Source organism: Ramlibacter sp. G4-7 (genome assembly GCF_057784995.1).
In genome coordinates this window covers 109,441-163,517 of the sequence record NZ_JBYNTT010000012.1, presented here as the reverse complement: position 1 = coordinate 163,517, position 54,077 = coordinate 109,441, and the positions used below count along the sequence as shown (strand labels likewise).

Genomic DNA, 54,077 nt, shown 5'->3' with positions numbered 1-54,077 from the left:
GCTGGTGCACGGCCGGCACGCTGTCGGCGATCACCACCACGATGCTCACCAGGATGGCGAGCACCAGCACCTTGTCGAAGACGCGCCCTTCCGTCGTCTCCGACTCGAAGACGATCTCGTAGAGACGGCGGCGCCAGCCGCTCTCGGGGCGCCCCAGTTCCGCTTGCGTGCCCGGCAACATGCCCGCGATGCTACAGCCGGTTGTGGATGGCGGTGGCCGCGATCGCCGCGTGCCCCGCCGCCACCGCGATCTGGTTCAGGTCCAGCGCCACGTCGCCCGCGACGTAGAGGCCGTCGACGCTCGTCTGCTGGTGCGCGTCGACTTCCAGCTGCCCGTTCTCGCGGGCACGCGCGCCCAGCACCGTCGCCAGCTCGCACGCGTGGTGCAGGCCCAGGGCGGGATAGAGCGTGTCGAACTCCAGCACCTGGCCGTTCTGCAGTTTCACCCGCACGCCGACGTCGTCGACGCCGCAGGCGATCTCGTGCGGCGGGCTGTCGGCGATGCGCACGCCCGCGGCGCGCAGTTGCGCGAGGTCGGCGGCGGCCACCTCCTCCTGCGAAGCCATCGCCAGCCAGGTCACCTGGTTGCCAAAGTTGGCCACGAAAAGCGACTCGCGCAGGCCGTGCCCCGCGCGCCCGAGCACCGCCACGCGCTGGCCCTGGGTCTCGTAGCCGTCGCACACGGGGCAATAGCGCACCTGCCCGGCCTTCAGCGCCAGGGGCAGGCCGTCGATCTCGGGTTCCACGTCGCGCGCGCCGGTGGCCAGCAGCAGGAAGCGCGCGGTCCAGGCGCGGTCGCCCGCTTCGGCGCGAAAGGCGCCGCCCTCCTGCTGCTGCAGCCGCTCCACCCGCACGTGCTCGGTCAGCACGCCATAGCGCTGCGCGTGCTCGCGCATGCGCGCCAGCAGTTCGGGGCCTTCGATGCCGTCGGGAAAACCGGGCACGTTGCGCGTGCGCGGGATCCGCTGCAGCCGGCTTTCTCCGGCATCGAGGATGAGGGCGCGCCGCTTGTAGCGCCCCAGATAGACGGCCGCGGTGAGGCCGGCGGCGCCGCCGCCGACGATCAGGCAATCGAGGATGTCGTCCGGCATCGTTTCAAGGGGCCCAGGGCAGCTGCTTGCCGACCATCAGCCAGAAGATCAGGAGGAAGGCGAAGAATGCGGCGATGCCCAGCACCGTCCACCAGCGGAAGAGCCGGTCGTAGCCGGCGGGCACGGGCGCGCCCTGCCCCTCCGCCGCCTCCGCAATGCGGCGCATGCGGATCTGGATCACCACCACGGGCAGCCAGCATGCGATGGCCACGGCGTACAGCCCCAGCGACCAGGCAACCCAGGGCGTGGACAGCGGCAGTCCCAGCTGGTGCGCGAGCGCGATGCCCGTCACCGGCTGGACGATGGCCGCCGGCGTGGTGAGCAGCCAGTCGGCGAGCACCACGTTGCGCGCGCTGCTCGCGACACCGCCGATGCGCCGGCGCAGGCTGGCGGCGAACAGGTGGAAGGCGGAACCCACGCCCGCCCCGAACAGGATGGTCGACGACAGGATGTGCACCCACTTGAGCAGCAGGTAGTCCATCAGCACCGGCCTTCCTGCCGCACGGGCGGCTCCAGCGCCCAGAGCAGGGCGACCAGCGCGAGCAGCGGCAGGTTCTTGGCGATGGGCCCGTACGGGTGCAGCCAGTACTCGGGCAGGAAGGCAGTGATCAACAGCGTGTACCCGGCGATCAGCGCCATCTGCGCCAGCCACATGGGACGGCGCCAGCGCGCGGGCGCCGCCAGCGTGAGCACGCCCAGTGCCAGGTCGAGGGCCGCCGCGCCGTACAGGGCGAGGCTGGCCCAGGCGCCGTGCAGCCCCACGCGCGCCAGCAGTGCGTAGCTGTCCTGCACCGGGTACAGGCCGAAGGAGACGATCGCCGTCCAGATCCACAGCAGGGCCAGCGCCGCGCGCAGGACGGGGTGCCAGAGGTCGAGGACCGCTGCGCGGCGCTGCTGCTCGCGCTGCGCCGCCGGAACGAATTCGCGCGGTGGACGCGGCTGCCGGCCCAGCAGTTCCGGCAGCGCGTTGTGCTGCGTCGCGTTGCCGGCCAGCAGCATGGCGGCCGTCTCCTCGTCGAGCATGCTGCCCGGCAGGTGGCCGGCGATGGCGGCGCCGCGGCGGAACAGGGCTTCCGGCACGGGCAGCACCCACTGGCGATGCGACTCGCCCAGCGCCTCGCGCAATGCGGCGAGGTACTCGCGCAGCGGCATGGACTGCGGGCCGGCGAAGGCCAGCGTCGCGATCGACAGCGGCGGCTCTTCCACCACCCGCACGATGCCTTGCACCACGTCTTCCACGTGCACCGGCTGCACCGCCATGCGCCCGCCCTGCGGGAAGGGCAGCACGGGCGCCACGGCCAGCTGGTTGAACAGGGCCGCGCTGGTCCCGCCGGGACCGTACACGAGCGAAGGCTGCACCACGGCGCCGGCCAGGGGCAAGGCACGCAGCACGTCGTCCGCGGCCTTCTTGCTGCGGTGGTAGGCCGAGCTTGCCTGCGCGTCGGCGCCCAGGGCGGACACCTGCACCACCGTGCGCACGCCGGCGGCCGCGCAGGCCTGGAAAAGCTCGACCGGCGCGTCGGTGTGCAAGGCGCGGAAAGCCTGCCCGGGCTGTTCGCGCAGGATGCCGACCGCGTTGACGACGGCATCGATGCCGGCCAGTTGCGTGACCCACCAGCCGCGCCGCGGCACGCCCGCGAAGTCCGCGGCGATGGCGTCGCCCGCGTCGGCAGGCGGGTGGCGCAGCGCGCGCACCACCGTGTGGCCGCGCTCGCGCAGGGCCTGCGCAACAGCGCGGCCGATGAAGCCGTTGGCACCCGTGAGCAGGATTCGCATCGAATGGGCCAGTCTAGCCAGCGGCGGCATGCGCAGGGGCCGGCCCGTTACCCTTTGAGAACGTCACCCCACGAAGCGCGCGGTCTTGCCTACACTGCCGGGCATGAGCACCTGGAAAGAAGCGGCCCGCGAGGGCCTGGTCTCCGGCAGCCTGGCGAGCCTGTTCTCCGCTGCCTACCTCGCCTATTCCGGCTGGCGCCACGGCACCCCGGCCGCGCCGGTGAATGCGGTGAGCCATTGGTTCTTCGGCGACCGTTCGCTGCGCGAGGACAAGCCCAGCGCGATGTACACCGCCACCGGCTACCTCACCCACCATGCCGCGGCCATCTTCTGGGCGGTGCTGCATGCCAAGGCCTGGGGAACGCGCCCCGAGGCGAAGAGCCCCCTGCCCGCTGCCGCCGGTGCCGTGGCAGCGGCGAGCGTCGCCAGCTTCGTGGACTACCAGCTCACGCCCAGGCGCCTGACGCCCGGCTTCGAGCACCGCCTCGCGCGTCCGGAGATGACCGCGGTCTACGCGTGCTTTGCCATCGGCCTGATGGCGGGCAGCCTGCTGATGAAGAAGCGGCGTTAAGGCGCCGCCTCTGCCTTCTCGCGCGCCGCATCGAGCACGCTGTTGACCGCGTCCCCGAGCTGCGCGATGTCGAAAGGCTTGCGCAGGATGCGCGGGCGGCCGGCCAGGCGTTCGACGGCGGCCATGTCCGCGTAACCGGTCGCCAGGATGACCGGCACGTCGCCGATCACCTTGCGCGCTTCGGAGATCACTTCGGCGCCAGTCATGTCCGGCATCGCGTAGTCGACCACCAGCAGGTCCGGCTTGACCGCCGCGAGATGCGCGAGCGCCTCGCTGCCGTTGGCCGCCTCGGTCACCTTGTAGCCGATCAGGCTCAGGCACTCGACGATCACGCGGCGCACGTCGGGGTCGTCCTCCACCACCAGGATGTGGCAGGCGCCGGCGAGCGCCGGAATGGCGGGCGCCTGCCGATCCACCACCTCCTCCTCGGCCTCGGCGTCCGCTTCGGGAAACCACATCTCCACCGTCGTGCCCACGCCTTCGGTGCTGCGGATGCGCGCGGTGCCGCCGGACTGGCGCGCGAAGCCGTAGACCTGGCTCAGGCCCAGGCCGGTGCCGCGGCCCACCGGCTTGGTGGTGAAGAAGGGATCGAAGACCTTGGCCAGGATGCCGGCGGGGATGCCGCTGCCCGCGTCGCTCACGGACAGGAGCACGTAGTCGCCCGGCGGCAGGTCGCGGTCGTCGTCGAGGTAGCGCGTGCCGGTCGTGATCTTCAGCTTGCCGCCCTCCGGCATGGCGTCGCGCGAGTTCACGGCGAGATTCAGGATGGCCATTTCCAGCTGGCTCGGGTCCAGCACCACGCTCGCGTCTTCCTCGCAGAGGTCGAATTCGACCTCGACGCCGGAGCCCACGGAAATCTCCAGCAGGTCCTTCATGCCGTTGATCAACTGGTTGACGCGCGTGAGCTTGGGCAGCAGCGACTGGCTGCGCGCGAAGGACAGCAGCTGGTTGGTCAGGCGCGCGCCCCGGCGCGCGGCGCTCTTGGCGCGGTCCACCACGGGCTTGACCTTCTCCTCCTTGGCATAGAGGGAGACCAGCTCCAGGTTCATGTTGACCACGTGCAGCAGGTTGTTGAAGTCGTGCGCGATGCCGCCGGTGAGCCGGCCGATCGCCTCCATCTTCTGCACCTGCGTCAGCGCGTTCTGCGCCCGCTCGCGCTCGTTGATCTCCTTCATCAGCCGGTCGTTGGCGCTGGACAGCTCGCGCGTGCGCATCAGGATGCGTTCCTCGAGTTCGCGGTTGAGGCGCTCGAGCTCGCTGCGCGTGCGCTTGAGCTCCTCCAGGTGTTCGCGCGCGGCGTACTGGCGGCGGCGCGCGCGGACGGCGGAGTCCGCGGCACTGGCCAGCGTCTCGGCGTTGAGCGGCCGCTCCAGCACCACCAGGTTGCCCAGGCTGTGCAGCGAGCGGAAGTCCTTTTCGGGCCGCCGCCCCTCGCGCTTGGTCGCGAGCACGACGAAGGGGAAGTCCGACCACGAGGGCTGGTTGTCCAGCCACCGGATCAGGCGGTCGTCGGCGAGCAGGTGCGGCAGGGCCTCCTCGGTGAGGATGGCCGCCGCGGCGCCTTCGTCCAGTGCCGCGAGCAACTCGTCGTCCGTCATGCAGACGTGCGCGGCGATCTTCTGCATCGCCAGCACGGACTGCACCACGGCGGCGTCACGGCCACGCGGTGCATGAATGAGGACGCGAAGGTCCATCAGGGCTTCTCCGGGCCGTCGCCGAGCAGCCCGACGCGCCCGCGATAGGCGGTGATGCCCGCCAGCACGCCTTCGAAATCGGTCATTTCCTCGCCGACCTCGATGCCCTCGCGGCCCAGCCGGAACTGGCGGATGGTCTGCTCGTGATGCTTCGTGCGGCTCTTCACCATCGACACCGCTTTGAGCAGCTTGCCCCGTGCCTCGAAGTAACGGAACAGCAGGATGGCGTCCGCCAGGTAGCTGATGTCCACGTCGGACTCGATGTCGCCCAGCAGCCCGTGCTGCCCGAGGATCAGGATGCTGACCACGTTCAGGTGGTTCAGGAAGGTGAGCAGCTCGTGCATCTGCAGCAGCAGGTACTTGCTCCCCGGCATGGCCTGCAGGTAGGCGTTGAGGCTGTCGATCACCACCAGCTGCGCACCGTCCGTTTCGACGGCATGCCGCACCATGTGCGCGAATTCCCCGGCCGACATCTCCGCGGGGTCGAGCGGGACCACGTGCAGCTGGCCGCTCTTGAGGTAAGGCGCCAGCTCCATGCCCAGCGACCTGCCCCGGTCGAGCATGGTCGACAATCCCTCGTCGAACAGGTAGAACGCGGCCTTCTCGCCGCGCTTGAGCGCCGCCAGCGTCACCGCCATGGCCGTGGTCGTCTTGCCCACGCCCGACGGCCCGGTGAACAGCACGTTGCTTCCGCGCGGCAGCCCACCGCCCATGAGCCCGTCGAGGCGGGACACCCCGGTGCTGACAACCGTGTGGTCCGCCTCGATCCGGTGCTCCGCCGCGACGAGGCGCGGAAACACGGCCAGGCCTCCGGTATCCAGCACGAAATCGTGTTCCCCGCCGCGGAACTTGATGCCGCGCATCTTCATCACGCGCAGGCGGCGGCGTTCCGGGCCGTACTGGTCGATCGCCTGCTCCAGGCTGATCACGCCGTGGGCGATGCTGTGCAGCTGCTGGTCGGTGTCCGCGCTGGAGCGGTCGTCCAGCAGCAGCACGGTGCAGCCCTGGTCGGAAAAGAATTTCTTCAGCGCCAGGACCTGGCGCCGGTACCGCAGCGGGTCCTGCGCCAGCAGGCGCATCTCCGACAGACTGTCGAACACGACGCGTTGCGGGCGCAGCCGTTCGACGGCGGCGATCACGCCGCGCACCGTCTCGCCCAGTTCCACCTGCGAAGGATGGAGGATGGATTGTTCGAGCTCCGGGCTCAGGCCCTCCTCGCTCACCAGTTCGAAGAGCTCGATTCCCTCGAGGTCCCAGCCATGCGAGGCCGCCACCGTGCGCAGTTCGGTGCCGGTCTCGGAGAGGGTCACGTACAGGCCCTTCTCCCCCTGCGCCACGCCCTGGCGCAGGAAGTGCAGGCCCAGGGTGGTCTTGCCCGAACCAGGATCGCCTTCCACCAGGTAGACATGGCGCGCGGGCAGGCCGCCACCGAGGACGTCGTCGAGCCCGGGGATGCCGCTCGAGGCACGCTCTTGCAGGGGAAGTTGTTTTGTGGGTTGCGTGCGTCTCATCCGGTACCGGTAGCCACGACATCGCGGCGCCGCCATCCTAGCCGCTGCGCGACAACGCGGCTGTAGGTTCAGTCCGACATCGGGGTCAGCCGCAGTCCGGCTTCAGGGCTGTGGGGTCTCCGCTTCCTGCAAGGTCCGCCACATCACCTTGCCGCTGCCGCTCTTGGGCAGGGCATCGACGAACTGGACGATGCGCGGCACCTTGTACACGGCCATGTTCTCGCGGCACCAGTCCACGACGTCCTGCTCGCGCACCTGGCCCTGGAAGGCCGGGCGCAGCACGACGACGGCCTTGACGGTCTCGCCCCGGTAGGGATCACGCGCCGAGATGACGCAGGCTTCCTGGATCGCGGGATGGCGGAACATCAGCGCCTCGACCTCCGCGGGCCACACCTTGAAGCCCGACGCGTTGATCATCCGCTTGAGGCGGTCGGTCAGAAAAAAGTAGCCGTCCTCGTCGGTGCGGCCCAGGTCGCCGGTGCGGAAGAAGCGCTTGCCTTCGAACTGGATGAAGGCCGCCGCGCTCGCCTCGGGCCGTTTCCAGTAGCCATCGAACACCATGGGCCCGTGCACGATGATCTCGCCCTGCTCGCCGGGCGGCAGCTCGCGCAGGGTGTCGGGATCGATCACGCGCGCATCGCACCCCATGAAGGGGATGCCCAGGCACTGCTGCTTGGGGGCATCCGGCGGGTTGCTGTGCGAGGGCGCCGCCGTTTCGGTGAGCCCGTAGCCTTCGACGTAGCGCAGGCCGAACTGCTCGAACAGGCGCTGGGCCACGGCCTGCGGCATCGCGGCGCCGCCGCCGCCGATGTGCACCAGGCTGGAGAGGTCGTAGTTCGCGAAGTTCGGGCTGGCCAGCAGGTCGATCACCATGGTGGGGATGTTGGTCCACGACGTGACCTTCCAGTTGGAGATCAGCCAGCCCGCGAGGTCGCGGTCCCAGCGCGGCATCATCACCAGCGTCGCGCCACAGTAGATGTTGGCGTGCATCATGCTCACCATGCCCGTGATGTGGAACATGGGCACGACCGCGAGCGTCACCGTCTCCTGCGTGGCATTGCCCCACACGCTGCTGGACATCGCGTTGTGCAGCACGCTGCGGTGCGGATGCATGCAGCCCTTGGGCTGGCCGGTGGTGCCGCTGGTGTAAGGCAGCAGCGCGAGGTCCTCCGGCCCGACCTCGAGCGCCGGCAAGGGCAGCTCGTTGGCGAGCGCCTCGGTCCAGGCGAGCACCTGTCCGCTGGCGAGCTGCGGCAGCGCATGGCGCGCCAGCAGCCAGTCCTTCCAGGCGGCAGGCAGCGGCCCGGCGGCGGGCGCCTGCGGATCGAAGGCATCGGTGAACTGCGTGACCACCAGGTGCGCGAGGCGCTGTGCGTCGGGCAGCTGCGCGTCGGCGCGCGCGATCTCCCCGGCGAGGTCGCCCGTGGTGATGGCCACCCTGGCATCCGGGTCCACGATGTAGTGCTTCAGCTCCTCCGCCCGGTTCATCGGATTGACCGGCACCACCACCGCGTTCGCCCGCAGGATCGCGAAGTGCGCGACCACGAGCTGCGGGCAGTTCTGCATGTCGAGGATGACGCGGTCGCCCTTGCGCACGCCCAGCGCATGCAGGCGCGCGGCGAGCCGCTCGGCCTGGCGCTGCAGCTCCGCATAGGACATCGTGCGGCCGAAGAACACGATGGCCAGCTTGTCGGGATAGCGGCGCGCGCTGATGGCGAGGTTGTCCCAGAGCGAGGTGGCCGGCACGGTGAGGGCGTGCGGCAGGCGCTTGGGCCAGAACTTGTGGTGCGGGCGGTCCATGGCGAGACGGTTCTCCTGGCCCGCACCATAAGGCAGGCACGCGCGGGCCGGCATGGGGGAAGCCCCACGCGCGTCGCACAGGCGACGCGTCCGGCTCGCCTATCATCGCGCGAAGAAAAGGAGACCGCATGAAGTTTCGCCAACTGGCCGCCGCCTGCCTGCTCGCCGGCCTCGCCGCTGCCGCCCACGCCGCCTTCCCCGAAAAGCCCATCCGGCTGGTTATCGGTTTCCCGGCCGGCGGTCCGCTCGACCAGCATGCGCGGCTGCTGTCCGAGCGGCTGCAGGCCGTGCTCGGCCAGCCCCTGGTGATCGACTACAAGTCGGGCGCGGGCGGCACCGTCGGTGCGCAGGAAGTGATGAAGGCGCCGGCCGACGGCTACACGCTGATGCTCGCCAACACCGGCGTGATGGTGATCAACCCGGCGCTCTACGCGAAGTTGCCGTACCAGACCCTGCGCGACTTCACGCCCATCGCGCGGACCGCCATGCAGCCGCTGGCGCTGCTGGTGAACCCCCAGGTCCCGGCGAACACGCTGCAGGATTTCATCGCCTATGCCAAGGCGCGCCCCGGACAGGTGAACTACGGCTCGGCGGGCAACGGCGGCATCAGCCACCTGGTGCCGGAGATGTTCAAGAACAGCACCGGCCTGTTCATGGTCCACATCCCGTACCGCGGCAGCGCGCCGGCCTTCACCGACCTCATGGGCGGGCAGGTGCAGTTCATGGCCGAGTCCATCCCGCAGGCCGCGGCGTATCACAAGCAGGGCAAGGTAAAAGCGCTGGCCGTCACCAGCCGCGAGCGCAATCCGGCGCTGCCGGACATCCCGACCGCGATCGAGAGCGGCCTGAAGGACTTCGAGGTGGTCGGTTTCTACGGCTTCCTCGCCCCGGCCAACCTGCCGCGCGACGTGACCGCGAAATTGAGCGACGCCTTCCGGCAGGTGCTGGCGAGTCCCGACATCCGCAACCGCATGATCACGCAAGGCGCCGACCCCGCCTTCCTGGGCGCCGACGATTTCGCCAAGTACCTGGCGGCGGAGATGCCGCGCTGGGCCGATGCGGTGAAGAAGTCCGGCGCGAGGATGGACTGATGGCGATGCGGCAAGCGCTCCTCGCGGCGCTCGGGGCCTTGCTGTCCTTCACCTGCGCCGGCTTCGACCTGCAAGGCCACCGCGGCGCGCGCGGCCTCGCGCCGGAGAACACGCTGCCGGCCTTCGAGCGCGCCCTCGCCACCGGCGTCAGCACGCTGGAACTCGATGTCGCCGTCACCGCCGATGGCGTCGTCGTGATCTCGCACGACCCCGCGCTCACGCCGGCGCTCACGCGCGACGCCGGCGGCCGCTGGCTCGCCGCGCGCGGCCCGCGCATCAAGGACCTCACCTTCGCGCAGCTGCAGGCTTACGACGTCGGCCGCCTGGACCCGGCCTCGACCTATGCGCGCGGCTTCCCCGGCCAGCAGCCGGTGGACGGCACGCGCATCCCCACGCTGGCCGCGCTGTTCGAGCGGGTGCGCGCGCTGCATGCGGACCAGGTGCGCTTCAACGTGGAGCTGAAACTCGCGCCCGACACGCCGCAGGACACCGTGCCGCTGGAGGCCATGGTCGACGCGGTGCTCAAGGTGATCACGGACGCCGGCATGCGCGAGCGCGTCACCCTCCAGAGTTTCGACTGGCGCAGCCTGCGCCGCGCGCAGCAGCTGGCACCCGACATCCCCACGGCCTGTCTCACCGTGCAGACGGCGAACAACGACAGCACGCGCGACGGCAGCTGGACGGCCGGCCTGCGGCTCGCGGACCACGGCAGCGTGCCGCGCATGGCGAAGGCCGCCGGATGCGCGACCTGGTCGCCCAACGCAGGGGCGGTGACGCAGGCGCTGGTCGAAGAGGCGCATGGGCTCGGCTTGCGCGTGCTGCCCTGGACCGTCAACGATCCCGACACCATGGAGCGCTTCGTGGGCTGGGGCGTGGACGGCCTCATCACGGACTATCCCGACCGCCTGCGCACCGTGTTGCAGCGGCGCGGCATCGCCCTTCCGTCACCGGTTCCCGAGCGCTAGGTGTGAAGGTTCAATAGGTTATTGCGGGTGTTCACCCGGAGAGGTTTTGAGAGACTGGGAATCGCCAAACCCCCCGTCAACCAAGATTTCCAAACCGGATGAACACCCATAAGAATGCCCGATTGACGTACCTTCGTCGCCTGGAGATGGTTCAAGACATCGTCGAGAGCGGCTTTTCTGCCTCGGAGGCCGCTGCCAAGCAGGGCGTCAGTGCCGTGACGGCACGTAAGTGGCTGGGCCGCTACCTGGCCGATGGCGCAGTCGGCTTGCTGGACAAGTCTTCCAAGCCCGAGAGGTCTCCTCGCTCGATCGCCCCTCATGTGGCTCTGGCTATCGTGGAGTTGCGCCGCAAGCTGTTCCTGCAAGCACGCATCGCCTCTTACATGGGCGTGTCCAAGGCCACCGTCAGCCGGGTGCTGCGACGTGCCGGCCTGTCCCGCCTGAGTGATCTGGGTCCTGCCGAACCCGTGCAGCGCTACGAGCGTGAACATCCCGGGGAGCTGCTGCACATCGACATCAAGAAGCTTGGACGCTTTGACAAGGTGGGCCACAGAATTACCGGCGACCGTACGCAGCGCGCCCGCCGCATCGGCTGGGAGTATGTGTTCGTGGCCGTGGACGACCATAGCCGCACGGCCTTCACCCAGGTCTATCCGGACGAGAGTCGGCACAGTGCCGCGGCCTTCTTGCGCGCAGCCGTGTGCCAATTCAATAACTGGGGGGTGCCGATCCAGCGCGTGCTCACCGACAACGGGATGTCGTTTCACTCGGCGCTGTTCTCTGAGGCTTGCCTGGAGCTGGGCATCACCCAGAAATTCACCCGGGCCTACCGCCCTCAGACCAATGGCAAGGCCGAGCGATTCATCCAGTCGGCACTGCGCGAATGGGCCTACGGTCGGGCCTACGAGAACTCAGAGCAGCGCCGCCAGGCCTTGCCGGCCTGGACTCACTTCTACAACTGGCACCGCCCCCACCACGGCATCAACCTGGTGTCACCCGGGTCTCGGCTCCCGATTCCTCGAAAGAACCTGTTGACACTTCACAGCTAGGCTACGGGTGCCCGTGCCGGTGGTGGGCGTCCGGGTAGTGCGGATGCGTGTGCACCAGCGGCGCGTGTCCATGCGGATGGCTGTGGCGGGTGCCCGGCGGCACGGGCGGCTCGTGCTCGTGCGCGTGGTGCTCGTCGCCCATGCCGTGCACGTGTTCGTGCGCGTGTTCCAGCGCTTCGTGCGCGTGCAGGTGCTCGTGGCGCTCCGTCAGGTGCAGCCACACGCCCATCGCCATGAGCGCCGCGGCCGCCAGCAGCGGCCAGCCCGCGGGCTCTCCCAGCACCAGCACGGCCAGGCCCGCGCCGAAGAAGGGCGCCACGGAGAAGTACGCGCCGGTGCGCGCCGTGCCCAGCGCGCGCAGGCCGCGCACGAACAGCACGAGGCTCACGCCATAGCTGAAGAAGCCCAGCGTCATCGCAGCGATCGTCGCGGTGGCCGGCGGCCAGGAAGCGCCGAGCACCAGCGCGAGCACGAGGTTGGTGCAGCCCGCCGCCAGCCCCTTGACCATCGCCAGCCAGGACGCGTCGGCCAGCGAGACCTTGCGGGTGAGGTTGTTGTCGACCGCCCAGGCCAGGCAGGCGGCAAGGACGAGCGCCACCGGCGCCAATGCAATGCCGCCGCTGCCTTGGGCAGGCCAGGCCAGCACCACGCCGCCCGCCACGATGGCCAGCATGCCCAGCGCCACGCGCCGGTCGACGTTCTCGCGGAAGACCAGCCAGGCCAGCAAGGCCGTGAGCACGGCCTCGCCATTGAGCAGCAGCGAGGCCTGCGTTGCGGGCAGGCGCGCCAGGCCGTCCATCAGCAGCACCGGGCCCGCCACGCCGCCGGCCAGCACGGCGCCGGCGAGCCAGCGCCCTTCACCGGCGGGCAGGCGCACCGGCGGCTGCCGGCGCGCACGGCGCAGCAGGAACAGGCCCAGGCCCGAACCGAGATAGAGGAAGGCTGCGAGCAGCCAGGGGTCGATGCGCGCGAGCAGCAGCTTCGCGAGCGGCGCGGCGGCTCCGAAGAGCAGCGCCGCGCACAGGCTGGCCGGCACGCCTGCTGCGAGGAAGGCGGGGCTACGGTGCCCCGCGGGCATCAGCGCAGGATCTTGGCGATGATGAAGCCGGCAGCGAAGGCGACGCCCAGGGCAGCCAGCGGATTGCTGCGCACCTGCTCGCGCGCCATCGTGCCGTACTCTTCCTGCAGGCCCATCACGCGCTCGCTGCCCTCGCCGATCTTCTGCTCCAGCGAATCCACGGCCTCGTGCAGGGTCTGGGCGATGCGGCGCACGCGGTTGGCGTCGCCATTGAGGCCGCCGCTGCCGCTGGTGCCCGATTGTTCGGCGCTGGTTGGGAAGGGGTTGGTGGAAGCGGTTTCGGCGTTCATGTGTTCCTCTCTCGGCGGGTCGTTGCTGAAGAAAATGCCGGCAGATGCCGGCCGAAGCAGACACTGTAGGAAGCCCAGCGATTCGCCCCTGTCGGAGAACGCCCAGAGCCGCCTGTAGGACTTGTCCTGCCCCCACTGGGAACTGCGGCGGGACCGGACGTATGATCGCACCATGCGCCGCTGGTTGCTCCTCGTCATGGTCGTGCTGCTGCCCCTGCGCGGGTGGGTCGGAGAGGCCATGGCCGGCGAGATGCTCCGGCAGCAATTCGCCGTCCAGCAGGAGCACCACGCGGGCGTGGCCGCCGGCGCTGCGCATGACTGCGAGCACCAGGACCATGGAATGGAGGCCGGGCAGGACGCGCAGGCGCACCCGCCCGCGGCCGAGCACTGCCCGACCTGCGCGGCTTGCCAGGTCTGCACTTCCGTGGCCCTCTCGACGCCGGTGCGGCCGCTGGCGATGGCCGGCTTCCACCACCCGCCACCCATGCACGTGCAGCGCGCTTTCAGCAGCGCCGAGCCCGTGCTCGCCTTCAAGCCACCCCGGGACTGATCTCCAAGCCCGAAGTGCGTCCGCGCCCAGCGCGGCGCTCCGTCTTTTGCTGGAGATCGCCTTGAAAACGACTTGTCTCGCGGCCGCGCTGGCCGCCCTATCCTTGTCCGCAGCCGCCGGTGCCGACGATCCCGCGGCCCCCGTGCCGCCGCCGAGTTACCACTCCGTGCTGCCTGCCGCTCCCGCGGGCGTGGCCGAGCAGGACCTTCCCTGGCGCGCCGCCAACGAGGCCGTGGCGCGATTCCCCCGCGGCCACGCGGACATCGTGAAGTGGGAGAACGGCCAGGCAGCGCCGGCGCAGCCCGCCGCCTCCGCCCCCGCGACGCCGGAGCAGCGCTGATGCGGCCCCTGCTCCTGTGCGCCGCGCTGGTGCTCGCGGGCTGCGCGAGCGTGACTCCGCCCGAGGCGCTGCGGTCCGAGGTGGGCGCACTCGCCGCGCCGGCGACGGGTGGGACGCCCTCCGATCCGCACGCCACCGTGCAGCAGCTGCTAGCCCGCCAGACGCTGGACGCGGACACGGCCGTTCGCATCGCGCTGCTGAACAATCCCGGGCTGGATGCAAGCCTCGCCGCGTTGTCCATCGACGACGCGGACCGCGTCGCGGCCTCGCAGCTGCCCAACCCGCAGTTCGCCTTCTCGCGCCTGCGCGAAGGCCAGGTGCTGGAGATCGAGCGGATGTTGAGCTTCAATGTGCTGCATCTCCTCACGCTGCCCTGGCGCGCGCAGCATGCGAACCAGTCGCTGCAGCTCGCGCGGCTGCGTGCGGCGCAGGAGGTGATCCGCACCGCCGCCGACACGCGCAAGGCCTGGGTGCAGGCAGTCGCCGCGCGCCAGACGGCGGACTACCTGCGCGATGCGCGTGAAGCGGCCGAAGCCGGCGCGGAACTCGCGCGGCGCATGGCACGCGTGGGCAACTTCAGCAAACTGCAGCAGGCGCGCGAGCAGGCCTTGCTCGCCGACGTGGCGGCGCAGCAGGCACGCGCGGAACAGGGAGCGGTCGCCGCCCGCGAGAAGCTCACCCGGCTGCTCGGGCTGTGGGGCGCGGACGCGGGCTACGGCCTGCCCGATCGCCTGCCCGACTTGCCCCAGGCGCTGCCCGAGCGCGCGGACATCGAGGCAACCGCGCTGCGCGAGCGCCTCGACGTGCGCGCGGCGCGCGACGAGTCGACCTACGTGGCCGACCGGCTGGGCTTCACGCGCGCCACGGGGTTCGTCGATGCGCTCACCGTGGGGGCCGTGCACGACACGATCTTCGACGACGCATCCGGCACGCGCGAGAACAAGAACGGCTTCGCGCTGGAAGTGCCCATCCCCCTCTTCGACTGGGGCCAGGCCCGCAACGCCCGCGCGCAGGCGAGCTACCTGCAGTCGGTCGCCCGCGTGCGCGAGACCGCCGTCCGTGCCCGCAGCGAAGCCCGCGAAGCGGGGCACGGCTGGCGCACCGCCTACGAGCTCGCGCGCCACTACCGCGACGAGATCGTGCCGCTGCGCCGCCACATCGCCGACGAGATGCAACTGCGCTACAACGGCATGCTCGCCAGCGTGTGGGACCTGCTGGCCGAGACCCGCAACCACATCGCGGCGGTGAACGGCGCGATCGAGGCGCAGCGCGACTTCTGGATCGCCGACACCGACCTGCGCACCGCGCTCACCGGCACCTCGCCCGGTGCCCTCGCCACCCCCGCCGCGGCGAGCCGCAGCGCCGAGGGCGCCTCCCCAGGACATTGACGATGCAAAGACGCACCTTCTTTGGCGGCGCGGCCCTCGCGGGCGTGGCCGCCGCTTCCGTGGGCAAGGCGGCGCTCGCCGCGCTGCCCGAGGCGGTGAGCCAGGACAAGCCGGATACCGCCCCGCCCCTGCAGCCGCCCAGCGGGCGGCCCTACAACCCCGTGGTCACGCTCAACGGCTGGACCCTGCCCTGGCGCATGAACGCCGGCGTCAAGGAGTTCCACCTCGTGGCCGAGCCGGTGGAGCGCGAACTCGCGCCGGGCATGACGGCCCGCCTCTGGGGCTACAACGGCCAGTCCCCGGGGCCGACGATCGAAGTGGTCGAGGGCGATCGCGTGCGCATCTTCGTGACGAACCGGCTGCCCGAGCACACGGCCGTGCACTGGCACGGGCAGCGCCTGCCCAACGGCATGGACGGAGTCGGCGGCATCACGCAGCCGCAGATTCCGCCCGGCAAGACCTTCGTCTACGAGTTCGAGGCGAAGCGGCCCGGCACCTTCATGTACCACCCGCACGCCGACGAGATGGTGCAGATGGCCATGGGCATGATGGGCCTGTGGATCACGCATCCGCGCGCCGCCCATCCGCTGATCGACAAAGTGGACCGCGACTTCTGCTTCCTGCTCGCGGCCTACGACATCGACCCCGGCAGCGCCACGCCGCGCGTGAACACGATGCTGGATTTCAACCTCTGGACCTTCAACACGCGCGTGTTCCCCGGCATCCATCCCCTGGCCGTGCGCCAGGGCGACAAGGTGCGCATCCGGGTGGGCAACCTCACGATGACCAACCATCCGATCCACGTGCACGGCCACGAGTTCACTGTCACGGGAACCGACGGCGGACCCATTCCGCGCAGCGCCCGCTGGCCCGAGGTGAGCGTGGACGTGGCCGTCGGCCAGATGCGCCAGATGGAGTTCGTCGCGGACGCGGAAGGAGACTGGGCGCTGCATTGCCACAAGAGCCACCACACCATGAACGCCATGGGCCACGCGGTGCCGACGATGATCGGCGTGGACCATGCGGGCCTGGTCAGGAAGATGCAGAAGATCGTGCCCGACTACATGGTCATGGGCGAGCGCGGCATGGCAGACATGGGCGCGATGGAGATGCCGCTGCCGGACAACACGCTGCCCATGATGACCGGGCGCGGCCCCTTCGGCGCCGCGGAAATGGGCGGCATGTTCACGCTGCTGAAGGTGCGGCGCGACCAGAAGCGCTTCGACTATTCGGATCCGGGCTGGTACCGGCATCCGGCGGGCACGGTGGCGCGCGAGTGGACCGGCGAAGTGCCGGCGCCCGCACGCACATCGTCCCCCGCGCCGAAGACCACATCCCCGCCGCTGGAAGTGCGCAAGCCCGGCGGCCACGAAGGACACCATTGAGCAAGGATTGCCCATGAAGCCATTGAAAGCCATCGCCCTCGCCGCGCTGCTCGCGGCACCGCCGGCCTGGCCGCACGGCGCCGCGGAGCACGCCGGCCGGGCCGGCCAGGTCGTGAAGGAACAGAAGCCCTGGGGCATCGCCGGCGACGCCAAGCGCGCGCGCACCATCGAGATCGCGATGGGCGACGACATGCGCTTCAAGCCGGAGCGCATCGAGGTGCGCGAGGGCGAGATCATCCGCTTCGTGATCCGCAACGGCGGGCAGGTGCTGCACGAGATGGTGATCGGCAGCGAGGCGGAACTCGCGCAGCACGCCACCCTGATGAAGAAATTCCCGACGATGCAGCACGACGAGCCGTACATGGCGCACGTCGGGCCGGCGGCCAGGGGCGAGATGGTCTGGAACTTCAACCGGCCGGGCACGTTCCAATTCGCATGCCTGGTCCCCGGCCACTTCGAAGCCGGGATGAAGGGCACGATCGTCGTCACCCCGAAGGAGAAGAAGGCATGAGCACCGCCACCACCCGCCGCGTCCTGCTGCTCGCGGCCGCCGCCCTACCGCTGGCAGGCCTGGCGCAGGCGCCCGCGAAGGTGCTCGTGGAAGTCTGGAAGGACCCGAACTGCGGCTGCTGCCAAGACTGGGTGCAGCATCTTCAGGACCAGGGATTCGCGACGAAAGTGGACGACACCGGCAACAGCGCCATGCGCGCGAGGCTCGGGATCCCGGCCAAGCTGGGCTCCTGCCACACGGCGCTCGTCGGCGGCTACGCCGTCGAAGGGCACGTGCCCGCGCAGGAGATCCGCCGCCTGCTGCGGGAAAAACCGCAGGCCGTCGGCCTCGCGGTGCCCGGCATGGTCGTGGGCTCGCCCGGCATGGACGGCCCGGCCTACGACGGCCGCCGCGATCCCTACGACGTGCTGCTGGTGGGCAAGGGCGGCGAGCACCGCGTCTACGCCTCGTACAACAAGTCCCGCACTTCCCGGAGGGCCCCATGATCCGACGCATTTCCATTGCCCTGCCCGCCCTGTTTCTTGCCGCGGCCGCCCTGGCGCAGCCGGTGCTGACCGAGGCCTTGGTGCGCAAGGTGGACCGCGCGACCGGCAAGATCACGCTCAAGCACGGCGAGATCCGCAACCTCGACATGCCTCCGATGACCATGGTGTTCACGGCCAGGGACAAGTCCTTGCTGAAGGACGTGAAGGCCGGCGACCAGGTGCGCTTCGCCGCCGACAAGGATGCGGCTGGCGAGTACATCCTCACCGCGATCGAACCTGCGGCCAAGTAGGCCGCAGAGCGGCGCTGCCGCCCATCCGACGCCAGGCGGCGCCGGCGATGCGCGGACCTGACACCTTGCCCGCGATCGGCCCGCAGGAATGCGGTGCCGCCTTCCGCCCCGCATATGATCGTTTCATGAGTTCTTCCATCTGCGACGTGGGCGGCATCGAGGCCGGCCACTTCACGGACGCGCGCCGGCCCACCGGCTGCACCGTGGTGCTGGCCCGCGCGGGCGCGGTGGGCGCCGTCGACGTGCGCGGGGCCGCGCCCGGAACGCGCGAAACCGACCTGCTGGCGCCGCACAACGTGGTGGAGCGCGTGCATGCCGTGCTGCTTTCCGGCGGCAGCGCCTTCGGGCTGGATGCGGCCGGCGGCGTCATGCGCTGGCTCGACGAACGCGGCATCGGGCTGGAAGTCGGGCCTGCGCGCGTGCCCATCGTGCCGGCCGCGGTCCTGTTCGACCTGGCGCTGGGCGATGCGCGCATCCGCCCCGATGCGGCGGCGGGCTACGCCGCCTGCGAGGCCGCCTCGCGCGCGGCGCCCGCGGAAGGCAATGCAGGCGCAGGCGCGGGCGCCGCGGTCGGCAAGATCTTCGGGTTCGCGCGTGCCATGAAGGGCGGCATAGGCACCGCCTCGGTCCGCGTGGACGGCGTGACGGTGGGTGCCATCGTGGCGTGCAATGCGCTGGGCGACGTGGTGGATCCCGGCACGGGCCGCATCGTCGCCGGCGCGCGCACCGCCGACGGCGCCGGCCTGCTCGATGCGCACGCGGCCTTGCTGCGCGGCGAGGAAGCGCGTCCCATGCTGGCCGGCAGCAACACCACCATCGGCATCATCGCCACCGACGCGGTGCTCACCAAGGTGCAGGCCGGCCGGCTCGCGACCCAGGGCCACGACGGCCTCGCCCGCACCATTCGCCCGGTGCACACCCTGTCCGACGGCGACGCCCTGTTCGCATTGGCCACCGGCGCCAGCGGCCGCACGCTGGGCATGATGACGCTGGGCGCGATGGCGGCGGAGGCTTGCGCGCAGGCCGTCGTACGCGCCGTGCGTGCCGCGCGCGCCGTGACGCTGCCCGGGATCCACCTGCCGGCCGCGGGCGACCTCGCATGAAGAAGCCGGTCAAGCTCCTGCGCCACAGCCTGCTGTCGCTGCGTGACCTGCTGATCTCCGCCGGCCCGGTCACGGTGCTGGCGGTCGGCTTGCTGGTGCTGGCGTACTGGTGGCTCAATCCCAACCCGCCCAAGAAGGTCACGCTCGCCACCGGCCCGGCGCAGAGCGCGTACGACGAATTCGGCAAGCGCTACCAGCAGGCACTCAAGCGCTACGGCATCGACGTGGTGCTGCTGCCCAGCGAAGGCTCGCGCGCCAACCTGCGGCTGCTCAAGGAAGGCAAGACCGACCTGGCCTTCGTGCAAGGCGGCAGCGGCGACCCGAGCGCCAACGAGGACAGCGGCATCGTCTCGCTCGGCAGCCTGTTCGTGGAGCCGCTGTGGCTGTTCTACCGCGAGGACGTGGCGAAGAAGGTGCCGGGGGGCGCGCTCACCTCGCTGACGCAGGTGAAGGACCTGCGCCTGAACGTCGGCGGACGCGGCAGCGGCTCGCCGGGAATCATGCGGCGGCTGCTGGAAGCCAACAACCTGGATCCGACGCAGATGAAGATCTCGCGCCTGGACCAGACCGCCGCCACGGTGGCCTTCCTCAACGGCGACCTGGACCTGATCGTCTTCGCCTCGGCGCCGGAATCGCTCATGGTGCAGATGCTGCTGCAGACGCCCGGCGTGCGCCTGATGGACTTCAGCCAGAGCGAGGCCTATTCGCGCCGCATGCCTTTCCTCACGCCCGTGGAGCTTCCGCGCGGCGTGGTGGACCTCGCGCACGACCTGCCGCCGCAGGACGTGCGGCTGGTGGCGACGACGACGGGGCTGCTCGCGCGCGAAGGCACGCATCCCGCCCTGCTGCAGCTCTTCGCGCAGGCCGCGCGCGACCTGCACGGGCCGGCGGGCTGGTTCAACAAGGCGGGCAGCTTCCCCAACATCGAGCACAGCGAGTACCCGGTCGCGCAGGAGGCAGAACGGACCATCCGCGTCGGCAAGCCTTTCCTGCAGCGCTGGCTGCCCTTCTGGCTCGCGAACCTGGTGGAACGCATGTGGCTGGCGCTGGGCATCATCCTGGCGGTGTTGCTGCCGCTGTCGCGCATCGTGCCGCCGCTGTACCAGTTCCGCATCCGCTCGCGCGTGTTCCGCTGGTACGGGCAACTGCGCGACATCGAGAACCGGCTGCAGGCCGACCCGGACGAGTCGGGCAACGCGGTGCGCGAGCTCGAGGCGCTCGACGAACGCGTCGGCCGCATCACCGTGCCGCTGTCGTATGCCGACGAGCTCTATGCGCTGCGCAACAACATCGACGCCGTGCGGCGCCGCGCACTAGGCCAGCCGGCACCCGCAGCCGTGGCGACAGCCGCATGAAAAACGCCGGCGGGCGAGGAGCCGGCCGGCGTGTCGGGTGCGAGGCCGGGCCTCAGTTGCCGTAGGACGCGGTCATCATGCCCGGCGCGCCGACGCGTGCCTTCACCTGGCGCAACTGTTCTTCCAGTTCCCCGGCTTCCATCGCGCCGACGCGCGCATTGGCGATGTGGCGGCGGGTCTCCACCGGCAGCTTGGCGGTGTTCGTGCCGTCCCACACGCTGCGGCCCTTGCTGGAGAGGTTGTAGTAGATCGAGACGCCTTCGCGCAGCTTGAGCGCGTGCTGCTCCGGCGTGAGCTTGAGCCCCGCGATGCGCTTGGCGCTCCACACGGCCGCTTCCTTCAGGTGGACGGCCATCGCATGCACCGCCTGCACGGGGTCGGTGGGATCGGTGAGGCCCACGGCCTTGGCGGTGGCCGGCTCGAACTGCGCGATGCCGAGGTTGGGCGTGCCGTCCTTGCTGGCGCCCAGGCGCGGGATCCAGGACGTTTCGGCGTTGATGATGCCGTAGACGTCGCGGTAGCTCAGCCCCACCTGTTCCAGGCCGGCGCGTTGCGCGGCGGACCGGGCGAGCAGCAGGCGCGAAGGCACGTCCGGCGTCTGCAGCACATTGCCCGCGTACTTGACGGGCAGCCAGTGCATCTTCGTGCGCAGCTGCTCGTAGTAGCCGTCGACCTTCAGGCCGAAGGGCGAGCCGGCATGGCCGGCTGCGCCCGCAAAGGCAAGCTGCGATGCGGCCGGCATCGCGTCCACCACCTTGCCGGTCTGCATCCGCTGAGCCAGCGTGTCCGAGGTCGGCGCGCGGTCCGTGCCCATCGAGCCGGTCAGGCCCACGGCCACGAGGCCGGCCAGCATCGCGACATTGCGGATCGAAGTGAGTTGCGTGGCAACACGTTCTCTCATGCCTGGGTCCCCTGCTTGGTTTTTTGCGAACGAGTGGTGACTGAGGGCCGCTGTCGGTGAAAGTTCGGGCTGTTACAGCGTCTTGTCCTACATTGCTGTCAGACGTGAAAAACTCATGCAACAAGGCGTGCGCGCTGGCTCTGCGCGTGAAAATTCACAGGGCCTTTTCGCTCCCGCGCGAGGGGCGCGCAAGGCTTGCCGCTGAGTCTTGCTGCACGTATAAACCTGGGCTTGCAAAACGATGAGGCAGCCCGCTGAGGGAAGACGCATGGCCAACTACGGCTGCACGGTCGAGTGGAAGCGCGAGGGTGCCGTGTTCACCGACCTGCAATACAAGCGCGCGCACAGCTGGCGCTTCGACGGCGGCGCGGTCGTGCCGGGCTCGAGCTCGCCGCACTCGGTGCGCCTGCCCTTTTCCGATCCCTCGGCCGTCGATCCGGAAGAGGCACTCGTGGCGTCCGTGTCGAGCTGCCACATGCTGTGGTTCCTCTCGCTGGCGGCAGCGGAAGGCTATGTGGTCGACAGCTACAGCGACACGGCCGAAGCGCAGATGGGCCCGATCGGGTTCGGGCGCCAGGCGATCACCGACATCGTGCTGCGCCCGCAGGTCGTGTTCTCCGGCGCCCGCCGGCCGGACGACGCCGCGGTCGACGCGCTGCACCAGGTCGCGCACGAGCGCTGCTACATCGCCAACTCGCTGCGCAGCGCCGTGCGCGTCGAAGGCAGCTGGCGTCCCGCCTGAGATGGCGCGCGGCGGGCGCCACCATTACCACGTCTACGTGGTGGAACTCAGCGACGCGGTGTGGAACAACGCGCGCTTTCGCCGCTGCAATCCCGACTACCGCCTCGGCATGCCCTTCGTGTACGTGGGCATGACGGGGCTCGATCCGGACCTTCGCTTCGACCGGCACAAGGCCGGCATCCAGGCGAACAACTACGTGCAGGCCTACGGCGTGCGGCTGCGGCCCGATCTCTATGCGGTCTACAACCCGATGCCCTACCGCGCGGCGGTGGAGATGGAAGTGGAACTGGGGATCGCGTTGCGGGAGAAAGGGTACGGGGTGTGGCAGGCGTGACGCCCTGCATGCGCAGGGTGGTGGTCAGGGCCAGCGAACCCCACCGAAGCGATCACAAGCTCGAACTGTTGCGCCACGCCGCACGCGCAACCGCATCGAGCGCGCCGTCGACGACCGGATGCGCCGACACCAGGCGCAAGGTGCCTTGCGCCATCATCGCGTTGAGCTTGCGCCGCGTCATCGAGCGCGTCGTGCCGCCGGCATGGGTGAACATGAACAGCAGGCCATGCGGGCTGGCCCACGTGAGCTGCCAGCGCTCCCAGCCGTCGCCCACCAGGTCCACGTAGGCGCCGACCTCCAGGTCCTGCGGCGGCAGCGAGTCGGGCGCCGTCGCGCCGGGCGCATGGACCGGATCGGGCACGAAGCCGGACTCGTGCATCTCGATCGGTGCGAGCCAGGTGTTGCTGGTCTCCGGCGCGGGCTCGGGCTCGTGGGCGCGCAGCGAGCTGCCGGTGGCGGTGGACAGCGCCAGGTCGCGCAGCGCCGACAGCAGGTTCTGCCAGCGATCGGTGTCGGCCGGCATGTGGTCGATGCTCACCAGCCCCGCGTCGATGCGCGCGACGAGCATGCGGTTCTGGCCGGCGATGCGCCCGGCCAGCGCCGGCTGCACGCTCCACAGCACGGCCTGCACCACCCACCAGCCGTTGCCCGGGTCCTCGCCGCCGGAAGAGTCGGTCAGGCGCGCCTGCGCCATCACCTGCGCCCAGGGGCCCGTGAGGAAGGCCAGCGCCTCGGGCGGCGCCTTGGCCGCGTCGGGACGGTCCAGGATCTGCTGCGCGATGCGGCCGGCGAGCAGGTTGCGCTGCTCGGCGCGCAGCAGCGCCCGCACCGCGCGCTCGCGGTTGCGCCGCCCCTTGGGCTGCGCTTCCTCCCAGGCGTCCTGCAGCGCGGACAAGGCGATCTCGAAGCTCTCGGGGCCGGTGCCGCCGGCGTCCAGGAGCGCTTCGGTGGCCTGCTGCAGGCCCTCCATGAAGGTGGAGAAGCCCTCGTCGTCGGCCGAGGACCAGGCGAGGCTGCGCTGCGTGATCTGCTCCAGCAGCCGGCGCGCCGCGTGTTCGCGGTCGCTGAAAAAACGCGCGTCCACCAGCGCGAGGCGCAGCAGCGGCGGCTCGAGGTCGCGCACGATGTCGCGCACGGCCGGCAGCAGGCGCGGGTCGCTCGCGAGGTGGTCGATCATGAGATGCACGACCTCCAGGCCCAGCGCCTGCGCCGGCCGCCTCGCCTCCTGCCGCAGCGCCTCGCGGAAGGCCGCGAGGCTGTCCAGGCCGCGTCCGGGCATGGCCGCCTGGCGCTGGCGCAGCTGCAGCAGCAACTGGTCCACCTTGCGCATGTCCTGCACCATCTCCAGCGCCGCGGGCACCGTGTGCGAGAAGTCGGAATCGGAAAAGGCGATCGTGCCGTCGTCGGCGCCCCCCATGTCGCCCGCGTCTCCCGCGAGGAGCTTGCGCAGCTCGCGGATGGTGAGCTGCGTGGCGCTGTCCCGCGCCTCCTGCGGCACCTCGGGCTCCAGCGCCATCGGCTGCGACAGCGCAGGCGGCTGCAGCCGCTGCGCCATGGCCGCATAGGTGTGCACCAGCTCGGGCGCCATGAGCGGCGGGAGGTAGCGCAGCCAGCGGCGGCGCACCGCCGGCGAAACCGGGCTCTGGCGGGCGAGGCGGTAGATGCTGCGCGCGTAGACCTCGGGGCGCAGCGGATGCCGGTGCTCGCCGCCCTGGGTCGTGAGCTGCGCAGCGGCCAGCGCGGTCTCCAGCGCGGTGAGCTGCGGCCGCACCGCCTCTTCCAGCGCGCGGGCGCCCTGCACCAGGTCCGCGTTCTCCTGCAGCTGCTCGTCCCCCAGCAGGGGCAGCGTTTCGAAGCTGAGGCTGGAGCTGCGGTCGCCGGCGATGGCCTGGGCGAATTCGGCCAGCAAGGCCTGCGGAAAGGCCGCGGCGATGGCCGTCTGCTGGTCCTTCAGAACGCCGATCGCCTCCAGCAGGAGGTTGCGGTCCACCACGTCCGCGATCGCCGCGGCCTGCAGGGGCAGCGCCGACAACGCCCGCACGAGCGTCGCCCGCATCAGGTCGCCGCCGGCGATGGCGGCGTCCTTGATGCAGGCGCGATACAGCGAGTGGTACTGCGGTTGTGGCGTGGCGCCGGACAACGGAGACGCCCCTCCTGGCGATCGTGTGGACCCTCCGCCTGCGCGGGGGACGCTTCGCAGAGCTGGCGCTCTACTTCAGCGCTTTATAGCGCACCCGGTGCGGTCTTGCACCTTCTTCGCCGAGGCGCTTCTTCTTGTCCGCCTCGTATTCCTGGTAGTTGCCGTCGAAGAAGACCCACTTGCCTTCGTCTTCCGCGGCCAGGATGTGGGTGGCGATGCGGTCCAGGAACCAGCGGTCGTGGCTGATCACCATGACGCTGCCGGCGAACTCCAGCAGCGCGTCTTCCAGCGCGCGCAGCGTTTCGACGTCCAGGTCGTTGGAGGGTTCGTCCAGCAGCAGCACGTTGCCGCCCTGCAGCAGGGTCTTGGCCAGGTGCAGGCGGCCGCGCTCGCCGCCGGAGAGCATGCCCACCTTCTTCTGCTGGTCGCTGCCGTTGAAGTTGAAGCGGCCGCAGTAGGCGCGGCTGGCCATGGTGAACTTGCCGATGTTGATCATGTCGAGGCCGCCCGAGACGTCCTCCCACACGGTCTTGTCGTTGGCGAGTTCGTCGCGGTGCTGGTCGACGAAGGCCATCTGCACCGTCTTGCCGATCTTCACCTCGCCGGAATCGGGCTTCTCCTTGCCGGCGATCATCTTGAACAGCGTGGACTTGCCGGCGCCGTTGGGACCGATGATGCCGACGATGGCGCCCGCGGGCACCTTGAAGCTCAGGTTGTCGATCAGCATGCGGTCCCCGAAGGACTTGCTGACGTTCACGAACTCGATCACCTCGTGGCCCAGGCGCTCGCCCACCGGGATGAAGATCTCGTTGGTCTCGTTGCGCTTCTGGTATTCGTAGTCCGAAAGTTCCTCGAAGCGGGCCAGGCGCGCCTTGCTCTTGGCCTGGCGGCCCTTCGGGTTGGAGCGCGCCCACTCCAGTTCCTTCTTCATCGCCTTGGTGCGGGCGTCCTCGGTGCGCTGCTCGGTCTCCAGGCGCGCTTCCTTCTGCTCCAGCCAGGTGGAGTAGTTGCCCTTGTACGGAATGCCGCGGCCGCGATCCAGCTCCAGGATCCACTCGGCGGCGTTGTCCAGGAAGTAGCGATCGTGGGTGATGCCCACCACCGTCCCGGGGAAGCGGGCCAGGAACTGCTCCAGCCACTCCACCGATTCCGCGTCCAGGTGGTTGGTGGGCTCGTCGAGCAGCAGCATGTCCGGCTTGGACAGCAGCAGGCGGCACAGCGCCACGCGGCGCTTCTCGCCGCCGGAGAGGTTCTTGATGGTGGCTTCCCACGGCGGCAGGCGCAGCGCGTCGGCGGCGATCTCCAGCTGGTGGCCCGTGTCGTTCTCGGCGCCGGCCGCGGCGATGATCGCTTCGAGCTTCTGCTGTTCCTCGGAGAGCTTGTCGAAGTCCGCATCCGGCTCGGCATACGCGGCGTAGACCTCCTCCAGGCGGGCCTTGGCGCCCATGACCTCGCCCATGCCGCCTTCCACCGCCTCGCGCACCGTCTGCTCGGGATCGAGCTGCGGCTCCTGCGGCAGGTAGCCGATCTTCAGGCCCGGCATGGCCTGCGCCTCGCCCTCGATCTCCGTGTCGATGCCGGCCATGATCTTCAGCAGCGTGGACTTGCCGGAGCCGTTCAGGCCGAGGACGCCGATCTTGGCGCCGGGGAAGAAGCTGAGCGAGATGTCCTTCAGGATCTGCCGCTTGGGCGGCACGATCTTGGAGACACGGTTCATCGTATAGACGTACTGGGCCATGGCGGTTCTGCGAGGAAACCGCACATTATCGTTGAGGGCCGGGAATCGGGCGGGCGGCGCGGCAAATGCCCGCCGGGACCGGCTCGGGGCCGGCCCGTGACGCTCAGGGCTTCAGGCTGTTCTTCAGCGCCGCCTGGGCCACCTGGTCCAGGGCCTCGTCCACCACCGGCCGGTCGGCGACGATGCGCACCTGGTCGGCGGCACGCAGGCGGTCCAGCGTGCGCCTCGACATGGAGTGCGCCGTGCCGCCCACCGCCGTGAACATGAACAGGGTCGCGTGCGGGCTGCACCACGTGAGCTGCGCGCGCACCCACTCGGACTTGATCAGGATCTCCACCCAGGTGCCCACCCGCAGGTCTTCCGGCCGGGCCGCCGCCTGGGTGACCTCGCCGGGGGCATCCTCCTCCGCGCGCCGCGTCTCCTGCTCCTGGGCGGCAGCCTCCTGCTGCGCCGCCTCGGCCGACGCCACGTGCTCGAAGTCGGTCTCCACGCCGGGGAAGTCGACGTAGCCGGACTCCTGGACCTCCACGCCGTCGAGCCACATGTCCACGGCGCTTTCGCTGAACTGCGATTCCTCTTCCCAGGCCTGGTCCGCCGCCTTCTGCAGCTTGGGGTCCCGCCCTTCCTGCGCCGCCGCCTGGTGCAGCGTGATCAGGTGGTCGAAGAAGCGCTGCGTGAGCTCCGGCGGATAGCCGATGCGCGCCAGGCCCTCGCGCATGCGCTGCAGCAGCGAGGGGATCATCTGCACCAGGCGGCGCGCCCGCCCGCGCTGGGCCGAGGTCTTCTGGATGCTCCAGATCAGGTCGTCCACCAGCGCGCGGTAGCCGAAGGGGTCCGAGGAGCCGTCGACGCAGCTCAGCTGCGCTTCCGCCACCACCTGCGCCCACGCGTTGCGCAGGAAATCGCGCACGAAGTCGGCCACGTCGATGGCGGCGACGAGCTCCAGGAACTCGGCGCCCAGCTTCTGCGCGAGCAGGTTGCGCTGCTCCGCGTGCAGCAGGGCCCGCGCGGCCTCTTCGCGCTTCTGCTTGCTGCCGTGGTCCTGCTCCTTCCACTGCTCCTGCAGGTTCTGCAGCAGCTCCTTGAAGGTGTCCGCGTCGATGACCTTGCTCTCCAGCCACTGGCCGGCCGACTCGACCGAAGCGATGAAGCGGCCCCAGCCGGGCTCCTGCTCGGAGGTGAAGGCCAGGCTGCGCTGGACGATGCGATCGAGCACCAGGCGCGCCGGGTGCGTGCGGTCGGCGAAGAAGCGCGAATCTTCCTTGGCGAGACGGTGCACCGCCGGCTCCATGGTCCGCAGCTGGCGCTTGAGCGCAGGCAGCAGGCGGCGGTCTTCCATGAGGTGCTCGAACATCATGTGCACCACTTCCTCGCCCAGCTGCTGGCCGATGCGCGCCGGCGCGGTGGCGGGAAGACCGAGGTCGGCGAGCATGTCCACCGGCTGCGCCGGGGCGGGCGTCGCCTTGGGCCGCTGCTCCAGGCGCTTGACCAGTTCGTCGGTCTTCTTCATGTCCTGCAGCATGGCCATCGACGCGGGCACGGTATGCAGGAATTCGGCCTTGCGCGGCTGGTCGAAGTCGCCGGTGAGCAGCTTGCGCAGGCGGTCCAGGGTCAGCAGCGTCTTGGCGGCGGCATCGGTGACGGTCTTGCCGCTGGCCCCGGTGGCCCGGTCGATGCGTCCGCCCAGCGGGACGGCGGGCTCGATGCCGGTGGAGCGCAGCCACTCGGACATTTCCTTGTAGACGCGTCGCAGGTTCACGCCCAGCAGGCCAGCCGCCGGCGTGATGAGCGCTTCGCGCACGCCCCCCTCCGGCACGTGCTCCTGCAGCGTGAACTGCAGCGCGCGCACGAAGACGTCGGGCCGCACCGGGTTCAATCCCGGCTGGATCGTGCGCCAGCCCAGCATGGTGCTGATGAGGGCGTCCAGCGCCGGCAGCGTGTCGTCCACCGACATGGCGACCTCCTGCTGGGCGCGGGCGATCTCGATGCTCTGGTCGAGCTGTTCGTCGGCGAACAGCTGCAGGTCCTCGAAGCGCAGAACCTCGGCGGTGGTCTGGTCCTTGCCCCCGCCTTCGTAGACCAGGCGCGTGAGTTCGTTCACGAACGTGGTCTTGACCGTCCTGGAAGCCGTCTGCAGGGCCAGCACCGCGCCCTTGACGTTGGGCAGCTGGAAGCCCGACATGCGGCGCGCCCCCGTGCCCGCGACGCCGGCCGTCAGACCCTCGAGCACCTCGCCCATGAGCGAGTCCGCCTGCTGCAGCATGGCCGCCAGGCAGTCGCTGAGCGAAGGCTGCAGCTGGGTCGGATCGTCCGCCACACCGAGGCGGAGCTTCATCGTCTTGGCCATTTGTCGTAAGGACTACTGCGGACGATTATGGGTCTGCAGTTGCGCTGGGCCCTTTTTGTCAGGACGGGTGACACTTTGCGCGCGACAGCCGGTGCCTCCGCGCAACAGCCGGCACCCTGCCCGGCGGGAAATCGCGAACCATGCGACAATGCAGCTTCCCGCGGCGCCTCCAGTTGCCTGCGGGTCCAGCTTTTCCGCTGGGGACCCTTCAGGCCTTTCGCAGCGCCTGCCGGCTCCCACCCCCTTGAAACCTCATCTGCCTTTGACTGGATCCGGCCTGCGTGGCCCGGAACGGCCGATGCCCCAGCGCCCGGGAGGGCGCTCTCTACTTAATGACGTTTGACGAACTGAATCTTGCCCCGGCCATCCTCAAGGCCGTCCACGAGCAAGGCTACGAAATCCCCACCCCCATCCAGGCCCAGGCCATCCCGGCCGTCCTCGAGGGCCATGACCTGCTCGCCGGCGCCCAGACCGGCACCGGCAAGACCGCCGGCTTCACGCTGCCCATGCTGCACAAGCTCAGCAAGGGCCGCGGCAAGACCAACAAGTTCGGCAAGGACGGCATCGCCGCCCTGGTGCTCACGCCCACGCGTGAACTCGCCGCGCAGGTCGAGGAGTCCATCCGCACCTACGGCAAGTACCTGCCGCTCACCTCCACGGTCATTTTCGGCGGCGTCGGCATGAACCCGCAGATCGACCGCATCAAGAAGGGCGTGGACATCCTGGTGGCCACGCCGGGCCGCCTGCTCGACCTGCAGCAGCAGGGCCATCTCGACCTGTCCACCGTCGAGATCCTCGTGCTCGACGAAGCCGACCGCATGCTGGACATGGGCTTCCTGCCCGACGTGAAGAAGGTGCTGGCCCTGGTGCCCAAGGAAAAGCAGAGCCTGCTGTTCTCGGCCACCTTCAGCGACGAGATCCGCGACCTGGCCCACACGCTGCTGCGCAACCCGCAGAGCATCCAGGTGACGCCGCGCAACACCACGGTGCAGCGCATCACCCAGGTCGTGCACCCCGTGGGCCGCAACCGCAAGAAGGAAGTGCTGGCGCACGTGATCCAGGAACACGACTGGTCGCAGGTGCTGGTCTTCACGCGCACGAAGTTCGGCGCCAACCACGTGGCCGACTACCTGAACAAGCAGGGCATCACCGCGATGGCGCTGCACGGCAACAAGAGCCAGACCGCCCGCACCCAGGCGCTGGCCGGCTTCAAGAGCGGCGACATCCGTGCGCTCGTGGCCACCGACATCGCCGCGCGCGGCATCGACATCGACGACCTGCCGCACGTGGTGAACTACGAGATCCCCAACGTGCCGGAAGACTACGTGCACCGCATCGGCCGCACCGGCCGCGCCGGCAAGGAGGGCCAGGCCGTGTCCCTCGTCTGCCTGGACGAGGAAGGCTTCATGCAGGAGATCGAGCGCTTCACCAAGCAGGACATCCCGGTGCAGGTGGTCGAGGGCTTCGGCCCGGAGCCCGGCGAGCAGGCCGAGCCGATCGCCATGGGCCGCCAGGTGCTGTGGGGCGGCAAGGGCCGCCCGCCTTCGCGCGAAGTGCTCAATGCGGCGGCCAAGGCGGCGCGCAGCGAGATGATGCAGCGCATGCGCGAGAACAAGGACAAGCAGGGCCAGCCGGCCCGGCGCAAGCCCGAAGGCGGCAACGGCCAGCAGGCGCGCAACGGCAGCGGCAATGGCAATGGAGCCGGCAACGGCCAGTCCAGGGCGCAGCAGCCGCGCGGTCCCAGGCCCCAGCATGCGCGCAACGGCAGCAACGGTGCCAACGGCCACAATGGCAGCAACGGCTACAACGGCAACAACGGCAATGGCCAGCGTCCGCCGCAGCAGCAGCGTGCGCCGCAACCGCAGCCGCCGCGCCAGGAGCGTGACGAGGACGGCGAGGAGCGGATGCCGCGCAACGTCGATCCCTTGCGCACCAACATGCCCGGCCGGCGCGACATGACCGGCGTGAAGCGGGTCAACGCGAATGGCCAGCCGGATCCCACCCGCACCAGCATCGACAGCATGGGCGCCGGCAACCGGCGCAACGGCAACGGCGGCGGCAACCGCGGCCGCGGCGGCAATCCCAGCCGCAACTACGGGCGCTGATCGCCAGCCCCGCGAAGAACCGCCCCCTGGGGCGGTTTTTTTTCGTCTTGGTTAAGCTAGGCGGACATGCCAGCCTCCGCCCAAGCCACAGACCTTCGCTCCGCCCTGCTCGCGGGCGCGACCGGTCTTGTGGGGCGGGAAATCCTGCGCGGGCTGCTCGCCGACGACAGCGTCGCGGCCGTGCACGTGCTGGCCCGCCGGCCGCTGGACGTGCAGCATGGCAAGCTGACGGTCCATCGGGTGGACTTCCCCGCAGTGCCGCCGCTGCCGCGCATCGACGAGGTCTACCTCGCGCTGGGCACCACCATCAAGGCCGCAGGCAGCCAGGAGGCCTTTCGCGCTGTCGACCATGACGCCAACCTCGCCGTCGCCCGTGCCGGCCTCGCAGCCGGCGCGCGCCGCCTGGGCGTGGTCAGCGCGATGGGGGCGGACCCGCGATCCTCGCTGTTCTACAGCCGCGTCAAGGGTGAACTCGAGGCGGAGCTGGCTCGCCTGGGGTACGAAGGCCTCGTCGTGGCGCGCCCGTCCATGCTGGCGGGCGACCGCATTGCACTGGGCCAGCCCGAGCGCGGCGGCGAGAAACTGGCGCTGCACGTGAGCCGCTGGCTGGCGCCCCTGATTCCCCGCAACTACCGCTCGATCCAGGCTGCGGACGTCGCACGGGCGCTGCTGCGCACGGTGCCGGTGGCGCGGGGGCAGCAGGTGCTGCTGTCGGGGGCGATGCAGCCTGGAGGCGGACGAATCAGTTGAACCTGCTCGTCTGCGGCACCGGCCGCACGATCTCGTTGCGCAGGTTGCGCAGGCCCCAGTCCACCAGCGGGGCGATCAGGATCCAGCGCAGGGACTGCCACACGGTGAACTGGCGGCGGTAGCTGCGCGAGGAGTTGAAGTGGCCGGCGTCGTTGAACAGGCCGAGGTCGGCGGTCACCATCAGGTCGCACTCGGTCGGCACGCCGCCCAGGAAGGCATCCTCGTGGCCGTCCCAGACCATGTTGCCGTTGACGTGGATGCCGTAGCCCCATTCCCAGCCCAGGTCCTTCAGGCGCTGCCGCGCGGCAGCCATGCACGCCGCGTCGTAGATGTAGGTGTCGGTGCGCAGCCAGCGGCCCTGCAGGAACACCTCGAGCACCGGCCGGTAGGCCTCCTTCAGGCCGGGGGCCACGCCGCGCAGGATCTCCCCCGAGAGGCCCACCATGCGCAGCCGCGCCGGCACCCTGGCGATGCGCAGCATGGCAACGAGCAGCGTGGCCTTGTCCGGGGCGTCGCCGCGGCCCGCGTCGTGGACTTCGCGGGCGGTCAGTGCCCGCAGTTTGAGGCGGCGCGTCAGCGGCAGCCGCTTCACGTAGCCGTACACGGCCAGGGCCTTCTCCCGGTCGTTCTTGCACAACTGCACCAGGGAGCGCACCCGCAGCCGCAGCTTGGGATCCTCGAGATCCAGCAGCGGCGAGGATCCGAGCCAGCGCTCGGGATCGTCGATGCCCTCGTGCGGGCCGCAATGGGTGGGCAATGCCACGGCTACTACCTTCTTCCCAACGTCGTACTTCCCCCGGTGCCGGTGCAGCCCGGGATTTGTGTCAAAGTGTATGCGCAAGCAGGAGGCCGCGGCTAGGAGAGTGCCCTAAGCGTTGTTCAGGGGATACCGGCGGTGTCCGCGGGGGGTCGGGCGGTGCGGCGCGTGGCATCCGTCGCGGGCAAAAGTCCGGGTTGCGCGTCACGCGGCAGCCGGCTGCCAACGGGTTCGCTGCTGATGACGCCCCATTTTTTCCATGCTACAAGGGCCGTCGCCTCGCAACTCACTTCGGGAGACCATGGCCACGGTCGACATCAGGAGGGTGGAAAAGGACTTCGGCGCCGCGCGCATCATCCGCGGCGTGGACATCGCCATCGAGGACGCACAGTTCACGGTGCTGGTGGGTCCGTCGGGCTGCGGCAAGTCCACCTTGCTGCGCATGATCGCGGGGCTGGAGGAAATCACGCGCGGCGAGATCGCCATCGGCGGCCGCGTCGTCAACAAGCTGATGCCGAGGGAGCGGGACATCGCCATGGTGTTCCAGAACTACGCGCTCTACCCGCACATGACCGTGCGGGACAACATGGCGTTCAGCCTCATGCTGGCCAAGCAGTCGAAGGCGGAGGTGGACGCGCGCGTGCGCAAGGCGGCCGACATCCTGGGGCTGGACGCGCTGCTGGAGCGCTATCCCCGCCAGCTCTCGGGCGGCCAGCGCCAGCGCGTCGCCATGGGCCGCTGCATCGTGCGCGACCCGCAGGTGTTCCTGTTCGACGAGCCGCTGTCCAACCTGGACGCCAAGCTGCGCGTGCAGATGCGCACGGAGATCAAGGAGCTGCACCAGCGCCTGCAGACCACCTCGATCTACGTCACGCACGACCAGATCGAGGCCATGACGATGGCGGACAAGATCGTGGTGATGCGCGACGGCATCGTGGAGCAGACCGGCTCGCCGCTGGAGCTGTACGACCGCCCCGTCAACCAGTTCGTCGCCGGCTTCATCGGCTCGCCGGCCATGAACTTCCTGCCCGGCGTGCTGCGGCGCTTCGACATCGGCGCCCGGGTGGAATTCGGCGACGGCTCGTGGCTGCCCGCGCCGCCGCACGCCGGCGCGGCGCAGGACGGCCAGAAAGTCCTCTACGGCACGCGTCCCGAGCACATGCAACTGGCCGACGGTGACGACGGCGTCGCCACCGAGGTCGTGGTCGTGGAGCCGACCGGCGCGGACACCCAGGTGTTCACCAAGATCGCGGGCGTGGAGGTCACCAGCGTCTTCCGCGACCGGCACGCGTTCCGCCCCGGGGAAGTCATCCGGCTGCGCCCCGACCCGGCGCGCGCCCACCTGTTCGACGCCGCCAGCGGCGTGCGGCTGGTCCACTAGCGGGCCGGCGGCCAAGAGTCCTTGCGTTCCCTTTGCGTTCACCACAAGACCAGGAGACAAGCCATGACCAACCGTCGCAAGTTTCTGAAGAAGGCCTCCGCCGGCGCGGCCGCGGTGTCGCTGCCGCTGATGTGGCCGGCCAGCGCCCAGGCGCAATGGAGCAACCAGCCGGAAAAGGGCGCCAAGCTGCGCGTGCTGCGCTGGAAGCGCTTCGTGCAGGGCGACGAGGACACCTACCTCGCCAACGTGAAGAAATTCAGCGACAAGTACGGCATCGAGGTGCGGGTGGACCACGAAGGCTGGGAGGACGTGCGCCCCAAGGCAGCCGTGGCGGCGAACACCGGGGCGGGACCGGACATCATCCTGTCGACCAACGACGACGCCAACCTCTACCCCGACAAGCTGGTCGACATGACCGACCTGGCGACCTACCTGGGCACCAAGTACGGCGGCTGGTATCCCGCCTGCGAAGCCTACCTGCGCCCCGATGGCCGCCGCTGGATCGGCATCCCCCTGGGCGGCACCGGCAGCATGATGGTCTACCGGGACAGCATGCTCAAGGCCGCCGGCGTGAACGCCTTCCCGCGCGACACCGACGGCTTCCTCAAGATGTTCCAGGCGCTCAAGGCCAAGGGCACGCCGGGCGGCATGGCGCTGGGCCACGCCACCGGCGACAGCGGCTGGACGCAGTGGCTGATCTGGGCCTTCGGCGCCGCGCTGGTGGACAAGAACAACAAGGTGATCATCGACAGCCCCGAGACGCTCAAGGCGCTGGAGTACGGCAAGGAGCTGTACGCCAACTTCGCCCCGGGCACGCTGTCCTGGCTGGACCCGAACAACAACAAGGCCTTCCTGGACAGCCAGATCTCGGTGACCAACAACGGCATCTCGATCTACTACGCGGCCAAGAACGCGACCGACCCCAAGGTCAAGGAGCTCGCGGCCGACATCCAGCACGCGAACTTCCCCGTCGGCCCGGTGGGCGTGCCCACCGAATACCACCTGTTCTTCAACCAGATGGTGTTCAAGCACAGCAAGTTCCCCAAGGCGGCCAAGGAGTTCGTGCGCTTCATGATGGAGGAGGAGCAGTACGGCCCCTGGATGCAGGCCGCCGGCGGCTACATCTCGCAGCCGCTGCGCGCCTACGAGAAGAACCCGGTGTGGACGGTGGATCCCAAGCACACGCCCTACCGCGACTGCGTCAAGAACATGCGTCCCGCCGGCTACCAGGGCCGCCTGGGCTATGCGTCCGCGGGTGCGCTGGCCGACTTCATCGTCCAGGACATGGTGGCCGAGGCCGTGAGCGGCTCCAAGACCCCGAAGGAAGCCGCACAGCGCGCGGCCCAGCGCGCCGAGCGCTACTACAAGGTCTGAGCGCGGCGCATGCTGCGCGCACTGCAGAACAGCCGCAACCTGCTCGGGCTGCTATTCATGCTGCCCGCGGCAGCGTTGCTGCTGCTGTTCCTCACCTACCCGCTCGGCCTCGGGGTCTGGCTCGGGTTCACCGACACCAAGATCGGCCGCGGCGGCGACTGGATCGGGCTGTCCAACTACGTCTTCCTCTGGGGCGACAGCGTCACGCGCCTGGCGCTGTTCAACACGCTCTTCTACACGGTGGTGGCCAGCGTCATCAAGTTCGCGCTGGGACTGTGGCTGGCGATCCTGCTCAACGAGCACATCCCCTTCAAGACCTTCTTCCGCACCGTCATCCTGCTGCCCTACATCGTGCCGACCGCGCTGTCGGCGATCGCCTTCTGGTGGATCTACGACGCGCAGTTCTCGATCATCAGCTGGACGCTGATGAAGATGGGCCTGATCGACCGCTACATCGACTTCCTGGGCGAACCGTGGAACGCGCGCCTTTCCACCATCGCGGCCAACATCTGGCGCGGCGTGCCCTTCGTCGCGATCACGCTGCTGGCGGGCCTGCAGACCATTTCGCCTTCGCTGTACGAGGCCGGCGCGATCGACGGCGCCACCGGCTGGCAGCGCTTTCGCTACATCACCCTGCCGCTGCTCACGCCGATCATCGCGGTGGTCATGACCTTCTCGGTGCTCTTCACCTTCACCGACTTCCAGCTGATCTACGTGCTGACGCGCGGCGGGCCCCTGAACGCGACGCACCTGATGGCGACCTTGTCCTTCCAGCGCGCCATTCCCGGTGGCGCGCTCGGCGAGGGGGCGGCGATCGCGATCGCCATGGTGCCGTTCCTGCTCGCCTCCATCCTCTTCAGCTATTTCGGCCTGCAGCGGCGCAAGTGGCAACAGGGAGGCAGCGACGCATGAAGGAGTCCCCGGACGACAGCCAGGGCATGGCCTACCTGAGCACGCTGCCGCGCCGCGTGGTGACGGTCTACATCCCGCTGGGCATCTTCGTGTTCGTGCTGCTGTTCCCCTTCTACTGGATGGCCATCACGGCCTTCAAGCCGGACGCCGAGCTGCTGTCACGCGAGGGCAATCCCTTCTGGGTGCTCAAGCCCACGCTGGCGCACATCCACAAGCTGCTGTTCCAGACGGCCTACCCGGAGTGGTTGTGGAACACGGTGATCATCTCCGTGGTCTCCACCTTCGTCTCGCTGTTCGCCTCGGTGCTGGCGGCGTATGCGATCGAGCGGCTGCGCTTTCGCGGCTCGCGCCACGTGGGCCTTTCCATCTTCCTGGCCTACCTGGTGCCGCCGTCGATCCTGTTCATCCCGCTGGCTGCCATCGTGTTCCAGCTGGGGCTGTTCGACACGCGCTGGGCGCTGATCCTCACCTACCCCACCTTCCTGATCCCGTTCTGCACCTGGCTGCTCATGGGGTACTTCCGCTCGATCCCCTACGAACTGGAGGAGTGCGCGCTGATCGACGGCGCGACGCGGCTGCAGATCCTGGTCAAGATCATCCTGCCGCTGGCCGTTCCCGGCCTGATCTCGGCGGGCATCTTCGCCTTCACGCTGTCGTGGAACGAGTTCATCTACGCGCTCACCTTCGTGTCTTCTTCCGAGGTGAAGACGGTGCCGGTGGGCGTGGTGACCGAACTGGTGGAAGGCGACGTGTACCACTGGGGCGCGCTGATGGCCGGCGCCCTGCTCGGCTCGCTGCCGGTGGCGATCATCTACTCCTTCTTCGTGGAGTACTACGTGTCGGGGCTGACGGGTGCGGTGAAGGAGTGAAGCCTCAGGCCGCGCGCAGGCGACGCGCGGGGCTGTCCAGCCTGGGCAGGGGCCGGAGGCTGGCCAGGACGGCGTCGATGTCCTCGCGGGCGCCGTCGATCAGGACGAGGATGGCCCGCTCGGCCCGGTCCGGCTCGCGGGCGACCACCGCATCGAGCACCGCCCGGTGCAAGGGCAGCGAGTTGCGCGGGCCGTCCTGCCGGGTCGTGGACACCTCGAAGCTGGTGCGCAGCAGCGCCGACAGGGCCTTGCTCATTTGCACCAGCATGCGGTTGTGGCAGGCGCGCAGCAGGCCCTGGTGGAAGCGCAGGTCGTACAGCACGTAATCGCCGCCCTCCTCCACCGCCCGGGTCATGCCGGCGAAGGCGGCCTCGATGGCCGCGATGTCTTCCGGCGTGGCGCGCTGCGCCGCCATGCGCACGGCCGCCGGCTCGACCACCCGGCGCAGCTCCTGCAGGTCGCGCAGGAAGTCGCGCGTGAGGCCGGCGCGCGACTGCCAGACGATCACGTCGGGGTCGAACCAGTTCCACTCCTGCGCCGGCAGCACGCGGGTGCCCACCTTCGGGCCCGTGGACAGCAGGCCCTTGGCGACCAGCGATTTGACCGTTTCACGCACGACCGTCCGGCTCACGCCCAGCTCCGCGCACAGCAAGGGCTCGGGCGGGACCGACGTGCCCGGCGGGTAGCGCCCGGAGACGATCGCGTGGCCCAGGTGGTCCAGCGTGTTGCCGTGGACGTTCTTGATCATTGCAGGCGTTGCGGCACCGTGTCCAGGCGCTGGCCGCCCGCGGTGTCGAACACGTGGGTCTTGTCGGCCGCGACCTCGAGGAACACCGTCTCGTCCGGCTTCACCGCGGTGCGGCCGTGCAGCACCACGACGATGTCCGCTTCGCCGACGCGCAGCAGCAGCTCGGTTTCCGCGCCGGTGGGCTCCACCACGACCACCTTGGCGGGGATGCCCTGGCCCGTCGTCGACAGCAGCATGTCACCCGGACGCACGCCGTACTGAACCGCCTGGCCGTCCTGGCCCTGGGCCTGCGGCACGGTGGGCCAGCGCTGGCCCTCGGCCTCCACCCAGCTGCCGCCCTCGCCCTGGCGCAGCGTGCCGGACAGGATGTTCATGGCGGGCGAGCCGATGAACTGCGCGACGAACAGGTTGCCGGGCCGGTCGAACAGCTCCAGCGGCGTGCCGATCTGCTCGACGATGCCGTCGTGCATCACCACGATGCGGTCGGCCATGGTCATGGCCTCGATCTGGTCGTGCGTGACGTAGACGGTGGTGGTCTTCAGCCGCTGGTGCAGCGCCTTGATTTCCGCCCGCATCGCCACGCGCAGCTTGGCGTCGAGGTTGGACAGCGGCTCGTCGAACAGGAAGACCTTGGGGTCGCGCACGATCGCGCGGCCCATCGCGACGCGCTGCCGCTGGCCACCGGAGAGCTCGCGCGGATAGCGATCGAGCAGCTGCGTGAGGTTGAGGATGCGCGCGGCGTCGTCCACGCGCTGGCCGGTCACGGAGGCATCCGCCTTGCGCAGCTTGAGGCTGAACGCCATGTTGTCGCGCACGGTCATGTGCGGGTACAACGCGTAGCTCTGGAACACCATCGCGATGTCGCGGTCCTTGGAGTCCAGGTCGTTGACCACGCGCCGGTCGATGTCGATCTCGCCGCCGCTGATGGGCTCCAGGCCGGCGAGCATGCGCAGCAGCGTCGACTTGCCGCAGCCGGAGGGCCCGACCAGCACCACGAACTCGCCGTCGGCGATGTCGAAGCTGATGCCGTGGATCACCTTGAAGCGGCCGAAGTTCTTCTCCACTCCGCGAAAGGAAACGGATGCCATGCGGGAAACTCCAGAATCAGCTCTTCACGGCGCCGGCCGTGAGGCCGCCCACCATGTAGCGCTTGAACGCGTAATAGATCGCCGCCGGCGGCAGCGCGTAGATGAGGCCGGTGGCCATCAGCAGCTCCCACGGCGAATCGTCCGCCGACAGGAAGCTGCCCAGCGCCACGCCCAGCGTGGTACTGCGGTCGTCGGACAGCAGCAGGAAGGCATAGAGGTATTCGTTCCAGGCGAGCAGCAGCGCGTAGGTTCCGACCGCGACCAGCGACGGCACCATCAACGGCAGGTAAACCAGCCGGAACAGCTGCATGGGCGTGGCGCCGTCCATGCGTGCCGCCTCGTCCAGCTCGTAGGGCAGCTTGTCCGAGGCCTGCTTGAGCACCCAGATGCAGTAGGGCGAGGCGATCGTCACCATCGCTAGGATCAGCGCCCACTGGTTGTTCAGCAGCCCGTAGTTGCCCATCGCCTTGTACATCGGCACCGCCAGGAAGGCGGCGGGAATGAAGTACGTGAGAAGCGCGAGGTTCATGACCGTGCGGCCGCCGGGCACGCGCAGGCGCGAGATGGCGAAGGCGGCGCAGGTGGCGACGAACAACGTGATCGCGCCGACGGACACCGCGATCACCACCGAGTTCCACATCTGCAGCCAGAAGTGGTTCAGGTAGTGGTGCTGCTCCTGGAAGACGATGCGGAAGTTCTGCAGCGTCGGGTCCTTGGGCCAGATGCGGCCCGAGGTCGCCGAGTCCTTGCCGGAGATCGCGAACAGGAACAGGTGGTAGATCGGGATCATCGTCCAGATGAACACCGGGATGCCGATCAGCAGCAGCTTCGCCTCGGTGGTGACGGCACGCCACGTGACCCGTTTCATTTGCTGAGCCTCTTCATCATGAAGTAGACGAGGGGCAGCACGAACGGCAGTGCCACCACGATCGCTGCCATCGCCAGGTCGACCTGGTCGAGGCGCAAGTAGCGGATGCCCAGCGTGGCGAGCACGTGCGTGAGGTCCGCGGGACCGCCGCCGGTGAGCAGGTAGACGCTGTTGAAGTCGCCCAGCGTCCAGATCATCGACAGGATGAGGGACGTCAGGTACAGGGTGCGCATCGACGGCCAGGTGATGAACTTGAACTTCTGCCAGCTGGTGGCGCCGTCGACCGCCGCTGCTTCGTACTGCTCCGCGGGGATGGCCATGCGCCCCGCCACCAGGATCAGCGTCCAGAACGGCAGCGACTTCCACACGTGCATCACCATCGAGAAGGACAGCGCCAGCGCCGGCTCGTTGAGCCAGTTGGGGCCGTCCATGCCGGTGAAGCGGAAGATCAGCGAATTGATCACGCCCCACTCGGGATTGAGCATGAAGCGGACCGAAAGGATGGTGGGGATCGAAGGCACCGCCCAGGGCAGGATGAACAGCGCCGACAGCGCCTTGATCCACCAGCGCGTCTGCACGAAGAAGCCGGAGAGCAGCAGCGCGATCATCATCTTGATGTTGATCGCCACCACCAGGAAGATCACCGTGTTGATCGCCGTGCGGAAGAAGATCGGGTCGGCGAACAGGTGCTCATAGCTCACCGGATGGCGGGCCAGCCAGAGGCCGTAGCCCACGGGGTAGAGCACGAACACCACGAACACCAGCAGGTAGGGCAGCACCAGCAGCCTGCCCCAGTTGTCCCAGGTGCTCGCGGTGCGGCGTGCCGGCGCGGCGACCGGCAGTTGGGCGGTGTCGGTGATGACCGTGCTCATGACCCGAGGCCTTCGCGGCTTATTGCGCGCCGGTTCCGGCGACCGTCTTGATGCGCGCGATCATCTCGTCCACGGCCTTGTCGACCGGGATCTTCTCGTTGATCACGCGGTTGGCCGCCTTGGCCCACACGTTCTCGTTGTTCAGCACCGTGAACTTGTAGTTCTTGGTGAATTCGAACGTGGTCGTGCCGCTCATGAACTGGTTGTAGACTGTCAGGCGGTGCGGGTCGTTCTTCCAGAACGGGCTCTGCTGCCCGGCCTTGGTCACCGGGAACCAGCGGCCCAGCGATCCCTCGACGTAGGGCGTCAGGTTCTCTTCCTGCAGCAGGAAGCCCACGAACTCCTTGGCGCGCTTCATGTTCTTCGCCTGCTTGAAGATCACGCCCGTCTTCACCGCCGCGCGGTACTTCATCTTGCTGCCGTCCGGCTTGTCCGGGAAGGCGCCGGTGGCGATCAGCTCGCTGTAGTTCTTCTTCGCTTCGGCGCGCTGGGCGTCGGTGAGCGTCGTGTTGTTCATGTCGTCGAGCCACTTGGCCGCGATCGAGATGGTGGCGTTGTGCGTGAGCACGGTCGTCTTGTTGTGGAAGGCGACGTTGTTGTCCGGGTCCTTCCAGCTCGTGGACGACGGCGGCGAGCAGCCCTTGGTGTACGGCGCGGTGTAGTCGGTCAGCGCGCCGATCAGGCCGGTGCGCACGGCAGGGTCGTCGACCAGCAGCTTGCCCGAGTCGTTGACCAGCTTGACGTTGTACGCGTCCATGAAGGTCAGGAACGAGAAGAACGAATCGCTCGAATCCACGCCCAGCGGCTGGCCGATGCCGAAGCCGCGCTTGCCGGTCTTCTGGCGGTAGGCCGGCTGCACCTTGTCGCACCAGAAGCTCCAGTAGTCCTTCCAGCCCTTGGGGATGTCGCTTTCCTTGAAGCCGGCGTCGTGCAGCATGTCCTTCCAGTACTGGATGTGCATGGTCTGCTGCTTGATCGGGAAGGCGTAGTAGGCGCGTTTCTGCGCCTTGTCGTCATAGAGGAAGGTGGTCGACAGCGCAACCGGCTCGAAGCGGGCCGTCATCGGGCTGAGGACGCTGCTGATGTCTTCCAGCTTGTCGTCGAAGGCCCACTTGGCCGTGACCTGGAAGTCGTAGACGTCGGCATAGGCGACGTCGGGCGGGTTGCCGGAGTCCAGCGCCGCAACCGTCTTCGGGATCATGTCCTGGATCGGGTACTGCGAGAGCTCGACCTTCACGCCCTTGTACTTCGCCTCGTACTTCTTGATGGCGGCGAACAGTGCGTCGTCCTCGGCCTTGTAGAAGCCCTTGACCCACCAGACGGTGAGCGTTTCCTGCGCCATGGCCGGCGCTGCGGCCATCAGGCCAAAGGCAACGCCCGCGGCGGCTACTACCATCCTCATTTTCATGCGCTGTGTCTCCAGTTGGTGGAACGAAAAGCAGGCGCCCTCAGGCCTTGCGGCATTCGGGCACGGGACTCGGAAGCGGTCGGCGCGCGAAGTGCGCCTGCAGGTTGGCCAGGGCGAGGTCCGCCATGGCCTGGCGGGTCTCGTGCGTGGCGCTTGCCATGTGCGGGGTGAGCACGACGTTGTCCAGCGCGCGCAGCGCGGCCGGCACGTTCGGTTCGTTCTCGAACACGTCCAGGCCGGCGCCGGCGATCACGCCCTTCTGCAGCGCCTCCACCAGTGCCGGCTCGTCCACGACCGTGCCGCGCGCGACGTTGACCAGGTAGCCCCTGGGCCCGAGCGCCTGCAGCACCTCGGCATCGATCATGCGCCGCGTGCCCTCGCCGCCGGGCGTGATGACGACGAGGAAGTCCACGGCGGCGGCCAGCGCCTTGGCGGACGGATGGTAGGGAAAGGTCACGCCCGGCTGCTGCGTGCGGCCGGTGTAGGCGATCGACATGCCGAAGCCCTGCGCGCGCGCCGCTATCGCTTTGCCGATGCGCCCCAGGCCGACGATGCCCAGGCGCTTGCCCGACATCTTCGTGGTCAGCGGCATGTTGCCCTGCTCCGCCCAGCGCCCCTCGCGCACGTAGCGGTCGGCCTGCGGCAGCTTGCGGGCGACGGCGAGCATCAGCGCCAGCGCCAGGTCCGCGACCTCGTCGTTGAGGACGTCGGGGGTGTGGGTCACCGGAACGCCGCGCTCGATGGCCGCGGCGACGTCCACCTTGTCGTAGCCGACGCCCATGATGGAAATAACCTCCAGCGCCGGCAGCCGGTCCATCAGCGCGCGCGGCACGTTGGATTCCCCGCCACCGGTGACGGCGCGGATGCTCGGCGCAATGCGCGCGAACTCGTCCGGGTTCGTCTCGTGCAGGCGGTCGTGCACCGTGAAGTGCGCGCGCAGCGGTTCCATATAGAACGGCGGCAGCTTCATGACAGCCAGCACGGCAGGACGCGAAGGTTCGCTCATGGTTTGTCCCGAAAGGGTTGGCAATCGTATGACCATAAGATGATTGCCCGATCAGGACCAACCCTATGACACCCCCGAGAAAGAAACCGCAGGAGCTGCGCTCGCAGCAATGGTTCGGCCGCCAGGACCGTGACGGCTTTGCCTACCGCAGCTGGGTCAAGGGCAAGGGCGTGCCGCACGACCAGTTCGACGGACGACCCGTCATCGGCATCTGCAACACCTTCAGCGAACTCACGCCCTGCAACTCGCACTTCCGCACCCTCGCCGAGCAGGTGAAGATCGGCGTGTACGAGGCCGGCGGCTTCCCGCTGGAATTCCCCGTGATGTCGCTCGGCGAGACGCTGCTGCGGCCCACCGCCATGCTGTACCGCAACCTCGCGAGCATGGACGTGGAGGAATCGATCCGCGGCAACCCGGTCGATGGCGTCGTGCTGCTCATGGGCTGCGACAAGACCACGCCTTCGCTGCTGATGGGCGCGTCCAGCGTGGACCTGCCCACCATCGGCGTGTCCGGCGGTCCCATGCTTTCGGGCAAGTGGCGCGGCCAGGAGCTGGGCTCGGGCACCGGCGTGTGGAGCATGAGCGAGCAGGTGCGCGCCGGCACGCTCAAGCTGCAGGATTTCTTCGAGGCGGAAAGCTGCATGCACCGCAGCCACGGCCACTGCATGACCATGGGCACGGCCTCGACGATGGCCAGCATGGTGGAAGCGCTGGGCGTCGGCCTGCCGGGCAACGCAGCCTACCCCGCCGTGGACGGCCGCCGCAACGTGCTCGCGCGCATGGCCGGCCGCCGCATCGTGGAGATGGTCCACACGGACCAGAAGCTTTCCAGCATCCTGACGCGCCAGGCCTTCGAGAACGCGATCAAGACGCTGGCCGCCATCGGCGGATCCACCAACGCGGTGATCCACCTGATCGCCATCGCGCGCCGCATCGGCGTGGAACTCTCCATCGAGGACTTCGACAAGCTGGGCAGCGAACTGCCTTGCCTGCTGAACCTGCAGCCTTCGGGCCAGCATCTGATGGAGGACTTCTGCTACGCCGGCGGCCTGCCCGTCGTGATGAAGGAGATCGCGGCCCACCTGCATCTGGACCTCGTCACGGCCAGCGGCAAGACCGTCCGGGAGAACATCGCCGACGCGCAGAACTGGAACAAGGAAGTGATCCAGCCGCTGGAAGCGCCTTTCAAGGAGAAAGCCGGCATCGCCGTGCTGCGCGGCAACCTCGCGCCGCGCGGCGCGGTGATCAAGCCCAGCGCCGCGACGCCCCAGCTGATGGTGCACCGTGGCCGGGCCGTGGTGTTCGAGGACATCGAGGACTTCCATGCCCGCATCGACGACGAGAACCTGGACGTGGACGAAAGCTGCGTGCTGGTGCTCAAGAACTGCGGGCCCAAGGGCTACCCCGGCATGGCGGAAGTGGGCAACATGCCGCTGCCGCCCAAGGTGCTGCGCAAGGGCATCACCGACATGGTGCGCATCAGCGACGCGCGCATGAGCGGCACGGCCTACGGCACGGTGGTCCTGCACACGGCGCCGGAAGCGGCCGCCGGCGGTCCGCTCGCGCTGGTGCGCAACGGCGACATCATCGAACTGGACGTGCCCAAGCGCCGCATCCACCTGGAAGTGGGCGACGAGGAACTGGCCCGCCGCCGCGCCGAGTGGAAGCCGCCGCAACCGCCGCTGTCCTCCGGCTACTGGAAGCTGTACATCGACCACGTGCTGCAAGCCGATGAAGGGGCCGACCTGGACTTCCTGGTGGGCAAGCGCGGCGCCTTCGTGCCGCGGGACAACCACTGACCCACCGTCCTCCCCGCACAGGCGGGGGGCCGGGGCCTGCATGAACCATCTCGTTGCCGTCGACTGGGGCACGTCTTCGCTGCGTGCCGCACGCATCGCGCGGGACGGCACCGTCGTCGAACAGCGCGCCTCCCAGCGCGGCATCCTCACGGTGCCTGCCGGCGGATTCGAAGACGTGCTGCACGAGACCTGCGGCGACTGGCTGGAGGATCCGTCCACCCTCTGCCTCGTGAGCGGCATGGCCGGCAGCCGGCAAGGCTGGCAGGAGGCGCCTTACTGCCCCTGCCCTGCGGGTTTCGGCGAACTCGCGCGCGCCCTGCGCTGGGTCGAACCCCGGCGCATCGCGCTCGTGCCCGGCCTTTCCTGTGAAACCGACGGCGTTCCCGACGTCATGCGCGGCGAGGAGGTGCAGGTCTTCGGCGCCATGGACCTGTTGCGCGTGGAGCAGGGCAGCTTCGTGCTCCCGGGCACGCACAGCAAGTGGGTCCGCGTGCAAGGCGGTCGCGTGCAGTCCTTCGCGACCTGCATGTCCGGCGAGTTCTACGCGCTGCTGCGTCAGCATTCGATCCTCGCGCGCACGATGGCCGCGGAGGACGGCGCGCTGGACGAAGCCCTGTTCGCGCAAGGCGTGCTGCACGCCCAGCGCAGCGGCAGCCTGCTGCACGCGGCCTTCAGCGCCCGCACGCTGTCCTTGTTCGACCGGCTGCCGCCGTCGGCGGCGCCGAGCTATCTGTCCGGCCTCGTCATCGGCGAGGAACTGCGGCTGCAGGCAAGCCACGCCGGTGACCTGGTCCTCGTCGGCAACCCGCAGCTCACGCAGCGCTACCAGATCGCGCTCGCGACCCTGGGCCGGGCCAGCCGCAGCCTCGGCGCCGAAGCCACGTGGCGCGGACTGTGGGCCCTCGCCCGTTCCCTGGAGTCCCCATGAACCCAACGCTCGCGGCGTGCTGGCAAGGCGCACTCGCCACCTTGCCCCTGGTCGCCATCCTGCGCGGCATCCGTCCCGCCGAAGCCGAAGCCGTCGGCGAGGTGCTGCACCGCGCCGGCTGGCGCCTGCTGGAGGTGCCGCTGAATTCGCCCGATCCGCTGGCGAGCATCGCCGCCCTCGCCCGCCGCTTCCCGGATGCGCTGGTCGGCGCCGGCACGGTGCGGACGGAAGAGGACGTGCGCGCGGTGCACGCCGCCGGCGGGAGGCTGGTCGTGTCGCCGCATTTCGACGCCCGCGTGGTGCGCGCGGCGGCGGCGCTCGGCATGGTCACCCTGCCGGGCGTCCTCACGCCCAGCGAAGCCTTCGCCGCGCTGGAGGCCGGCGCCACCGGGCTCAAGCTGTTCCCGGCGGAGATGGTGCCGCCCGCGGCCGTGAAGGCGATGCGCGCGGTGCTGCCGCCGCAGGTGCTGCTGCTGCCGGTCGGCGGCATCGCGCCCGCCAACATGGCGCCTTACCGCGCCGCCGGCGCCAACGGCTTCGGCATCGGCTCGGCGCTCTACCAGCCCGGCCGCGAACTGCACGCCGTCGCCGCCTCGGCCCAGGCCTTCGCCGATGCCTGGACGGGTACGATGCGCGCATGACCAGCGCGACTCCCCCGGCTTCCACCGCCATCCAGTTCGGCCTGCGCGACCGCGTGTGCATCGTCACGGGTGCCTCGCAAGGCATCGGCGAGGCCTGCGCCCGGCGCTTCGCGCGCGAAGGCGCGAAGGTGGTGATCGCGGACATCGAGGACAGGCGGGGCCAGGCGCTGGCGCAGGAGCTGCAGGGCCTCTACGTGCCTTGCGACGTCGGCGACAAGGCGCAGGTGGACACGCTGGTGGCCAAGGTCATGCTCACGCATGGGCGCATCGACGTCCTGGTGAACAACGCCGGCATCTTCAAGGCCGCGGACTTCCTGGACATCACCGAGGCGGATTACGACGCGGTGCTGCGCGTGAACCTCAAGGGCTCCTTCCTGGTGGGCCAGGCGGTGGCGCGCGAGATGGTGAAGGCGGGGCGCGGCGCCATCGTCAACATGAGTTCGGTCAACGCCGTGCTCACCATCCCGAGCATCGCCACGTACAACATGAGCAAGGGCGGCATCAACCAGCTCACGCGGGTGATGGCGCTGTCGCTGGCGGACAAGGGCGTGCGCGTGAACGCCGTGGCGCCGGGGACGATCGCGACGGAACTGGCCGCGAAGGCGGTGCTCACGAGCGAGGAAGCCAGGGCGCGCATCATGAGCCGCACGCCGATGAAGCGCCTGGGCGAACCGGCGGAAGTGGCGGATGTCGTCGCCTACCTGGCCAGCGACGCGGCGAGCTACGTGACCGGGGAGATCGTCGTCGTCGACGGCGGGCGCATGACCCTGAACTACACGGTCTAGCGCTTGCGGGCGGGCGGCGCCTTGCGCGGCGCCTTCCTGGCAGCCTCGGGCTCCTCCTGCTCCATGAACTCGCGGATGAGCCTGCGCACCACCTGCGAAGGCGTCATGTCCTGCGTGCGGCACAACTCCTCGAAGGCCAGCTTCTTCGCCGGGTCGATCAGGATGGTCAGCCTTGCTGTCTTGAGCTCCATGCGCGAGGGACTCCGATGTTAATCGGATTGTAATTCGTTTCCGCCGCGCGAGGGGGCGATCAGTCCGATTGCGGGGCCGATGCGCCCGGATAACTCACGCCGTGCTTGGTCAAGTAATCGCGGATCAGTTGACGCACGACCTGCGAGGCCGTGATGTCCTGCGAGGCGCACAGCTCCTCGAAAGCCCTCTTCCGGTCCGCATCGATAAGGACGGTGAGGCGCGCGGGTTTCTCTTCCATGCAATCGTTCTGTTTTTTGCCGAACATGATAATACTGTGAGCGTATTATGTGAGTCGCATGGTAGTACTTTGGCGCGACCACTGCTGCGGAAAACGCACCGTCAGCGCATCGGCTCCTGGCTCGACGTTTTGTAGTCCTGCGCACACGCTGAGTCAACGCAAGGCGTCCGCTGCGGACGCCGCCCCGCCCGCCGGCACGCGGCGAGGGCAGGGATGGGCGGAAGGTGCCGTCAGGCGGCCGCGGCGCCGACCGGCGGGCGCGCCCGCACCGGCGCTTCGCGGATGGGCAGGTGGATCAGGGCGGCGCCGGTGGCCAGCACGATGTCCATGTACCAGAACCAGTCGTAGGAACCGGTCCACTCGTACACCTTGCCGCCCAGCCAGGAGCCGAAGAAGGCGCCGACCTGGTGGGTGAGCATCACGACGCCGAACAGCGTCGCCATGTTGGCCGGCCCGAAGAACTTGGCCACCAGCCCGGCCGTCGGCGGAACGGTCGACAGGTAGGTCAGTCCCATCACGGCCGCGAAGACCAGCACGACGGTCCCCGTCTTGGGCGCGAACAGGAAGACCAGCACGGCCGCGCCGCGTACCGCGTACACCAGCGAGAGCAGCGACTTGGAACGCCAGCGTCCCATCGCCCAGCCGATCGCCAGGCTGCCGGCGATGTTGAACAGGCCGATGATGGCCAGTGCCCAGCCGGCCCATTGCGTCGGCAGCCCGCAGGCCTCGATCACCCCGGGCAGGTGCACGGCCAGGAAGGCGACGTGGAAGCCGCACACGAAGAAGCCGGCGCCCAGCAGCACGTAGCTCGGATTGCGCAGGGCCTCGCGCACGGCCTGCGCGGCGCCGACCGGCTTGCGGTCCGCCGCTCCCTGCGCGCGCGCGCCGGTGCCGCGCAGCACCCAGGCCGCCGGCAGGCACAGCAGCACCATCACGCCCAGGACCTGCATGGCACGCGACCAGCCCATGCCGACGATCAGTGCCGCGGCGATCGGCGCGGTGGCGAACTGCCCGAAGGAGCCGCCGGCGTTCACGATGCCCGTGGCGATGCCGCGCCGGGCCGGATCGATCATCCGCATGCTGGCCGACATCAGCACCGCCGGCCCCGCCATGCCCGAGCCGCCGGCGGCGAGCACGCCGATGGCGAAGATCAGGCCGAGCGTCGTCGTCATGAAGGGAGTGAGCACCGTGCCCACCGCCATCAGCGCGAGCCCCGCCACCAGCACGCGGCCGGCACCGTAGCGGTCGGCCATCGCGCCCGCGAAGGGCTGCGTGAGCCCCCACCACAGCTGGCCGAAGGCGAAGGCCAGGCTGATGCTGCCCAGGCCCAGGCCGGTGGAGGTGTTCAGTGCCGGCAGGAACAGCCCCATGCTCTGGCGGCTGCCCATGGTCAGTGCGAAGGTGCCCGCGGCGGCGAGCAGGACGAGCCAGAGTGCGGTGCGGCGCGTCGCCTCAGTCATGGATCTCTCCTTCGGGAAGGTCCGCCAGCAGGTCCTGGCATTCGTCGAGAAGCGCGTGCAACGCTAGCACACGCTGCGTGCCCAGCCGCGCATTGAGTGACTCCTGCGCCACACGCCAGCGGCGCTGCGCCTCCTGCCGCTTCTCGCGGCCAGCCGCGGTGGCCGTGACCAGCCGGCTGCGCGCGTCCGGCCCGGGCGCGGTGGCCAGCAGCCCCGCGTCGACCAGCGGCCGCAGGTTGCGCGTCAGCGTCGAGGCGTCCACCTTCATGGCACGGGCCAGGTCCACCGGCCGCACCGGCCCCAGCTTGACCACGTACGACAGCAGCGAATACTGTGTGCCGCGCAGGCCCGTCTTGCCGACCTCCGCGTCATAGAGCTGCGCCACGCGGCGCATCAGCTGGCGCAGCTTGAGGTTGGTGCAGCCCTGCGGCTTGACAGCGGTGTCCATGGCGACTATTGTAGCTGCAACTATTGCATATGCAACCTTTTCGGGAGACGCGCATGGACCGACTGCAAGAGTGGCTGGAACAGGAACGCCAGGTGCACGAACGCATCGTCGCCGGGGCGGGCTACGGCGTGTCCAGCCCGCAGCAGGTGGCGGGCAGGAGCGGCCTGGAGCTGCTGCAGGCGATGTTGCGCGGCGAGCTTCCTGCCGCGCCGATCGCGCGCACGCTGGATTTCCAGGTGATCGAGGTCGGCGAAGGGCGCGCCGTGTTCCAGGGCACGCCCGGCGCGGCCCACTTCAATCCCATGGGCGGCATCCACGGCGGCTGGTACGCGACCCTGCTCGACTCGGCCCTGGGCTGCGCGGTGCACACGCTGATGCCGGCCGGCCGTGGCTACACCACCGCGGAACTCGGGGTGAACCTGGTCAAGGCCATCGGCCCGAACGTCAAGCGCGTGCGCGCCGAAGGGCGGGTGCTGCACTGCGGCCGGCAGCTCGCGACGGCCGAAGCCAGGCTGGTGGGGCCCGACGGCACGCTGTACGCACACGGGACGACGACCTGCCTGGTGTTCGAGATGAAGTAGCGCAACGGTGGGGTTCGCCTTCGCTCACCGTCTGCGGCGTTCGCCGCACCACCCTACCAGCTGAAGGTCCAGATCAGGTCCAGGCCGGTGCGCTCCCCGGCCTCCGCGCGCACCGTCAGCTTGCGCGACACGTCGTAGAACACGTACAGGGTGCCCATCGCCCCCTGCAGGCTGCGCTCGTAGGCCGCGTAGAAGTTGTTCGCGAAGCGCTTGCCCACCCGCACGACGGCACCGCTGGTGCTGTCCGGCGTGACGCTCAGGTCGTCCAGGCCCAGGCTGCCGGCGATGCCCTTGCCCGTGCCGTCCCGGCCGGCCAGCAGCGCCGTTGCGGCGCGCTGCAGCAGCGCGGTTTCCGCCCCGCCGCCGGCGGAGGAGCGGCCCAGCACCACGTACGACAGGATCTCGGCATCGGACAGGCCCGCGTCCGAATACAGCTCCACGTGCGGCGACTGCGCGCGGCCCGTCACCTGCACGCCCACTTTCTGGATCATGTTCGGCCGGATCGCCAGGATGTCCAGCGCCGGGTTGTCCGGCGGGCCGGTGAAGCGCAGCTCGCCGCGGTCGATGTTCATGCGCTGGCCGTAAGCCTGGTAGGTGCCCCCCACGGTGCCGATCACGCCCACGATCTGCGGCGCGCCGCTGGGGCTGCCCCGCACTTCCACGGTGCCGGCCAGGCGCGTGTCGATGCCGCGGCCGGCGACGCGGAAGTCCGGCCCGAGGTCGAAGCGCAGTTTCAGGTCCACGCGCGAGCCGCCTTCGGCCGCCGGCGGACGCTGCCGGCGTTCCGCTTCCGTCGCGGCGACGCCGCCCGCGTTGCGCACCACGACGTCCTCGCCCAGGCGCGGCGGGCTCTCGTCGGCGATCTGGATCCGCGCCCGATCCACGCGCAGGTCGCCGTCGATGCGCGTGCCGCCGCGGTCCATGTGGGCGGTGGCGGTGCCCGAGACGGTCAGCTGCCGGTCGCTGCGCACGCTGGCACGCAACTGCGACAGCTGCGCTTCCACGTCGAAGCGCGGACCTTCGGCCGTCCAGCTGCCCTCCCCCTGCGCGAACAGCCGGCCGCCGTCGCCGCCGCCCTCGCTGCTGCCCTGGAGCACGAACTCGTTGACGATCACGCGGCGGCCGGCCAGCTGCGCGCGCAGGCGGCCATTGCGCAACTCGATGCCGTCCACCACGGAACGCAGCGCGAGCTCGTCGGCCCGGAGGGTGCCGGACAGATCCGGCTGCACGCGCGTGCCGCCGAACTGCACGTCGGCCACCAGCGAGCCGCGCAATCGCCACCCGGGCGGCGCCAGCAGCGACCACACGCCGATGCGCGGCAGGTTGGCCTGCACGCGCCCGGACAGCGGCGCCTGCTCGGGCCAGGTCCAGCCCCCGTTGCTGCGCGCGAGGCGGCTGCGCACCACGCCTTCGACATGGCCCGCGCGCTCGCTGTCCCACAGCACGCGGAACTCGAGCTGCTCGCCCTGGGTGCTGACCACGAGGCGCGCATCGCGCACGCCGGCCGTCACGCGGGCCGTGCCGCCGTCGACGGTCTCCGCCAGCACGTTCACGTCGCCGCGCACGCGCGCGATCGACGCGTCGAGCCGCACGTTGGCCCCGATCTGCGCGTTCCACTGGGCGTCGAAGACCAGGTCGCCCGAGAGCGCGGCGCCACCGAGCTGGGCGCCACCCAGCAGTTCCACCCAGGCCAGGGGCAGCCCCGCAAGCCGCCCCGCGGTCGTGAGCTGCCCGCCTTGCCGGCGCACCTGCGACCAGCTCAGGACGGCATCGCTCGCCGGCGCTCCGCTTCGCATGGCCGGCGCACGCAGCAGCGCTTCGCCCGCACCGACCTCGATGTTGCCTGCGACTGCCCGCCAGTCGAAGGGCCGTCGCAGTTCCACCCGCCAGGGCCCCGGCGTGATCGACGGATCCTGCACCTGCACGTTCAATGCGGCGACCGTGCCGCGCCATGCCGTGGCCGCCCCGCCCAGCTGCGCCCCGATGCGGCCCTGCGTCGCGAGCGAGACCCGGCGCTGCCCTTGTTCCGCCTGGCCCCGCAGGTCCAGCGTCGCGTCGCGCAGCCGCCCTTGCACCTGCACCGCCGCGTCGCGAACGGTCCAGGCCGGCGGGGCGGCGCTGTTGGCCGGAGGCGGCGGCTCCCACCCGAAGGAGCGCGCCGTGGCGCCTGCCTGCACCGTCGGGTCCTGCCAGCCGCCTTGCCAGGCGAGCTGCGCATCGGCCTGCCCGCGCAGCGCCAGGCCCCGCAGCAGGCCGGCCGCGCCGGGCCAGCGCGCCACCCAGGCTTGCAGGCGCGCGAGGTCGCCTGCAGCGAGATCCGCGGAGCCCTGGCCGCTCGTTTCACCGAGGCTGCCGCGCGCCTGCGCCTGCAGGCCGGGCGCGCGCAGCTGCAAGCGACCGCTGCCCGCCTTGGCCGAAACCTGCCACTCGCCCTCGCCTTCGAGCTGCGCATCGCTGGTGCGCACGCGCAGCTGCGAAAGACGCAGCGTGTCGCCGGACCAGCGTCCCGTCGCCGCCAGGTCGCGCAGCTGCAGCGCTTGCAGCACGTCGGGCGCCTGCGCCCGGGGGCGCCCGGCAGCCAGCGACACGTCGAAGCCCACGGCGCGGCCCTCCCCTTCGAGCTGCAGCGGCCCGGACAAGGGCAGTGGCGCCAGCGCCGTGTGCAGCCGCGCGGGGTCCACGCCTTCGATGCGCCCCTGGAAGCGCCAGCCCGCGCCCTGCCAGCGGCCGCTGCCTTCGACCGTGCCGCCGCCCGCCTGCGCCGACAGCGATTCCAGCAAGGCCGTGCCTTCGCGCCACTCCGCGGCAGCGCGCAAGGTCGTGAGCGGCAGCCGTTCGCGATCCCAGGGACCGGCCAGCGCATTGCGCACGTCGGCCTGCAGCCGGTAGACCTTGTCCGGCAGCGGCCGCACCTGGAGCGTGCCGGACAGCACGGTGCGGGGCGCGGCCGGCCAGAAGAGCGATGCGTCCAGCGCGCGGAACGCCGCGTCGGCCTGCGGCAGCGGCATCTTCTCGAAGGGCGTGAGCTTCGCATCGACCGTTGCCGCCGCCGCGTCCCCCGTGCTGCCGCCACGCTGCGCCTTCAATTCGGCATGCACGGCGAGCGCCGCTGCCGGCCCCTGCACGCTCGCCTGCAGCTGCAAGGGGACGGGCCGTCCGCCTGCCGGCAGAGGCGGCGTGAAGCGTCCCTGCAGCTTCGCGTCCAGCGTGAGCGGTGCGATCGCGAGCAGCGTCGCTTCGCCGCTGTAGCTGCCGCCGGCCAGCTGCAGCGAGCGCACCGTCGCGCGGTGGTGCACCCCGTCGAAAGCGTACCCGGCCTCCAGCTGCGCGGCATCCACCTGCGCCTTGCCTTCGTACCGGAAGGAGCCCACCTTCAGCGACTCGACCTGCACCCGCCAGGGCAGGCGCAGGTTGTCCGGCTGCTTCAGGGGCTCGTCGTCGCTGGGCCGCGTGTCGACCAGCCGCGCGCGGGCGACCTGCACCTGCTCCAGCTGCAGCGTGCGGTTCAACAGCGCGAGCGGCTGCCACGTGAGCTCGATGTCCTCCGCCTCCAGCCGCAGGCCGTCGCGTTCCCACACGATGCGCCGGATGTGCCAGCCGCCGCGCAGCGAACCCTGGACCCCTTCGCTTTGCAGCGGCACAGTGCCGGGGATGCGGCGCAAAGCCCATTCCAGGGACCCCTCCTGCCCCGCCCACCACCACAGCAGGGCCGCAGCCAGGGCCAGCAACAGCCCGAAGCCGACCAGGACGCGGACGGTCCAGCGGGCAAGGGAAGCTGCAGCGGCTTTCATCAGAAGACGAATCCTGCGCTGAAATGCAGGCGGAAGCTCTTGAAATGCACTCCATATGCGAGTGCCGCTTCCACCGGGCCGACCGGGCTGCGCCAGCGCACGCCCGTGCCCACGCCCACCCGCGCGCGCAGCTCGGACGGCTTGTCGGCGACCGCACCGGCATCGACGAACAGCGTGTGCTCGAACTCCGTGGGCTGGCCGCGCACGCGGATGGGCCGCTGCCACTCGAGGCTGCCCACGGCCAGGTAGCGGCCCGGGCCGATCACCCCGTCGGGCAGCTCCACGCCGATGTCCAGGTACTTGTAGCCGCGCACGGACGTGTCGCCGCCGGTGCGGAACAACTGCGTGAACGGCACTTCCGCGTGCTGGCGCGCGAACACGGCGCCCGCCTCGGCGCGCAGCTCCAGCCGGCTTTGCTCCAGGGGCCGGTACCCGAGCCAGCGCACCAGCGTGCGCTGGAAGGGCTGGCGGTCGCCTTCCAGCGTGAAGCCGCCGCCCAGCTCGAAGCCGATGCCGTAGCCCGAGGTGGGCGACTGGATGCTGTCGAAGTA

52 protein-coding genes (2 of these 52 only partly in view) are annotated in these 54,077 nt (G+C 69.7%); 26 read left to right on the top strand and 26 right to left on the bottom strand.

Annotated features, from left to right (window positions below):
* The 4 genes in view from AC3EGR_RS17750 to AC3EGR_RS17735 are tightly spaced (at most 10 nt apart) and all read right to left on the bottom strand, a layout consistent with a single transcriptional unit that may run on beyond the window.
* Positions 1 to 181 carry the start of an ion transporter gene (locus tag AC3EGR_RS17750; RefSeq protein WP_488547834.1) on the bottom strand. 689 nt of this gene lie to the left of the window's left edge, so 181 of the gene's 870 nt are visible here — the first part of the coding sequence; it begins with the start codon at positions 179 to 181; its stop codon lies beyond the left edge, outside the window.
* Positions 182 to 191: 10 nt separating this feature from the next.
* Positions 192 to 1,091: an NAD(P)/FAD-dependent oxidoreductase gene (locus tag AC3EGR_RS17745; protein ID WP_488547833.1), complete on the bottom strand. Its 900-nt coding sequence runs from the start codon at positions 1,089 to 1,091 to the stop codon at positions 192 to 194.
* A 4-nt stretch (positions 1,092 to 1,095) separates the two neighbouring features.
* A complete protein-coding gene (locus AC3EGR_RS17740; RefSeq protein WP_488547832.1) occupies positions 1,096 to 1,572 on the bottom strand; it encodes a DUF2269 family protein in 477 nt (158 codons plus the stop codon).
* Entirely contained in the window at positions 1,572 to 2,867 is a 1,296-nt protein-coding gene (locus AC3EGR_RS17735) for an SDR family oxidoreductase (RefSeq protein ID WP_488547831.1), read from the bottom strand. The genes AC3EGR_RS17740 and AC3EGR_RS17735 overlap by 1 nt, the downstream gene beginning before the upstream one ends.
* Positions 2,868 to 2,970: 103 nt before the next feature.
* Between AC3EGR_RS17735 and AC3EGR_RS17730 the strand changes: the two genes are divergently transcribed.
* Entirely contained in the window at positions 2,971 to 3,438 is a 468-nt protein-coding gene (locus AC3EGR_RS17730) for a hypothetical protein (protein WP_488547830.1), read from the top strand.
* On the opposite strand, the gene AC3EGR_RS17725 is transcribed toward AC3EGR_RS17730, so the two are convergent.
* The 3 genes from AC3EGR_RS17725 to AC3EGR_RS17715 all read right to left on the bottom strand — a co-directional run bounded on the left by AC3EGR_RS17725 (position 3,435) and on the right by AC3EGR_RS17715 (position 8,443).
* A complete protein-coding gene (locus tag AC3EGR_RS17725; RefSeq protein WP_488547829.1) occupies positions 3,435 to 5,132 on the bottom strand; it encodes a response regulator in 1,698 nt (565 codons plus the stop codon). The genes AC3EGR_RS17730 and AC3EGR_RS17725 overlap by 4 nt on opposite strands.
* On the bottom strand, positions 5,132 to 6,643 hold the full coding sequence (locus AC3EGR_RS17720) for an ATPase domain-containing protein (RefSeq protein WP_488547828.1): 1,512 nt from the start codon (positions 6,641 to 6,643) through the stop codon (positions 5,132 to 5,134). The genes AC3EGR_RS17725 and AC3EGR_RS17720 overlap by 1 nt, the downstream gene beginning before the upstream one ends.
* Before the next feature lie 102 nt (positions 6,644 to 6,745).
* The gene (locus AC3EGR_RS17715) at positions 6,746 to 8,443 is read right to left on the bottom strand and encodes a long-chain fatty acid--CoA ligase (protein WP_488547827.1); all 1,698 of its coding nucleotides are present in this window, start codon (positions 8,441 to 8,443) and stop codon (positions 6,746 to 6,748) included.
* 128 nt (positions 8,444 to 8,571) lie between these two features.
* Between AC3EGR_RS17715 and AC3EGR_RS17710 the strand changes: the two genes are divergently transcribed.
* From AC3EGR_RS17710 to AC3EGR_RS17700, 3 genes are all read left to right on the top strand, one after another.
* A complete protein-coding gene (locus AC3EGR_RS17710; RefSeq protein WP_488547826.1) occupies positions 8,572 to 9,534 on the top strand; it encodes a Bug family tripartite tricarboxylate transporter substrate binding protein in 963 nt (320 codons plus the stop codon).
* On the top strand, positions 9,534 to 10,499 hold the full coding sequence (locus AC3EGR_RS17705) for a glycerophosphodiester phosphodiesterase (protein ID WP_488547825.1): 966 nt from the start codon (positions 9,534 to 9,536) through the stop codon (positions 10,497 to 10,499). Before AC3EGR_RS17710 ends, AC3EGR_RS17705 begins: the two co-directional genes overlap by 1 nt.
* Positions 10,500 to 10,597: 98 nt before the next feature.
* Entirely contained in the window at positions 10,598 to 11,548 is a 951-nt protein-coding gene (locus tag AC3EGR_RS17700) for an IS481 family transposase (protein ID WP_488547824.1), read from the top strand.
* Between the two features lies 1 nt (position 11,549).
* Here AC3EGR_RS17700 and AC3EGR_RS17695 read toward each other — a convergent pair whose 3' ends face one another.
* Together AC3EGR_RS17695 and AC3EGR_RS17690 are read right to left on the bottom strand one after the other, a co-directional pair.
* Entirely contained in the window at positions 11,550 to 12,626 is a 1,077-nt protein-coding gene (locus tag AC3EGR_RS17695; protein ID WP_488547823.1) for a DMT family transporter, read from the bottom strand.
* A complete protein-coding gene (locus tag AC3EGR_RS17690) occupies positions 12,626 to 12,916 on the bottom strand; it encodes a hypothetical protein (RefSeq protein ID WP_488547822.1) in 291 nt (96 codons plus the stop codon). The genes AC3EGR_RS17695 and AC3EGR_RS17690 overlap by 1 nt, the downstream gene beginning before the upstream one ends.
* Before the next feature lie 172 nt (positions 12,917 to 13,088).
* Here AC3EGR_RS17690 and AC3EGR_RS17685 point away from each other — a divergent pair, with 172 nt between their 5' ends.
* The 9 genes from AC3EGR_RS17685 to AC3EGR_RS17645 all read left to right on the top strand — a co-directional run bounded on the left by AC3EGR_RS17685 (position 13,089) and on the right by AC3EGR_RS17645 (position 20,323).
* Positions 13,089 to 13,466 carry a hypothetical protein gene (locus tag AC3EGR_RS17685; protein WP_488547821.1) on the top strand — a complete coding sequence of 126 codons (378 nt, stop codon included), beginning with the start codon at positions 13,089 to 13,091 and terminating at the stop codon, positions 13,464 to 13,466.
* 61 nt (positions 13,467 to 13,527) lie between these two features.
* Entirely contained in the window at positions 13,528 to 13,806 is a 279-nt protein-coding gene (locus tag AC3EGR_RS17680; protein ID WP_488547820.1) for a hypothetical protein, read from the top strand.
* A complete protein-coding gene (locus AC3EGR_RS17675) occupies positions 13,806 to 15,194 on the top strand; it encodes a TolC family protein (RefSeq protein WP_488547819.1) in 1,389 nt (462 codons plus the stop codon). The genes AC3EGR_RS17680 and AC3EGR_RS17675 overlap by 1 nt, the downstream gene beginning before the upstream one ends.
* Before the next feature lie 2 nt (positions 15,195 to 15,196).
* Positions 15,197 to 16,579, top strand: a complete 1,383-nt coding sequence (locus tag AC3EGR_RS17670) for a multicopper oxidase family protein (RefSeq protein ID WP_488547818.1) — start codon at positions 15,197 to 15,199, stop codon at positions 16,577 to 16,579.
* Positions 16,580 to 16,592: 13 nt separating this feature from the next.
* Positions 16,593 to 17,090, top strand: coding sequence for a cupredoxin domain-containing protein (locus tag AC3EGR_RS17665; protein WP_488547817.1), 498 nt, complete (start codon positions 16,593 to 16,595; stop codon positions 17,088 to 17,090).
* Positions 17,087 to 17,575: a DUF411 domain-containing protein gene (locus tag AC3EGR_RS17660; protein ID WP_488547816.1), complete on the top strand. Its 489-nt coding sequence runs from the start codon at positions 17,087 to 17,089 to the stop codon at positions 17,573 to 17,575. The genes AC3EGR_RS17665 and AC3EGR_RS17660 overlap by 4 nt, the downstream gene beginning before the upstream one ends.
* Positions 17,572 to 17,865 carry a copper-binding protein gene (locus AC3EGR_RS17655; RefSeq protein ID WP_488547815.1) on the top strand — a complete coding sequence of 98 codons (294 nt, stop codon included), beginning with the start codon at positions 17,572 to 17,574 and terminating at the stop codon, positions 17,863 to 17,865. The genes AC3EGR_RS17660 and AC3EGR_RS17655 overlap by 4 nt, the downstream gene beginning before the upstream one ends.
* A 125-nt stretch (positions 17,866 to 17,990) precedes the next feature.
* On the top strand, positions 17,991 to 18,968 hold the full coding sequence (locus AC3EGR_RS17650; RefSeq protein ID WP_488547814.1) for a P1 family peptidase: 978 nt from the start codon (positions 17,991 to 17,993) through the stop codon (positions 18,966 to 18,968).
* Complete coding sequence (locus tag AC3EGR_RS17645) at positions 18,965 to 20,323, top strand: TAXI family TRAP transporter solute-binding subunit (RefSeq protein WP_488547813.1); 1,359 nt, start codon at positions 18,965 to 18,967, stop codon at positions 20,321 to 20,323. The genes AC3EGR_RS17650 and AC3EGR_RS17645 overlap by 4 nt, the downstream gene beginning before the upstream one ends.
* Positions 20,324 to 20,375: 52 nt before the next feature.
* Here AC3EGR_RS17645 and AC3EGR_RS17640 read toward each other — a convergent pair whose 3' ends face one another.
* The gene (locus AC3EGR_RS17640; RefSeq protein ID WP_488547812.1) at positions 20,376 to 21,224 is read right to left on the bottom strand and encodes a lysozyme family protein; all 849 of its coding nucleotides are present in this window, start codon (positions 21,222 to 21,224) and stop codon (positions 20,376 to 20,378) included.
* 268 nt (positions 21,225 to 21,492) lie between these two features.
* Between AC3EGR_RS17640 and AC3EGR_RS17635 the strand changes: the two genes are divergently transcribed.
* Complete coding sequence (locus AC3EGR_RS17635; protein ID WP_488547811.1) at positions 21,493 to 21,966, top strand: OsmC family protein; 474 nt, start codon at positions 21,493 to 21,495, stop codon at positions 21,964 to 21,966.
* A 1-nt stretch (position 21,967) separates the two neighbouring features.
* On the top strand, positions 21,968 to 22,300 hold the full coding sequence (locus AC3EGR_RS17630) for a hypothetical protein (RefSeq protein ID WP_488547810.1): 333 nt from the start codon (positions 21,968 to 21,970) through the stop codon (positions 22,298 to 22,300).
* Between the two features lie 52 nt (positions 22,301 to 22,352).
* Here AC3EGR_RS17630 and AC3EGR_RS17625 read toward each other — a convergent pair whose 3' ends face one another.
* From AC3EGR_RS17625 to AC3EGR_RS17615, 3 genes are all read right to left on the bottom strand, one after another.
* Positions 22,353 to 24,440, bottom strand: coding sequence for a DUF1631 family protein (locus tag AC3EGR_RS17625; RefSeq protein ID WP_488547809.1), 2,088 nt, complete (start codon positions 24,438 to 24,440; stop codon positions 22,353 to 22,355).
* 70 nt (positions 24,441 to 24,510) lie between these two features.
* Positions 24,511 to 26,178: an energy-dependent translational throttle protein EttA gene (gene ettA, locus AC3EGR_RS17620; RefSeq protein ID WP_488547808.1), complete on the bottom strand. Its 1,668-nt coding sequence runs from the start codon at positions 26,176 to 26,178 to the stop codon at positions 24,511 to 24,513.
* A 103-nt stretch (positions 26,179 to 26,281) separates the two neighbouring features.
* Positions 26,282 to 28,513, bottom strand: a complete 2,232-nt coding sequence (locus AC3EGR_RS17615; protein WP_488547807.1) for a hypothetical protein — start codon at positions 28,511 to 28,513, stop codon at positions 26,282 to 26,284.
* Between the two features lie 344 nt (positions 28,514 to 28,857).
* On the opposite strand from AC3EGR_RS17615, the gene AC3EGR_RS17610 reads away from it, so the two are divergent.
* Positions 28,858 to 30,630 (top strand): DEAD/DEAH box helicase, encoded by a 1,773-nt coding sequence (locus AC3EGR_RS17610; RefSeq protein WP_488547806.1) that lies wholly within the window; start codon positions 28,858 to 28,860, stop codon positions 30,628 to 30,630.
* Between the two features lie 66 nt (positions 30,631 to 30,696).
* Positions 30,697 to 31,380 carry a Rossmann-fold NAD(P)-binding domain-containing protein gene (locus AC3EGR_RS17605; RefSeq protein WP_488547805.1) on the top strand — a complete coding sequence of 228 codons (684 nt, stop codon included), beginning with the start codon at positions 30,697 to 30,699 and terminating at the stop codon, positions 31,378 to 31,380.
* Here AC3EGR_RS17605 and AC3EGR_RS17600 read toward each other — a convergent pair.
* Positions 31,373 to 32,143: a transglutaminase-like domain-containing protein gene (locus tag AC3EGR_RS17600; protein WP_488547804.1), complete on the bottom strand. Its 771-nt coding sequence runs from the start codon at positions 32,141 to 32,143 to the stop codon at positions 31,373 to 31,375. The two genes, AC3EGR_RS17605 and AC3EGR_RS17600, sit on opposite strands and share 8 nt — an antisense overlap.
* A gap of 295 nt (positions 32,144 to 32,438) precedes the next feature.
* Here AC3EGR_RS17600 and AC3EGR_RS17595 point away from each other — a divergent pair, with 295 nt between their 5' ends.
* The 4 genes from AC3EGR_RS17595 to AC3EGR_RS17580 all read left to right on the top strand — a co-directional run bounded on the left by AC3EGR_RS17595 (position 32,439) and on the right by AC3EGR_RS17580 (position 36,673).
* Positions 32,439 to 33,518 carry an ABC transporter ATP-binding protein gene (locus AC3EGR_RS17595; protein WP_488547803.1) on the top strand — a complete coding sequence of 360 codons (1,080 nt, stop codon included), beginning with the start codon at positions 32,439 to 32,441 and terminating at the stop codon, positions 33,516 to 33,518.
* Between the two features lie 63 nt (positions 33,519 to 33,581).
* Positions 33,582 to 34,892, top strand: a complete 1,311-nt coding sequence (locus tag AC3EGR_RS17590; RefSeq protein ID WP_488547802.1) for an ABC transporter substrate-binding protein — start codon at positions 33,582 to 33,584, stop codon at positions 34,890 to 34,892.
* Positions 34,893 to 34,901: 9 nt separating this feature from the next.
* Entirely contained in the window at positions 34,902 to 35,804 is a 903-nt protein-coding gene (locus AC3EGR_RS17585; RefSeq protein WP_488547801.1) for a carbohydrate ABC transporter permease, read from the top strand.
* The gene (locus AC3EGR_RS17580; protein WP_488547800.1) at positions 35,801 to 36,673 is read left to right on the top strand and encodes a carbohydrate ABC transporter permease; all 873 of its coding nucleotides are present in this window, start codon (positions 35,801 to 35,803) and stop codon (positions 36,671 to 36,673) included. Before AC3EGR_RS17585 ends, AC3EGR_RS17580 begins: the two co-directional genes overlap by 4 nt.
* Positions 36,674 to 36,677: 4 nt before the next feature.
* Here AC3EGR_RS17580 and AC3EGR_RS17575 read toward each other — a convergent pair whose 3' ends face one another.
* Genes AC3EGR_RS17575 through AC3EGR_RS17550 form a run of 6 tightly spaced genes read right to left on the bottom strand, consistent with a single transcriptional unit; the run spans position 36,678 to position 42,663 of the window.
* Positions 36,678 to 37,421, bottom strand: a complete 744-nt coding sequence (locus AC3EGR_RS17575) for a FadR/GntR family transcriptional regulator (protein WP_488547799.1) — start codon at positions 37,419 to 37,421, stop codon at positions 36,678 to 36,680.
* Positions 37,418 to 38,509, bottom strand: coding sequence for an ABC transporter ATP-binding protein (locus AC3EGR_RS17570; protein ID WP_488547798.1), 1,092 nt, complete (start codon positions 38,507 to 38,509; stop codon positions 37,418 to 37,420). The genes AC3EGR_RS17575 and AC3EGR_RS17570 overlap by 4 nt, the downstream gene beginning before the upstream one ends.
* A 16-nt stretch (positions 38,510 to 38,525) precedes the next feature.
* On the bottom strand, positions 38,526 to 39,377 hold the full coding sequence (locus AC3EGR_RS17565) for a carbohydrate ABC transporter permease (RefSeq protein ID WP_488547797.1): 852 nt from the start codon (positions 39,375 to 39,377) through the stop codon (positions 38,526 to 38,528).
* A complete protein-coding gene (locus AC3EGR_RS17560) occupies positions 39,374 to 40,249 on the bottom strand; it encodes a carbohydrate ABC transporter permease (protein WP_488547796.1) in 876 nt (291 codons plus the stop codon). Before AC3EGR_RS17560 ends, AC3EGR_RS17565 begins: the two co-directional genes overlap by 4 nt.
* 19 nt (positions 40,250 to 40,268) lie before the next feature.
* Complete coding sequence (locus tag AC3EGR_RS17555; RefSeq protein ID WP_488547795.1) at positions 40,269 to 41,657, bottom strand: ABC transporter substrate-binding protein; 1,389 nt, start codon at positions 41,655 to 41,657, stop codon at positions 40,269 to 40,271.
* 40 nt (positions 41,658 to 41,697) lie between these two features.
* Positions 41,698 to 42,663 (bottom strand): 2-hydroxyacid dehydrogenase, encoded by a 966-nt coding sequence (locus AC3EGR_RS17550; RefSeq protein ID WP_488547794.1) that lies wholly within the window; start codon positions 42,661 to 42,663, stop codon positions 41,698 to 41,700.
* A 65-nt stretch (positions 42,664 to 42,728) separates the two neighbouring features.
* Here AC3EGR_RS17550 and AC3EGR_RS17545 point away from each other — a divergent pair, with 65 nt between their 5' ends.
* The 4 genes from AC3EGR_RS17545 to AC3EGR_RS17530 are packed head-to-tail and all read left to right on the top strand — an operon-like array spanning position 42,729 to position 46,816.
* On the top strand, positions 42,729 to 44,462 hold the full coding sequence (locus AC3EGR_RS17545) for an IlvD/Edd family dehydratase (RefSeq protein WP_488547793.1): 1,734 nt from the start codon (positions 42,729 to 42,731) through the stop codon (positions 44,460 to 44,462).
* A 40-nt stretch (positions 44,463 to 44,502) separates the two neighbouring features.
* On the top strand, positions 44,503 to 45,390 hold the full coding sequence (locus tag AC3EGR_RS17540) for a 2-dehydro-3-deoxygalactonokinase (RefSeq protein ID WP_488547792.1): 888 nt from the start codon (positions 44,503 to 44,505) through the stop codon (positions 45,388 to 45,390).
* Entirely contained in the window at positions 45,387 to 46,031 is a 645-nt protein-coding gene (locus AC3EGR_RS17535) for a 2-dehydro-3-deoxy-6-phosphogalactonate aldolase (RefSeq protein ID WP_488547791.1), read from the top strand. Before AC3EGR_RS17540 ends, AC3EGR_RS17535 begins: the two co-directional genes overlap by 4 nt.
* Positions 46,028 to 46,816, top strand: a complete 789-nt coding sequence (locus AC3EGR_RS17530) for an SDR family NAD(P)-dependent oxidoreductase (RefSeq protein WP_488547790.1) — start codon at positions 46,028 to 46,030, stop codon at positions 46,814 to 46,816. The genes AC3EGR_RS17535 and AC3EGR_RS17530 overlap by 4 nt, the downstream gene beginning before the upstream one ends.
* Here the strand turns inward: AC3EGR_RS17530 and AC3EGR_RS17525 are convergent.
* The 4 genes from AC3EGR_RS17525 to AC3EGR_RS17510 all read right to left on the bottom strand — a co-directional run bounded on the left by AC3EGR_RS17525 (position 46,813) and on the right by AC3EGR_RS17510 (position 49,154).
* Positions 46,813 to 47,007 carry a CopG family transcriptional regulator gene (locus AC3EGR_RS17525; protein ID WP_488547789.1) on the bottom strand — a complete coding sequence of 65 codons (195 nt, stop codon included), beginning with the start codon at positions 47,005 to 47,007 and terminating at the stop codon, positions 46,813 to 46,815. The genes AC3EGR_RS17530 and AC3EGR_RS17525 overlap by 4 nt on opposite strands.
* Before the next feature lie 59 nt (positions 47,008 to 47,066).
* Positions 47,067 to 47,246: a ribbon-helix-helix protein, CopG family gene (locus tag AC3EGR_RS17520; protein ID WP_488547788.1), complete on the bottom strand. Its 180-nt coding sequence runs from the start codon at positions 47,244 to 47,246 to the stop codon at positions 47,067 to 47,069.
* Between the two features lie 230 nt (positions 47,247 to 47,476).
* Positions 47,477 to 48,706, bottom strand: a complete 1,230-nt coding sequence (locus AC3EGR_RS17515) for an MFS transporter (RefSeq protein WP_488547787.1) — start codon at positions 48,704 to 48,706, stop codon at positions 47,477 to 47,479.
* On the bottom strand, positions 48,699 to 49,154 hold the full coding sequence (locus AC3EGR_RS17510; RefSeq protein WP_488547786.1) for a MarR family winged helix-turn-helix transcriptional regulator: 456 nt from the start codon (positions 49,152 to 49,154) through the stop codon (positions 48,699 to 48,701). Before AC3EGR_RS17510 ends, AC3EGR_RS17515 begins: the two co-directional genes overlap by 8 nt.
* Before the next feature lie 53 nt (positions 49,155 to 49,207).
* On the opposite strand from AC3EGR_RS17510, the gene AC3EGR_RS17505 reads away from it, so the two are divergent.
* The gene (locus tag AC3EGR_RS17505) at positions 49,208 to 49,735 is read left to right on the top strand and encodes a PaaI family thioesterase (RefSeq protein WP_488547785.1); all 528 of its coding nucleotides are present in this window, start codon (positions 49,208 to 49,210) and stop codon (positions 49,733 to 49,735) included.
* Positions 49,736 to 49,788: 53 nt separating this feature from the next.
* Here AC3EGR_RS17505 and AC3EGR_RS17500 read toward each other — a convergent pair whose 3' ends face one another.
* Together AC3EGR_RS17500 and AC3EGR_RS17495 are read right to left on the bottom strand one after the other, a co-directional pair.
* A complete protein-coding gene (locus tag AC3EGR_RS17500; RefSeq protein ID WP_488547784.1) occupies positions 49,789 to 53,526 on the bottom strand; it encodes a translocation/assembly module TamB domain-containing protein in 3,738 nt (1,245 codons plus the stop codon).
* Positions 53,526 to 54,077 carry the 3' portion of an autotransporter assembly complex protein TamA gene (locus AC3EGR_RS17495; protein ID WP_488547783.1) on the bottom strand. The gene runs 1,284 nt beyond the window's last position, so the window shows 552 of its 1,836 coding nt (coding positions 1,285–1,836); the start codon falls outside the window, past its right edge — the gene reads right to left on this strand; it ends in the stop codon at positions 53,526 to 53,528. Before AC3EGR_RS17495 ends, AC3EGR_RS17500 begins: the two co-directional genes overlap by 1 nt.

Coding starts and splice junctions, on each gene's coding strand:
- AC3EGR_RS17745 (WP_488547833.1), bottom strand. CDS start 1,091: ATGCCGGACGACATCCTCGATTGCCTGATCGTCGGCGGCGGCGCCGCC.
- AC3EGR_RS17740 (WP_488547832.1), bottom strand. CDS start 1,572: ATGGACTACCTGCTGCTCAAGTGGGTGCACATCCTGTCGTCGACCATC.
- AC3EGR_RS17735 (WP_488547831.1), bottom strand. CDS start 2,867: ATGCGAATCCTGCTCACGGGTGCCAACGGCTTCATCGGCCGCGCTGTT.
- AC3EGR_RS17730 (WP_488547830.1), top strand. CDS start 2,971: ATGAGCACCTGGAAAGAAGCGGCCCGCGAGGGCCTGGTCTCCGGCAGC.
- AC3EGR_RS17725 (WP_488547829.1), bottom strand. CDS start 5,132: ATGGACCTTCGCGTCCTCATTCATGCACCGCGTGGCCGTGACGCCGCC.
- AC3EGR_RS17720 (WP_488547828.1), bottom strand. CDS start 6,643: ATGAGACGCACGCAACCCACAAAACAACTTCCCCTGCAAGAGCGTGCC.
- AC3EGR_RS17715 (WP_488547827.1), bottom strand. CDS start 8,443: ATGGACCGCCCGCACCACAAGTTCTGGCCCAAGCGCCTGCCGCACGCC.
- AC3EGR_RS17710 (WP_488547826.1), top strand. CDS start 8,572: ATGAAGTTTCGCCAACTGGCCGCCGCCTGCCTGCTCGCCGGCCTCGCC.
- AC3EGR_RS17705 (WP_488547825.1), top strand. CDS start 9,534: ATGGCGATGCGGCAAGCGCTCCTCGCGGCGCTCGGGGCCTTGCTGTCC.
- AC3EGR_RS17700 (WP_488547824.1), top strand. CDS start 10,598: ATGAACACCCATAAGAATGCCCGATTGACGTACCTTCGTCGCCTGGAG.
- AC3EGR_RS17695 (WP_488547823.1), bottom strand. CDS start 12,626: ATGCCCGCGGGGCACCGTAGCCCCGCCTTCCTCGCAGCAGGCGTGCCG.
- AC3EGR_RS17690 (WP_488547822.1), bottom strand. CDS start 12,916: ATGAACGCCGAAACCGCTTCCACCAACCCCTTCCCAACCAGCGCCGAA.
- AC3EGR_RS17685 (WP_488547821.1), top strand. CDS start 13,089: ATGCGCCGCTGGTTGCTCCTCGTCATGGTCGTGCTGCTGCCCCTGCGC.
- AC3EGR_RS17675 (WP_488547819.1), top strand. CDS start 13,806: ATGCGGCCCCTGCTCCTGTGCGCCGCGCTGGTGCTCGCGGGCTGCGCG.
- AC3EGR_RS17670 (WP_488547818.1), top strand. CDS start 15,197: ATGCAAAGACGCACCTTCTTTGGCGGCGCGGCCCTCGCGGGCGTGGCC.
- AC3EGR_RS17665 (WP_488547817.1), top strand. CDS start 16,593: ATGAAGCCATTGAAAGCCATCGCCCTCGCCGCGCTGCTCGCGGCACCG.
- AC3EGR_RS17660 (WP_488547816.1), top strand. CDS start 17,087: ATGAGCACCGCCACCACCCGCCGCGTCCTGCTGCTCGCGGCCGCCGCC.
- AC3EGR_RS17655 (WP_488547815.1), top strand. CDS start 17,572: ATGATCCGACGCATTTCCATTGCCCTGCCCGCCCTGTTTCTTGCCGCG.
- AC3EGR_RS17650 (WP_488547814.1), top strand. CDS start 17,991: ATGAGTTCTTCCATCTGCGACGTGGGCGGCATCGAGGCCGGCCACTTC.
- AC3EGR_RS17645 (WP_488547813.1), top strand. CDS start 18,965: ATGAAGAAGCCGGTCAAGCTCCTGCGCCACAGCCTGCTGTCGCTGCGT.
- AC3EGR_RS17640 (WP_488547812.1), bottom strand. CDS start 21,224: ATGAGAGAACGTGTTGCCACGCAACTCACTTCGATCCGCAATGTCGCG.
- AC3EGR_RS17635 (WP_488547811.1), top strand. CDS start 21,493: ATGGCCAACTACGGCTGCACGGTCGAGTGGAAGCGCGAGGGTGCCGTG.
- AC3EGR_RS17630 (WP_488547810.1), top strand. CDS start 21,968: ATGGCGCGCGGCGGGCGCCACCATTACCACGTCTACGTGGTGGAACTC.
- ettA (WP_488547808.1), bottom strand. CDS start 26,178: ATGGCCCAGTACGTCTATACGATGAACCGTGTCTCCAAGATCGTGCCG.
- AC3EGR_RS17615 (WP_488547807.1), bottom strand. CDS start 28,513: ATGAAGCTCCGCCTCGGTGTGGCGGACGATCCGACCCAGCTGCAGCCT.
- AC3EGR_RS17610 (WP_488547806.1), top strand. CDS start 28,858: ATGACGTTTGACGAACTGAATCTTGCCCCGGCCATCCTCAAGGCCGTC.
- AC3EGR_RS17605 (WP_488547805.1), top strand. CDS start 30,697: ATGCCAGCCTCCGCCCAAGCCACAGACCTTCGCTCCGCCCTGCTCGCG.
- AC3EGR_RS17595 (WP_488547803.1), top strand. CDS start 32,439: ATGGCCACGGTCGACATCAGGAGGGTGGAAAAGGACTTCGGCGCCGCG.
- AC3EGR_RS17590 (WP_488547802.1), top strand. CDS start 33,582: ATGACCAACCGTCGCAAGTTTCTGAAGAAGGCCTCCGCCGGCGCGGCC.
- AC3EGR_RS17585 (WP_488547801.1), top strand. CDS start 34,902: ATGCTGCGCGCACTGCAGAACAGCCGCAACCTGCTCGGGCTGCTATTC.
- AC3EGR_RS17580 (WP_488547800.1), top strand. CDS start 35,801: ATGAAGGAGTCCCCGGACGACAGCCAGGGCATGGCCTACCTGAGCACG.
- AC3EGR_RS17575 (WP_488547799.1), bottom strand. CDS start 37,421: ATGATCAAGAACGTCCACGGCAACACGCTGGACCACCTGGGCCACGCG.
- AC3EGR_RS17570 (WP_488547798.1), bottom strand. CDS start 38,509: ATGGCATCCGTTTCCTTTCGCGGAGTGGAGAAGAACTTCGGCCGCTTC.
- AC3EGR_RS17565 (WP_488547797.1), bottom strand. CDS start 39,377: ATGAAACGGGTCACGTGGCGTGCCGTCACCACCGAGGCGAAGCTGCTG.
- AC3EGR_RS17560 (WP_488547796.1), bottom strand. CDS start 40,249: ATGAGCACGGTCATCACCGACACCGCCCAACTGCCGGTCGCCGCGCCG.
- AC3EGR_RS17555 (WP_488547795.1), bottom strand. CDS start 41,657: ATGAAAATGAGGATGGTAGTAGCCGCCGCGGGCGTTGCCTTTGGCCTG.
- AC3EGR_RS17550 (WP_488547794.1), bottom strand. CDS start 42,663: ATGAGCGAACCTTCGCGTCCTGCCGTGCTGGCTGTCATGAAGCTGCCG.
- AC3EGR_RS17545 (WP_488547793.1), top strand. CDS start 42,729: ATGACACCCCCGAGAAAGAAACCGCAGGAGCTGCGCTCGCAGCAATGG.
- AC3EGR_RS17540 (WP_488547792.1), top strand. CDS start 44,503: ATGAACCATCTCGTTGCCGTCGACTGGGGCACGTCTTCGCTGCGTGCC.
- AC3EGR_RS17535 (WP_488547791.1), top strand. CDS start 45,387: ATGAACCCAACGCTCGCGGCGTGCTGGCAAGGCGCACTCGCCACCTTG.
- AC3EGR_RS17530 (WP_488547790.1), top strand. CDS start 46,028: ATGACCAGCGCGACTCCCCCGGCTTCCACCGCCATCCAGTTCGGCCTG.
- AC3EGR_RS17525 (WP_488547789.1), bottom strand. CDS start 47,007: ATGGAGCTCAAGACAGCAAGGCTGACCATCCTGATCGACCCGGCGAAG.
- AC3EGR_RS17520 (WP_488547788.1), bottom strand. CDS start 47,246: ATGGAAGAGAAACCCGCGCGCCTCACCGTCCTTATCGATGCGGACCGG.
- AC3EGR_RS17515 (WP_488547787.1), bottom strand. CDS start 48,706: ATGACTGAGGCGACGCGCCGCACCGCACTCTGGCTCGTCCTGCTCGCC.
- AC3EGR_RS17510 (WP_488547786.1), bottom strand. CDS start 49,154: ATGGACACCGCTGTCAAGCCGCAGGGCTGCACCAACCTCAAGCTGCGC.
- AC3EGR_RS17505 (WP_488547785.1), top strand. CDS start 49,208: ATGGACCGACTGCAAGAGTGGCTGGAACAGGAACGCCAGGTGCACGAA.
- AC3EGR_RS17500 (WP_488547784.1), bottom strand. CDS start 53,526: ATGAAAGCCGCTGCAGCTTCCCTTGCCCGCTGGACCGTCCGCGTCCTG.